Origin of the sequence: Sphingobium estronivorans (assembly GCF_008692605.1) — a bacterium.
Taxonomy (GTDB): domain Bacteria; phylum Pseudomonadota; class Alphaproteobacteria; order Sphingomonadales; family Sphingomonadaceae; genus Sphingobium; species Sphingobium estronivorans.
Genome location: NZ_LFCT01000002.1, coordinates 168,796 through 224,741 on the forward strand (window position 1 = coordinate 168,796; position 55,946 = coordinate 224,741).

The following is a 55,946-nucleotide window of genomic DNA, read 5'->3' on the forward strand; positions in this document are numbered from 1 at the left end:
ATGGCATCGAACCCCACGCCTTCCTGGACTATGTCCACGATATTTCGATGGACCGGCTGGAGGTGGACGAGGCGCTGAACGCCCATATCGCCGCGCTGCCCGGGCGTCGGCTGATCTTCACCAATGGCGACGGCGCCTATGCGACGCGGGTGCTGGACAGGCTGGGCCTGACGGGCGCGTTCGAACTGATCCACGACATCCATGCCTGCCAATATATTCCGAAACCCGATCCGTCGGGCTATGCGGAACTGTGCCGGGTGCATGGCGTCGATCCGACCCGCGCCGCCTTTTTCGAGGATATGGCGCGCAACCTGCGCCCCGCCAAGGCGATCGGCATGTCCACCATCTGGGTCAATAACGGCTCGGAAGCGGGCAATCACGAGCATCATCCCGACTTCATCGATTTCGAAACCGACCATCTGACGCCGTTTCTGGCGGATATTCTTGGGGAAAAGCCATGAGCAACGAACTGATCGCGACCATCGACGCCGCCTGGGAAGACCGGGCCAATGTGAACCTGTCGACGCAGGGCGCCATCCGCCAGGCGGTCGACAAGGCGCTGGCGATGCTGGACAGCGGCGAGGCGCGCGTGGCCGAACCGGCGGGCGACGGCTGGCAGGTCAACCAGTGGCTCAAGAAGGCGGTGCTGCTGTCCTTCCGGCTCAACGACAACGCCCTGATCGAAAACGGTCCGGGCGCGGGCCACTGGTGGGACAAGGTGCCCAGCAAGTTCGCCGGCTGGGACGAGGCCGCGTTCCGCGCCGCCGGCTTCCGCGCGGTGCCGGGTTCCTTCGCCCGCGCCGGCGCGCATATCGCCAAGAATGTGATCCTGATGCCCAGCTTCGTCAACATCGGCGCCTTCGTCGATGAAGGCACGATGGTCGACACGTGGGTGACGGTGGGCAGCTGCGCGCAGATCGGCAAGAATGTCCACCTGTCGGGCGGCGTGGGCATCGGCGGCGTGCTCGAGCCGTTGCAGGCCGATCCCGTCATCATCGAGGATGACTGCTTCATCGGCGCCCGCTCCGAAGTCGTGGAAGGCGTGCGCATCGGCAAGGGTTCGGTGCTGTCGATGGGCGTGTTCATCGGCCAGTCGACCAAGATCGTCGACCGCACCACCGGCGAAGTGTTCATGGGCGAAGTCCCGCCCTATTCAGTGGTCGTGCCCGGCAATCTGCCCGGCAAGCCGCTGCCCGACGGCACGCCGGGGCCGAGCCTCTATTGCGCGGTGATCGTCAAGCGGGTGGACGCGCAGACGCGGTCCAAGACCGGGATCAACGAACTGCTGCGCGATTAATCCGCTCCGACAAATAAGCCACTCCCTCGTCAGGGAGGGGCTTATAAGTGGCATTTGCGGCTTGGCGGCCCTACATACCGCCCATGCCGCCATCCACGCCTGACAATTCCCCGCTGCCGCCCGTCTGGGCGACCATGCGGCGCTTCCTTCCCTATCTCTGGCCCGCCGATGCCCCTGCGCTGCGGCGGCGGGTGGTTATCGCCATGGCGCTGGTGCTGGTGGCGAAGGTCGTCAGCCTGGCCATGCCCTTCGCCTACAAGGGCGCTGTCGACCGGATGGTGCCGGGGATGGAGCCGGGCGTGGCCCTCGCCATGGCGCTGGTCGTGGCCTATGCGGGGGCGCGCTTCGGCAGCGTCCTCTTCGACAATCTGCGCAACGCCGTGTTCGAACGGGTCGGACAGGAGGCCGGACGGCGGCTGGCCGACGATGTGTTCGTGCATCTGCATCGGCTGTCGTTGCGCTTCCACCTCGACCGGCGCACCGGCGCCGTCACCAAGATCGTCGAGCGCGGCACGAAGAGCATCGACACGATGCTCTATTTCCTGCTGTTCAACATCGCGCCGACGGTGCTGGAACTCGCCGCCGTCTGCGTCATCTTCTTCGTGAAATTCGGCCCCGGCCTGGTGGCCGCGACGCTGGTGATGGTGGGCCTTTATATCTGGTTCACCCGGACCATCACCGAATGGCGCAACCAGTTGCGGCGCGACATGGTGGACATGGACACCAGCGCCGTCGCCCATGCCGTCGACAGCCTGCTCAATTTCGAGACGGTCAAATATTTCGGCGCGGAGGAGCGAGAGGCCACCCGCTATGCCAAGGCGATGCGCCGCTACGCCGATGCGGCGGTGAAGTCGGAAAACTCGCTGGCGTGGCTCAATATCGGCCAGTCGCTGATCACCAACCTGATGATGGCGGGGGCCATGGGCTATACCGTCTGGGGGTGGAGCAAAGGGCAGTTTTCGACCGGCGACGTGGTGCTGGTGAATACGCTGCTCAGTCAGCTTTTCCGGCCGCTCGACCTGCTGGGCATGGTCTATCGCACGATCCGGCAAGGGTTGATCGACATGGAGGCGATGTACAAGCTGATCGACACGGAGACGGAGATCGCCGACGCGCCGGAAGCGCCGCCGCTGCATGTCGAGGCGGGTGAAGTGCGCTTCGATCATGTGCATTTCGGCTATGATCCCGAACGGGAGATTTTGCATGGCGTGAGCTTCACCGTGCCGGCTGGCAGGACGCTCGCCATTGTGGGGCCATCGGGCGCGGGCAAATCGACCATCGCCCGACTGCTGTTCCGCTTCTATGACATTCAGGGCGGGCGCATCCTGATCGACGGGCAGGATGTTTCGGCAGTGACGCAGCAATCGCTGCGCTCGGCCATCGGCATCGTGCCGCAGGACATGGTGCTGTTCAACGACACGGTCGGCTATAATATCGGCTATGGCCGTCAGGGCGCGACCCAGGAGGAGATTGAGGCGGCGGCCAGGGCGGCGTCGATCCATGATTTCATCATGCGACTGCCGCAGGGCTATGCCACGCGCGTCGGGGAACGCGGCCTGAAGCTGTCCGGCGGCGAAAAACAGCGGGTGGCGATCGCGCGGACGCTGCTCAAGGATCCGCCGGTGCTGGTGCTGGACGAGGCGACCAGCGCGCTCGACAGCCGGACCGAAACGGAGATTCAGGACGTGCTGCGCAGCATAGCGCGCAAACGGACCACGCTGATCGTCGCGCATCGGCTGTCCACCGTGGTCGATGCCGATGAGATTATCGTCATGGAGCAGGGGCGCATTGTCGAGCGCGGACGGCATGGCGATCTGGTGCGGGCGGACGGACTTTACGCCGCCATGTGGGCGCGGCAGGCGACCGAGCGGGAGGAAATGCCGGCCGATCCGGGCGTCGAGCCGAGGATCGAGGACATGTTCGAGGTGGCGGACATACGCCGCGGCTGACCTCCGCCACCGTCCCGGGCGCGCCCTCTTCCCATGCGCCAAGGGAAGGATTTTCAAGCGTCCGTTGATCTTTCCAGTCTCCTCCCCTATGATCCCGCTCGCGGACCGGGCCCCTCTGGCGCGCTGATCTCCATGCAGCGCGTGATGTCGGACCGCATCGGACTATCCGGTGCGACTGACGGCTTGGTTTAGACCACCCCTTCCCCTTCGCAGCGGATTCTCCGGTCAACTTTGTTGTTGAACGAGAGGAGCATATCCCGTGGAATTTCTCTTCATGGACTGGCTGGGGACAGCGGCCTGGTTCTGGCTGGCCTTCTTCGCCATCGTTGTGGCGCTGACCGCCTTCGACCTCGGTTTCCTGCACAAGGAAAACAAGGAAATCGGCATCAAGGAGAGCCTGAAGCTCTCCCTCTTCTACATCAGCATCGCCTGCGCGTTCGGCGCATGGGTCTGGTTCGTGCGCGGACCGGAGCCGGGGATGCAATATTTTACCGGTTTCTTCATCGAAAAGGCGCTGTCGATCGACAATGTCTTCGTCATCAGCCTGATCTTCACCTATTTCGCAATTCCGCCGAAATATCAGTATCGCGCGCTGCTGTGGGGCATTATCGGCGTGATCGTGCTGCGCGGTCTGATGATCGCGGGCGGGGCGATGCTGCTGCATCAGGCATATTGGGTGCTGTACCTCTTCGCCGCCTTCCTGATCTTCACCGGCATTAAGATGATGTTCAGCGGCGACGAACCGATGGATGTCGGCAAGAATCCGCTGATCCGCTTCATTTCAAAGCATATGCGGGTAACGCCGCAGCTGCATGGCGAGCATTTCTTTGCGCGCATGGTCGATCCGAAGACGGAGAAAATGGTGATGGCGGCAACGCCGCTGCTGCTGGCGCTGGTGGTGATCAATTTCGCCGATCTGGTGTTCGCGGTAGACAGTGTGCCAGCGATCTTCGCGATCACGACCGACACTTTCATCGTCTATACCTCGAACGTCATGGCGATCCTGGGCCTGCGGGCGCTCTATTTCGCGCTGTCGGCCATGGTGCACCGCTTCCACTATCTGAAATATGCGCTGGCCGCGATCCTGGTGTTCATCGGCACCAAGATCTTCGTGGCGGACTTCCTGCTGGATGGCGGGAAATTCCCGCCCGCCTTGAGCCTGGGCGTCACCTTTGCGCTGATCGGCGCGGGGGTCGGCTGGTCGCTGTGGAAGACGCGGCAGGAAGAGAGGCGTCTGGTCTGACCGCCGTTCTAGAGCAAGTTGCTAAATCAGACGCGGGTCGCTTGCTCACCTCCTTTGTTGTCGCATCGTTTTTTACGAAAAACCCGAGCTCGGAGTCACGTCCCTCCGGCTCGCCCACTTTTTCGCACGATGCTCCAGGGGAGCCGCATTTCGCTGCCGAAACGCGGCTCCTCTTATACCGCTCAGCGGTTCGTCACGGTCGTGGTCGTCTTTTCCACGACCGAGGTGCGCGCGGGACTGCTGGTCTTGCGCACAACCCTATGTTTGACCGGAGCCGCCTTGCGCACGGCGGTCGTTGGAACGGTCTTGACCGTCTCCGTCGTGACGGTCGTGCTCGCGGGCGGAGGCGTGGCGGCCGCCGCACGAGCGGCCTGCGCGTCGGACGCCGCCGAGGCCGCGGCCCGCTCGGCCGCATCCGCGCGGGCATTGGCGGCGGCGGCGTCTTGCTGCGCGGATGCTGCGGTGGATGCCTGGATTTGCGCATCCGTTTCGGCGCGGACCTGCTTTTCGCCAATCGCGGTATCGGCAAATTGCTGCGCCTCGATCGCCGTCGTTATGGCGTCTTTCTTTTTACCGTTTCTAAGCTGTTCCTGGGCGAGGCGGAGCGACGCCTGGGCCTTGGCCATGACCGCAGGGTTCACGTCGCCGCTATTCAGCTTGGCGGCGGCGTCGATCTTGCCCCGGGCCTCCGCAATGGCGGCCAGAGCCCGTTTCTGGTCGTCGCCTGCCAGTGCCGGGCTGCTCACGAGAAATAAAGTCGATGCAGCAGCAAGCACACGCATTGAAGCGCCAATCCCACGCATAGTTTCTCCTGTCATCATGTTTAGTGGAGGAGAAAACGTGCGATCAGATCACGAAGTTCCAGACCGATCAATTGTCCAGAAAAGGCGCGGAAACATCCGGCGGAACACGGAGTATGCGACCGCTTTGCTTGTCGATGATCGCCCAGGTCGATTTGGCCGCGACTTTTACCTTGCCATCGGACCCGGTAAATTCCATATGCCGGTCGAAGCGGGCGCCACGCGGACCGTCCGGAATCCAGGTGCGGACGGAAACCGTTTCTCCCTGCCGAACGTTCCCGCGATAGTCGATTTCATGCCGGGTCACGACCCAGACATAGGCGTCGACATGCGCCGGGTCTGCGTCGCGGGTCCAGTGTTCGGTCGCGACCTGTTCCATCCATTGGACCCAGACGGCATTGTTCACATGGCCGAGCATATCGATATGCTCGGGCGCGGCCGTGAAGTGGGTGATGTAGGTCGAGGACATCAGTCAGCCACGCCCAGTTGCCACAGGATGAAGGCGAACTCCTCCGCCAGTTCGTGGAGGCTTTCGAACCGGCCCGATTTGCCGCCATGGCCCGCGCCCATATTGGTCTTCAGGATCAGCATATTGCCGTCCGTCTTGGTGGCGCGCAGTTTCGCCACCCATTTGGCCGGTTCCCAATAGGTGACGCGGGGGTCGTTGAGACCCGCCGTGACCATCAGCGGCGGATAATCCTGGGTGCTGACATTGCTGTAGGGATCGTAGGCAAGGATCGTCTCGAACGCCGCCTTGTCCTCGATGGGGTTGCCCCATTCGGGCCATTCGCCGGGCGTCAGCGGCAGGGTTTCGTCCAGCATGGTGTTGAGCACGTCGACAAAGGGCACATGCGCCACCACCGCGCCCCAGAGGTCCGGGTCGCTGTTGACGACCGCGCCCATCAGCTCGCCGCCCGCCGATCCGCCGGAGATGCCGATCCGGCCCCTGGAGGTATATTGGAGGTCGATCAGCCCCTTCGCCACGTCCACGAAATCGGTGAAGCTGTTCGTCCGCTTGTCGAGCTTGCCGTCGAGATACCATTGCTGGCCAAGGTCGTCGCCGCCGCGAATATGGGCGAGCGCGAAGGCGAAACCGCGATCCAGCAGCGACAGGCGGCTGGTGGAGAAGCCCGGCTCCATGGCGATGCCGTAAGCGCCATAGCCGTAAAGGTGCAGCGGCGCGCTGCCGTCGCGGGGCAGGTCCCTGGGGTAGACGATGGAGACGGGAATCTGCGTGCCGTCCCGCGCCGCGATCATCAGCCGCTCCGTCGCATAGCGGGTCGCGTCATAGCCCGAAGGGATTTCCTGCACCTTCAGCACTTCGAGTTCACCCGTGGCAAGGTGATAGTCGTAGATGGTGTCGGGCGTGACCATCGATTCATAGCCGATGCGCAGCTTCGTCACGTCATATTCGGGATTGTCGTCGAGCGACGCGGAATAGCTGGCTTCGGGGAAGGGAATGCGCTTGGGCGCGTGGGTCGCATAATCGCGCAGTTCGATCTGGTCGAGGCCGTCCTGCCGCCCTTCGGTGACGTAGAAGCCCTTGAACAGGGTGAAGTCGGTCAGGTAGAAATGCGGGTCGGACGCAATCACCTCTTCCCACCGGTCCGGCGCCTCCAGCGACGCCTTGACCAGCCGGAAGTTCGGATGGGTGTCATTGGTGCGGATATAGAGCGTGCCCTCATGCTCATCGACCTCATATTCGCGGCCGGGCTTGCGGGCAGCGACGAGCAAGGGTTCGGCCGTCGGATTGTCGGCGGGCAGCAGCCAGGTTTCGGTCGTCACATGGTCGCCGGTCGCGATCACGATCCACTTTTCGGAAGAGGTGAGGCCGACCGAGACGCGGAAACCTTCGTCATCCTCGTGGAACAGTTCGATGTCGCTTTCCACGCTCTGCCCCAGCCAGTGCAGGCGGGCATTATCGGTGCGCCATTGATCGTTGGCGATGCCGTAGAGCAGCCCCTTGCTGTCGCTCGTCCACACCAGCGAGGACAGGGTGTCGGGAATGATCTCCGGCAGGATGTCCCCGGTGAAGAGGTCCTTGATCCGCGCCTCGAACCGTTCCGAGCCGTTATTGTCGATGGCATAAGCGAGGTAGCGGCCGTCCGGGCTGACCGACATCGCGCCCAGGCGGAAATAGTCGTGGCCCTCCGCCAGTGCAGGCTCGTCGAGGATCAGCTGGTCCTCACCGCCCGCGACGGGCTTGCGATACCATTTGCGATATTGGGCGCCGATTTCGAACGCGCGCCAGTAGATATAATCGCCATCCTTCTGCGGGACCGAGCTGTCATCTTCCTTGATGCGGCCCTTCATCTCCGCAAACAGCGCGTCGGTCAGCGCCTTGTGCGGCTGCATCGCGGCTTCGAAATAGGCGTTCTCTGCCTCCAGATAGGACAGCACCGCCTCGTCCTTCACCTCCGGATAGCCGGGGTCGCGCAGCCACGCATAGGGATCCTCCACCGTGATGCCATGGCGGGAGAAGCTGTGCGGGCGGCGGTCAGCGGTCGGAGCGTTCATTCACTATCCTGATCTGGCGAAACGATATGGGTCTGCTTATGTTGGCGGCCATAGGCCCTGTGCAAGAGGGCCGACAAGTCCAAGGGAAATTTGATGTCTACTCATGAAGACCGGCTGAAGGCCCTGCGCGCCCAATTGGTGCGCGATAAACTGGATGGCTTCGTCGTGCCGCTGACCGATGAGCATATGAGCGAATATGTCGGCGCCTATGCCCAGCGGCTGGCCTGGCTGACGGGCTTCCAAGGCTCGGCGGGCAGCGCGGTGGTGCTTCCCGAAGAGGCGGCGATCTTCGTCGACGGGCGCTACACGCTGCAGGTGCGCGAGCAGGTCGACGGGGCGCACTGGCAATATGAGAGCGTGCCGCAAACCTCCGTGGCGGCGTGGTTGGGCGAGCATGTCCCGGCGGGCGGGCGGATCGGTTACGATCCCTGGTTGCACACCCGGGCCTGGGTGAAGGCGGCGAGCGAGGCGCTGGCCGAACGCGGGGCGGAGCTGGTGGCGGTCGACACCAATCCGGTGGACGCGGTCTGGCCGGACCGGCCCGCGCCGAGCGACGCCAGGCTGGTGGTGCATGAGGACCGCCATGCCGGGCGGTCGGCGGCCGAGAAGCGGCAGGCGATGGCGGACTGGCTGGCGGCGAAGCATGCCGATGCGGCAGTGTTGTCGGCGCTCGATTCGCTGGCCTGGACCTTCAACATCCGCGGCAAGGATGTGGATCGGACGCCGGTGGCGCTCGCCTATGCCATCGTCCATGCCGACGCGACGGCGGACCTGTATGTCGCGCCGGAGAAAATCGACGAGGCGGTGGTGAAGCATCTGGGCAACGCGGTGCGCGTGCAGCCCCGGGCCGATTTCGCCGATGCGCTGGCGGGCTTTGCCGGCAAGACCGTGGTTGCCGACCCGGAACGGGCCGTGGCCGCGATCTTCGAGGCGCTGGAAGCGGGCGGCGCGCAGGTGCTGGCGCTGCGCGATCCGGCGGTGCTGCCCAAGGCGGTGAAGAACCCCGTGGAGATCACCGGGCACAAGGCAGCGCAGGCGCGCGACGGAGCGGCGCTCAGCCGGTTCCTGCACTGGATCGCGGTCGAAGCGCCCAGGGGCGGCGTCGATGAACTGGGCGCGGCGGCGAAGCTGGAGGCGTTTCGCAAGGAAACCGGGCTGCTGGAAGATCTGTCCTTCGACACCATTTCCGGCGCGGGGCCGAATGGCGCCGTGGTGCATTACCGGGTCGAGGAAAAGACCAATCGCAGGATCGAGAAGGGCAGCCTCTATCTGGTCGATTCGGGCGGGCAGTATCGCGACGGCACCACCGACGTGACCCGCACCATCGCCATCGGCACGCCCTCGGACGAGATGAAGCATCGCTTCACGCTGGTGCTGAAGGGGCATATCGCGCTGGCCCGCGCGCAGTTCCCGCAGGGCACGCGGGGCGGACAGCTCGACGTGCTGGCGCGGCAATTCCTCTGGGCCGAAGGGCTGGATTATGCCCATGGCACCGGCCATGGCGTCGGCAGCTTCCTGTCGGTGCATGAGGGGCCACAGCGGATCGCCACCTTCGCCGGCGGCGACGAGCCGTTGCAGGCGGGCATGATCCTCTCCAACGAGCCGGGCTATTACAAGACCGGCGAGTACGGCATCCGGATCGAGAATCTGGTGCTGGTCGAACCGCGCGAGGTGACAGGTGCCGAGCGGGAGATGCTGGGCTTCGAAACGCTGACCTTCGCGCCGATCGACCGCAATGCGATTGCGGCGGACCTGCTCACCGGCGCGGAGCGCGCCTGGCTGGACGCTTATCACGCCAAGGTGATGGAGGTTGTGGGGCCGCAGCTTGAAGGCGCGGCGCTCGATTGGCTGAAGGCGGCCTGCGCGCCCTTGTAAGCGGGTTTACCCCCTGGCGTCGTCGGGGCGCTGGGGGGTTTCCACCTCCTTCGATTCGCGCGCCTGCGTCTTGCGGCGGCGCAGATTGTCCCGCAATGCCTGCGCCAACCGCTCTTTCCGTTCGTCTTGCCCGCCGGCTTTTCCTGTCATCATGGGCGGTCCTTAAGCAATTTACACAAAGTGCCGCAAGCCGCCTTGACATGGAACGATGAGGCGGCCATAGGCCCGGCTCCGCTGGCGCGATAAGCCAGACGGAGCTGAAAATAGTGCTGCCGTAGCTCAGTGGTAGAGCGCATCCTTGGTAAGGCTGAGGTCGCGAGTTCAATCCTCGCCGGCAGCACCATTTTCCTCCCGCGACCCTTTAGTCGCCTGATTTTCCAACATTCCGGGACTCGAGCGGTCCTAGCCCGCGATACACCTCACGGCATGTCGCTGATGGACGATGAAGCGCAGCGCCGTGCGGCGGTCCTCCACCGGCGTGGCGGTGGAACGCCCGAGGCCTGACTTACCGACTGAATCTGACGCCGATCCACAAAGTCCGGGGCGTACCCAGATCGATCGAGCCGTCCGTGCCGAGCCGGGTATAGATTTTTTCGTCGAAAAGATTCTCGCCCCTCGCGATCAGAGTCACGCCATGGCCCAGCGGCAGCCGTGCCACGGCATCCACCGTCAGCGCGTCGGGCAGCGCATAGGCCTGAAGATCATCCTCATATTGCTTGGCGACATAGCGCAGCGTGGCGGAGAGCGCTGGACCCTGCTCCGGTTCCCAGGCGAGCGTCGCGCTGGCGGCATGGCGCGGGCTTTGCGCGGGAGTCAGACCGTCGAACCGCATCCCCGGCGCATGCACCGTGCTGTGGCTATAGGCATAGGAGGCGGACAGCAGGAAATCCGCGATGCGGCCCGAGGCGGTCAGTTCCATCCCCTTCGCCACGATGGCATCGACATTCCGACGCTGGCGGGCGTTGAGATTGGATGGATCGGTCACATTCGCAATGGCGTCGTCCAGCTTGTTGTAGAAGGCCGTTGCGGAAAGGCTCACACCCGTTGCCGGGTTGATGTCGACGCCTGCCTCCAAGCCTTTCAGTTTTTCAGGCGTCAATGCAGCATTGGCTTCAGTCCTGACGGAGCCAACCACGAATGGCCGGTAAAGTTCATTGAGTGTCGGCAAGCGAAAACCGGTATACCCTGCGCCACGCACGGCGATCGCATCACCGAGATGGTAGAGGACACCAGCCCGGCCAGAGAACTGCCAATCGGAACGGTCGGCAAAAGCCGTGTTGAGTGTACCGACACCGGTACCATTGGCCTGACGGAAGAAGCCGTCGCTGATCGTCCAGCGATCCGCCCGCACGCCTCCGGTCAGCACCAGACTGCCAATGGTCCAGTCATCCTCGGCAAAGAAGCCGGTCGTCATCTGGTCCCCGCCCGCATGGCGGCGCGCCGTCACGACCCCCGCTGCGCTATAGACATCCTCATACATATCGCCGGTGGCAATACGGGTGTCGGCACCCACGCGCAGCACATGATCGGGGCCCACGGGCGGGCGTAGTTCGATCTTGCCGCCGATGCCAGTCGAGGGGGTGTTGCGCTGGTCGAGCGACTTGCGGGAGGTCGTAGGCGTGGGGGCGACGATCACGATGTTGGAGAAGTTGCGCGCCTGGATATAGGCCAGCGCATCGACCTGCCACGCCCCCCGCGAGATGAAGCGGATGGAGGCGTCCTGCCCCTCGCTCATGCTGTCGGCGCCCTTGAAGCGCAGCGTGCGGTCGTCGTGAAAGAGCGTGCCGCGAAACTGGATCTCCGACGTCGCGGAGAGCGGCGCCACGGCGCGCAGGTTCGTCGACCAGCCGTCATAGGCGGCAGGCGCGGTGGCGGCGACGCGCTGGTCTTTCGGCGTGGTCTGGAATCCGCCGCCCCGGTCCCAGCGACCCGAAAGCGAGACATAGCCGCCGCCCAGATCGGGGGCGATGCCGGCGGACAGTTCGGTCGCGTCCCGGCTGCCGTAAAAGGCGCTCGCGGCGAAGGTCGGCAACTGGTCGCGGGTGGCGCTGGCCAGTTCGATGGCCCCCGCCACCGCGCCCGCGCCGAAGGCCCCCAACCCGCCTCCGCGTGTCACCCGCACCACCGATAGGCGGTCGGGCACCAGCGCGCTGAACGGGATATAACCGAAAAAGGGATCGGCCATGGGCACGCCGTCCAGCAGCACCAAGGTCCGGCTCGACGCATTGCCGCCCAGCGCCCGCAGGGTCGCCCCCTGCGCCGAAGGATTGGCCGATCGGCTGTCGGAGCGGCGGAATTGCTGGAACCCCGCCACGTCGCCCAATATGCTCTCGATCCGCCCAGACGCGCTGTTCGCCAGCCGATCCCGGTCGATCGCCACAGATCCATAGGCTGGGGTCCCCGGCGGCAAGGCCAGCCCCTCCCCCGTCACGACGATCCGGGCCGGATCGGGCGCCTCCGCATTGGCCAACGCGACGGTCGGAATCGCGGCCAGCGCGAGTGACAGCGGAAGATATTTCATGGCGCCCTTTCCCCCTCTTTTGCGGAGCGAGTAGGGGCATCGCCTCAGAAGTTCAAGCGACCCTTTTGCCGGTCGACGCAGCCAGAATCCTGTCGATCGTCAAGGGATAGTCGCGCAGCCGCACCCCCGTGGCGTTGTAGATCGCATTGGCGACCGCCGCCCCTGCCCCGCAAATCCCCAGTTCACCGACGCCCTTCGCCTTCATGGGGGAGCTTTTGTCGTCCAGTTCCTCGATGAACAGCACGTCCTGATCGGGAATGTCGGCATGAACCGGCACCAGATATTCGGCCATGTCGTGATTGACGAAAAAGCCGAAGCGGGTGTCCACGGCCAATTCCTCCATCAGCGCCGCGCCGACGCCCATGGTCATGGCGCCGATCACCTGGCTGCGCGCCGATTTGGGGTTGAGGATGCGGCCGGCGGCAAAGGCCCCACCCATCCGCCGGATGCGGACCTCGGCGGTGTCGATGTCCACGCCGACCTCGCAGAAATGCGCGCCGAAGGTGGCCTGGGCATAGCGTTTGGCAAGGTCGCCAAATTCCATGCTGTCTTCCGCCCACAGCCCCTCTCGCCCGGCCAGCGCGCCGAGCGGTTGCGACTGGTTGCCCAGCCGCACCAGCCCATCCTCGAACACCGCCTTGTCCGCCGGGAATCCCGCCTTCTCCGCCAGTTTCGCGCGCAGGGCCATGGCTGCGGCGTAGACGCCCGCCGTCGAACTGTTCGCGCCCCATTGCCCGCCCGATCCGGCCGATACCGGAAAGCGGCTGTCGCCCAGCCGCACGGTCACCGCCTCCAGCGGCACGCCCAACATCTCCGCCGCCGTCTGGCCGAGGATGGTGTAGCTGCCGGTGCCGATGTCGGTCATGTCGGTTTCGACAGTGACATGCCCTTGTCCATCGACGCCGATGCGCGCGCCCGATTTGCCGACCAGATTGTTGCGGAAGGCCGAAGCGACCCCCATGCCGACCAGCCAGCGGCCGTCACGCACCTGCCCCGGCCTGGGGTTGCGGTGGCTCCAGCCGAACCGTGCCGCGCCCTGACGGAGGCATTCGACCAGCTTCCGGCTGGAGAAGGGACGCTGCGGCCCGGCTTCGGGATCATATTGCACATCGTTGCGGATGCGCAGTTCGACCGGGTCGACGCCGCACGCCTCCGCCAGCTCATCCATCGCGACTTCCAGCGCCAGCAGGCCTACGGCCTCGCCCGGCGCGCGCATCGCATTGCCCTCCGGCAGGTCGAGCGTCGCCAAGCGGTGCGTCGTCAGCCGGTGGGCGCCGCGATAGAGCAGGCGCGTCTGTTGCGCCGCCGATTCCGCGCTGCCGCCCGGCAGGTCGCCCGACCAGACATCGTGCGCGATGGCGTCGATCACGCCATGCCGGTCGGCGCCGATGCGGACGCGCTGGATGGTGGCGGGGCGATGCGTGGTGTTGTTAGGGATTTGCGGCCGGGCAATCGCCACCTTGACCGCGCGGCCGACCATCCGCGATCCCAGCGCCGCCAGCAAGGCATCGGCCCGCACGAACAGCTTCGCGCCGAAACCGCCGCCAATATAGGGCGAGACAAGGCGGACATTCTCCTTCGGAATCTTCAGCGTCTTGGCTATTTCCCCGACGCTCCACGCGATCATCTGATTGGAAGTCCAGAGCGTCAGCTTGTCGCCATTCCATGCCGCGGTGGTGGCGTGCGGCTCCATCATCGCGTGGCTTTGGTCGGGGGTGGTGTAGCTCTGGTCGACCTTCACCGGCGCCTTGGCGAAGGCCGTGTCGAAATCGCCCGTCCGGGTGTCCGTGCGGCCGCCGATAATGGTCGGGGGAGCGACGGCATTCGCGCGCTCCGCCGCAAGGTCGAACCGGCCCTGTTCCGGCACATAATCGATGCGCAGAAGCTGGGCGGCGTCGCGCGCATTTTCCAGCGTGTCGGCGATGACCAGCGCCACCGCCTGCTCATAATGTTCGATCCGCGGACCGCCCAGCAGATGGGCGGTGTTCAGATCGCCCTTGTCGAGCGGCCCGGCATTTTGATGGGTGACGATGCCCAGGACGCCCGGCGCGGCTTGCGCGGCGCGCAGGTCGATGGCGCCGATCCGGCCCTTGGCGATGGCGGACCCGACGATCCAGCCATAGGCGGGATCGGGCGCGACGTCATGCCGTTCATAGGCATAGGGCGCGGTGCCGGTGACTTTCGCGGCGCCGTCGATCCGGTCGTGGGGAATGCCGATGACCCGGCCCCGGTCGATCGGATTGGCGGTGGCGGGCGTATCGAACTTCATGGGGCTCAAGCCTCCTTTTGCCGATAGAGCGAAGCGAGCGTGCGCGCGGTCAATTGCTGCTTGAACCCATTATGCGCGGTGGGGCGCGCTCCGTTCAGCGCCGCTTCGGCCACCGCAGCCGCGCCGGAGGGGGCAGCGGCATCGGCGGCATCGCTGCGCCAGGGCTTGGTCGCGATCCCGCCGAAGGCGAAGCGCGCCTTGCCGTCCCGCGCGAACACCGCCGCGACCGAAACCAGCGCGAAGGCATAGGAGGCACGGTCGCGGACCTTGCGATAGACATGGGTTCCGCCCAGCGGTTGGGGCAGCGTCACCGACGTGATGAACTCGCACGGCCCCAGCGCATTTTCGACATGGGGCGTTGCGCCGGGCAGACGGTGGAAATCGGCGATGGGGATCGTCCGGCGGCTGCCATCGGCGCGCACCGTATCGACGCCGGCATCGAGCAGGCGCAGCGCGACCGCCATGTCGGACGGATGCTGGGCGATGCAGGCCTCGCTCGTGCCCAGGATGGCGAGGCTGCGGCTCATCCCCTTGAGCGCGCCGCAACCGCTGCCGGGCTTGCGCTTGTTGCACGGCATCCGGGTGTCGTAGAAATAGGGACAACGGGTGCGCTGAAGCAGATTGCCGCCTGTCGTCGCCTTGTTGCGAAGCTGGCCGGAGGCACCGGCGAGCAGCGCGCGGCTGAGCACCGCATAGTCGCGGCGGACGGTCGCATCCGCCGCCAGATCGGTATTGCGCACCATCGCGCCGATCCGCAGGCCGCCCTCCGCCGTCCGCTCGATCCGGTCGAGGCCGAGATGGTTGACGTCGATCAGATGGGTCGGCGTTTCGATCTGGAGCTTCATCAGATCGAGCAGATTGGTGCCGCCCGCGATGAAGCGCGCGCCCGGGGTTCCGGCGGCGGTCTTCGCCGCCTCCTCGACGCTGCCGGCGCGGCTGTAGGTGAACGGCCTCATGCCTTTTCCCCTTCCGCGACTTCGCGAATCGCCGCGACGATGTTGGAATAGGCGGCGCAGCGGCAGATATTGCCGCTCATCCGCTCACGCACCTCCCGGTCGGAAAAGGCGACCTTGTCGAGATCGTCCGTGACATGGCTGGGAATTCCCGCCGCGATTTCGTCCAGCACCGCTACCGCCGAACAGATCTGGCCCGGCGTGCAATAGCCGCACTGATAGCCATCATGGGTGATGAAGGCGCGCTGCATCGGATGGAGCTTCTCCGGCGTGCCCAGACCCTCGACGGTGGTGATCCGGTCGCCCTCGTGCATGACGGCCAGGGTGAGGCAGCTGTTGATGCGCCGTCCCTCCACGATCACCGTGCAGGCGCCGCATTGACCATGGTCGCAGCCTTTTTTCGTGCCGGTCAGGCGCAGATGCTCCCGCAACGCGTCGAGCAGGGTCGTGCGCGGATCGAGATGAAGATGCACTTCGCGACCGTTCACGGTCAGTCCTACGGGCGTCATGGACCCTTCCTCCTTCCGGGCATGCCGATGATCGGCAGGGGCGGCCCGCGCTTCACCCAGTGCAGGCAGCGCTGCGGCGGCGGCCGCGCTGCCCTGAAGCAGGTTGCGGCGGCTCATCGGTTCGACGGTCATGAGCGGCATTCCTCCTGATCCCATGCGATACGAAGCGGGGGGCGTTTATATCCCTTATGGCACGGCGAATGGAGGCCCGGAAGAACCCCGGATGGCGGCGGACTACCCGAAAGGACAGAATTTACCGGGTGAAACGGCCGAAAAACGGCTCTGGGCAGAAAAAAGCAATTTTCTGCAAATTCACCCTTGCCGAGGTGGGAAGCCGCTGCTAGTTGCCCCCCACCCGCCGAGAGGGACACTTCCTCCGGCCGCCAGAGCGGGCGTAGCTCAGGGGTAGAGCACAACCTTGCCAAGGTTGGGGTCGAGGGTTCGAATCCCTTCGCCCGCTCCAGTTTTCCCAGGGAAAGCAAAAATTTGAAGGGACCGCGATCAAGCGGTCTCTAAGCCCCTTTCGATCAGATAGGGTACCCTATTTCCCTGTTTTCCCCATGTTTCTTTAATCGTCAGACAAGGCAGGCGGCCTGAAGCCCCAGCTCATGAAATTGCCGACATTGAACGGAAGCCTGCGGCGATCCAGCCAGGAGCCGCGTAGCAGCCCGGTCAATTTTCGCTTGAGGCCATCGGGCATCGGCACCAGTCGCAGCCAGTAGCTTGGCCGGTAGCTATTGCGGAAACTCGCTCCGTCGACCGATTCATAACCATTCTGCCGGAGCAGGCATCGGGAACTTTTGGCCGAAAAAAGCTGCATATGTTCGATATCGACGATCGGCGAGCGCCGTCCCAACAGCCGGTTGAGCCACGCCCGCCGGTCATGCGTGACGGCGACGAACACGCCGCCCGGCCGCAGCAGGCGATAGGCCGCGCTGACCAGCGCGCCGGGGTCCTGCACATGCTCCAGCGTCATGAAGCAGCAGATGAGATCGAAGCTCTCTGCCGCGAAATCCTTCTCCTCGAAAATGCCTTCGCGAATCCAGGCCCTCCGGCGCGAGGGCGCGGCCGCAATCGCGGCGTTCGACGGTTCGACCCCCATCAGTTGCACAAAGCCCGACAGCTCCAGCCGCTCCAGGAAGGCGCCGGTTCCCGTGCCGATCTCCAGCGCGGCGCCCCGTCCCGTCAACCGTTCGAGCACGGGTTTCAGCGCGCGCGCATAGGCGTCGGCGGCATCTTCCGCTTCCTCCGCGCTGTCATAATCGGCGGCATGATAGCTGGCAGCCAGCGATGCCACGCTGGGCGGCCGGTCGACATAGGCCAGATCGCACTGCCGGCACCGGACCATCGCATGGCTCATATATTCCGGCACCTTGCGCGAAGCAAAGCTGGAGGCGCTGACCCGGCTGTCGTCGCGCGTGTCGGACAGGAAGGGTTCGGCCTGATCGGGTCCGGCTCCGCAAAGCGGACAGGGGCGTGCCTTGGCGATGGGATCATGCTTCATGGGACTGACGCTAGCCCGCTTTGGTTGAATAAATCTTAACCATATCCAGCGACTTTGCCGCCTATGAAAGAAGCGCCCTTCGTCGCGGCCGAGCCGCAGGACACGCAACCGCTCGCCCGCCGCATTCGCGGCCAGGCCCTGCGCATGGTCACGCGGGCCAAGGCGTCGCATATCGGATCGGCCCTCTCCATCGCCGACATCGTCGCGGTGCTCTACGGCCGGACGCTGCGCGTTCATCCGGCCGCGCCCGACCATCCGCAACGGGATCGCTTCATCCTGTCCAAGGGCCATGCCTGCGTCGCCGTCTATGCCGCCCTGGCGGAAACCGGCTTCATCGACCCCGCCCTGCTCGACAGCTATGGCAGCGACGGATCGATGCTGATGGCGCATATCAGCCATAAGGTGCCGGGCGCGGAATTTTCCACCGGGGCGCTGGGCCACGGCCTGCCCTTCGGTACCGGCAAGGCGTTGGCGGCGAAGCGGCGAGGGCAGGACTGGCGCACGATCGTCCTGACCAGCGACGGCGAATGGGGCGAGGGCAGCAATTGGGAAGCGGCGCTGTTCGCGGCGCACCATGGCCTCGACAACCTGGTCTGCATCATCGATTACAACAAGCTGCAAAGCCTGAAGACCGTGGACGAGACGCTGCGGCTCGAACCGCTGCATTCCAAGTTCGAGGCATTCGGATGGGCAGTACGCGAAGTCGACGGCCACGACCATGGCGCGCTGGTCGCCGCGCTGGAGGCTGCGCCCTGGGAACCCGGCAGGCCGATGATGCTGATCGCCCACACGATCAAGGGCAAGGGCGTCAGCTTCATGGAAAACAGGGTGGAGTGGCATTACCGCAATCCCACCCCCGAACTGCTGGCACAGGCGCTGACGGAAATCGCGGGGGAGAAGGGCGATGCGTAATGCCTTCATCGAGGAACTGACCGCGCTCGCCGAAAGCCATGACCATATCGCCCTGATCGTCGGCGATCTGGGCTATAGCGTGATCGAGGAATTTGCCGATCGTTTCCCCGACCGGTTCGTCAATGCGGGCGTGGCAGAGCAGAATATGACCGGCCTCGCCGCGGGCATGGCGAGCGAAGGCTATCATGTCTTCACCTATTCCATCGCCAATTTCCCGACCTTCCGCTGCGCCGAGCAGATCCGGAACGATGTCGACCATCACCGCCTGCCCGTCACCGTGGTCGCGGTGGGCGGCGGCGTTGCCTATGGCGCGCTGGGCTATTCGCACCATGCCGTGCAGGATTATGCGCTGATGCGGGCCATGCCCCACATGACGATCGCCGCGCCCGGCGATCCGCTGGAGACGCGCGCCTGCCTGCGCTGGCTGGTCGCCAATCCCGGCCCCTCCTATCTGCGGCTTGGCAAGGCCGGTGAGCCGCGCTTCCACGACAGCATTCCCGATGTCGCGCCCGGCCGCTGGGTCAAGGTGCGCGATGGAGATGACGATTCGATCCTGCTGTCCACCGGCGCGGCGCTGGGCGCGGCGATGAGCCGGGCCGAGGGCCGTGCGGTCTGGTCGCTGCCGCTCTGGAGCATGGCGGCGAAGGCGGATCAACCCGCGCAGATCGCCCGGCATGAGAGAGTGACGACGCTGGAAGATCATCTCGCCGATGGCGGCTTCGGATCCTGGCTGACCGAATCGGTCGCGGGCACGCCGGCCGCCGGCCGAATCGAACCGATCGCCCTGTCGGCGGAGATTTGCGACAGGGTTGCGGGCCAATCGACCCTCAATCGCATCGGCGGCCTCACCCTATAACGCTTTCTTTACCATGCCTGTTCATAGGATATGACCCATGAAAGCGATCATCCTTGCAGGGGGCCTCGGCACCCGCCTCGCCGAAGAAACCTCGGTCCGGCCCAAGCCCATGGTGGAGATCGGCGGCAAGCCCATTCTGTGGCACATCATGAAGATCTACGCCCATCATGGCGTGACCGAATTCATCGTGTGCCTTGGCTACAAGGGCTACATGATCAAGGAATATTTCTTCAACTACGCGCTTCACATGTCTGACGTGACGATCGACCTGCGGCGCGGCACGACCGACGTGCATCGCAACGCCTGCGAGGACTGGAAAATCTCCCTGATCGACACCGGCGCGGAAACGATGACCGGCGGCCGTCTGCGGCAGGCGATGCAGTATCTGGGCGAGGATGAGGATTTCTGCCTCACCTATGGCGACGGCGTCGCCGACCTCGACATCGCCGCCGCCATCGACTTCCACCGCGCCCATGGCCGCAAGGCGACCGTGACCGCGGTACGCCCCGCCAGCCGCTACGGCCAGCTCGACCTGGACGGCGATCGGGTTGCGGCCTTTGCCGAAAAGCCGGTGGAGGAAGGCGGCTGGATCAACGGCGGCTTCTTCGTCCTCAACCGCTCCATCGGCCAATATCTGGGCAATTCCGATGGCTGCATCTGGGAACGCGAGCCGCTCGAAGGGTTGGCGTCGGATGGCGAATTGCGGTCCTTCTTCCATGACGGCTTCTGGCAGCCGATGGACACGCTGCGCGACCGGCAGATGCTCGAAGGCATGTGGGAACGGCACGAGGCTCCATGGAAAAGCTGGCACTGAAACGGCACGGCGCGCGCGCCGTCACGCCCGATCCCCTCTTCTGGTCGGGCAGGCGCGTGCTTGTGACCGGCCATAGCGGCTTCAAGGGAAGCTGGCTGCTGGTGCTGCTGGACCTGTTGGGCGCCCGCGTCACCGGTCTGGCGCTGACGCCGGACACGACACCCGCCATGTTCGATCTGATCGATGGCCCATCATGCTGCGACCATCATGTCGCGGACATTGGCGACGCCGCCGCCGTCGAAGCGGTCATGGCGGCGGCGGAGCCGGAGATCGTCCTGCACCTTGCCGCGCAACCGCTGGTGCGCGCGTCCTACGTCGATCCGCTCGCCACCTTCCGCACCAATGTCATGGGCACCGCCCATATTCTGGAGGCGTGCCGCAAGACGACTTCGGTCGGCACCATCCTGTCGGTCACCACCGACAAATGCTACGCCAATGACGGCCGGACCGAGGGCTATCGCGAAGACGCCCCGCTGGGCGGTCATGACCCCTATTCCAACAGCAAGGCGTGCGCCGAGCTGGTGAGCGCCTGCTGGCGCGACAGCTTTCTGGCGCAGCGGAGCGTGGGCCTGGCCACCGCGCGGGCGGGCAATGTCATCGGCGGGGGCGACTGGTCGGCCGACCGGCTCGTGCCCGACGCCGTCCGCGCCTTTTCGGAAGGCCGCACGCTCGAAATCCGCAACCCCGATGCCGTGCGGCCCTGGCAGCACGTGCTGGAACCGCTGACCGGCTATCTGCTGCTCGCGCAGGCCCTCGCCGCCGACCCTGCCCGGTTTGCGCGCGGCTGGAATTTCGGTCCGGCCGCCGCCGACATGGCGAGCGTGCGCGAGGTCATCGAACGGCTCGCTGGCCATTGGGGCGCAACCCGGCCCTGGACGAAGCAGCCGGGCGAGCATCCGCACGAAGCGGCGATGCTGACGCTCGATTCCTCGGCCGCTGCCGATGCGCTGGGCTGGCGTCCGCGCCTGTCGCTGGACCGGGCGCTGGCTCTGACCGCCGACTGGTATCGCGCCGACGACAAGCGCGCCGTCACCCGCGCGCAGGCGGAGGATTTCCTCGCCATGGTGCCGGCATGAGCCGCATTCTGGTCACCGGCGCGGGCGGCTTCGTCGGGGCCGCCGTCGCCGACCTTGCTGCGCGCGACGGGCATCAGGTCACTGTGCTGGTGCGCAACCCATCGGCGCCGCGCGTCGTCGCGCTGGCCGGACGGTGCGCCATCGTCAGGGCCGATCTGGCCGACGGACAAGCGGTCCGCGCCGCGCTGATGCAGGCGCGGCCCGACATCATCATCCATTCCGCCTGGGAAGGCGTCGGCGGACCCGCCCGCGCGGGCGATGTCCAGCTCGACAATATCCGCACCACCGTCGCCCTGCTCGACGCCGGGATCGCCACGGGCGCCGGTCGTTTCGTCGGCATCGGCAGCCAGGCCGAATATGGCCGTCACGACCGCCGCATCGATGAAAGCGCCGCGACCGAACCGTTTCTTCTCTATGGCGCGGCCAAGCTCTCCGCCTGCCATCTCACGCGCCAGCGGGCGACGGAGGCCGGGATCGGCTTTGCCTGGCTGCGGCTGTTTTCGCCTTATGGCCCCGGCGACAATCCCAACTGGCTGATCCCGTCAGTCGCTGCCCAGATCTTGGCCGGACAAGCGCCGCGCACCAGCGCCGGTACGCAGAAATGGGACTATCTGCACATCGCCGATACCGCACGCGGCGTCATGGCGGCCGCGCTGACCGACAGCGCGCAGGGCGTCTTCAACCTGTCGAGCGGTCGCGCCGTCACCGTGCGCAGCATCGTCGAACGCATCCGCGACCTCGCCTGCCCGGGCCTGGCGCTGACCTTCGGCCAGCTTCCCTTCGGCCCCAACCAGATCATGCATCTGGAGGGCGATTGCAGCCGCCTTTCCGCCGCGACCGGCTGGGCGCCGCGCGTCGCCATAGAGGACGGCCTGATCACCGTGGTCGACGCGCTGAGGCAGGCGGCATGATCGCGACCGTGCTCGACCGCCGTTTCCTGGGCTTCCTGTTCGCGGGCGGGATCAACACGCTGTTCGGCTACACCGTCTACGGCGCCCAAATCTTGATGGGCGTGCTTCCCCATGTCGCGGTGATCGTCAGCACCCTGGCGGGCGTGCTGTTCAATTTCCTGACCACCAGCGCGGTCTTCCGCTCGCGCGATCTGCGCCGGTTGCCGCGTTTCCTCATCGTTTATTCGGCCATGCTGGGCCTCAACATCCTGTTGCTCGATTGCGCCATGCGCGCAGGTCTGGGTCCCTTGCTGGCCCAGGCGATCATCCTGCCGATCTTCGCGCTTACCTTCTTTGCCATGCGCCGCTTCGTGTTCGCGGCTTCGCCGGAGCAGACATCATGAAGACCATCTCCATCGTGACGCCCTGTTTCAACGAGGCGGACAATGTCGAGGCGTGCCGTGACGCGGTCGCCGCCCTGTTCGCCCCCGGCGCGCCGCTGGCGGGCTATGGCCGCGAGCATATCTTCGCCGACAATGACAGCAGCGACGGCACGCAGGACATATTGCGCGGGCTGGCGGCCGCCGACCCGTCGATGAAGGTGATCCTCAACGCCCGCAATTACGGCCCCTTCCGTTCCAACTTCAACGCGCTGCGCGCCGCCACCGGCGACGCGGTGGTCGTCTTCCTGCCCGCCGATCTTCAGGACCCGACGGAAATGATCCCCGAATTCGTGAAACTGTGGGAAAGCGGGGTGGAGGTCGTCGCGGGTGCGCGCGTCAACCGGCAGGAAAGCCTGACGCTCCGCACCTGCCGGGCGATCTTCTACCGCACCGTCCGCAGCCTCAGCGACATCGACATTCCCCTGAATGTCGGGGAATTCCAGTTGCTGGACCGCAAGGTCTGGGAGGCGGTCGTCAGCCACGACGATCACTATCCCTATATTCGCGGCATCATCGCGTCCGTCGGTTTCCGCCGCGCGATTGTTCCCTATACCTGGGCGGCCCGGCGATCCGGCATTTCCAAGAACAACCTGCCGCGCTTGATCGACCAGGCGCTGAACGGCATCTTCAGCTTCACCAACGCGCCCATGCGCCTGTGCACCTTCGCCGGCGTTGCGATGGCGGCGCTCTGCATGCTCTATGCGGTGGCGTCCGTCGGCCTCTATGCCCTGCGGCCCGACCTTGCGCCGCGCGGCATGATGACGGTGATCGTCGCGCTCTTCTTCCTGTCGGGCATTCAACTCGCCTTTCTGGGGATATTGGGCGAATATGTGACCTCGATCCACGCACAGGTGCGCAAGCGTCCGCTGGTGGTCGAGCGGGAACGCATCAACATGGATGCCGCCGCCGCTGCCGAAAATCCGGTTCATGCCCTCCAGCGGAAACTGGGCGCGGAGGCGGCATGACGCGGCATCTGGCCGCGAAAGAGACGGCGGGAATCCGGTACGCTCCGGCAGCATCCGTTCCGCTCCGTACGCTGACGGCGTCGCTCGTCGCCTTGTTCGCCCTCGACAATGTGCTGCTGCTGCGCCTTCTGGGCGGCTCGCCGGCCCTGGTGACGGCGCTTGCCCTGATCGTGCCGCCGCTGCTTGCCGGCATCGCCTACCGCTTCATGCCGGGTGCCTGTCGGATCGGTCTTTCGACCATCCTGTTCTGCCTCGCCGTCGCCGCGATCCTGCTGCTCCTGGGCGGAGAGGGGCGGCTTTTCTTCGCGCCGGCCGATTGGCAGGTCCGCGATGCCGTGCTCGCCGACATGGGCACCCATCGCTGGCCATTCGATTATTGGCTGGATGGACATTCGCAACTGCTGCGCGCGCCCGTCGGCATGTACCTGCTGCCCGCGCTGTGGGGCGGGGCCAGCCAAGTCGGTCGCGACTGGACCCTGTTCGCGCACAATTGCCTGTTCCTCGGCCTGCTGCTGGCCCAGGGTTCCGCGCTGTTCGACACCCGCCGGTCGCGCCTGATCGCCCTGGCCGTCTTCGTGGCGTTCAGCGGTCTCGACGTGGTGGGCAACCTGCTCGTCCAGTTGACCAATGGCGAGGCCCGTTGGGACCATATCGAGGACTGGGCGGACGGCTATCAATATAGTGCGCATATCACCCAGATCTTCTGGGTGCCCCAACATGCCATCGCAGGCTGGGCGGTCGCGCTGACCTATTTGCTCTGGCAACGGAAGCTCGCGCCGGTCGGCCTGTTCGCCGCGACCCTGCCGCTGGTGGCCCTCTGGTCGCCGCTGATCCTGTTCGGCGCGTTGCCCTTCGCCCTTTTCGCGGGCCTGCGCGCGCTTTGGACCAAGGGCTGGAGTTGGCGCGACGTCGCATTGCCTGCGATCGCAACCTTGGTTGCGATCCCGGCCCTGGCCTATCTGTCCAGCGGAGCGACGGCAATCGGGGGAGGCCTGCGCCCGCCCAAGGCCATCGTCTATGTCCTGCTCATGCTGTTCGAGGTGATCCCCTTTCTCCTGCCGCTGCTGCGCGATCCGGACAACAGGGTCGACAAGCCGACCATCCTGATTTCCGGCGCATGCCTTTTCCTGATGCCCAGCTGGTCCATGGGCATGTTCAACGATTTCCAGACGCGGGCATCCATCATGCCGCTGGCGCTGATGGCCGTGGCGTTCGGCGACTGGGCCGGGCGGATCGACGACCGGCGCACTCGGCTCTGCTTTCTGACGATCCTCCTGCTGGGGGCAGTGACCGGCGGCATCGGGATCGCCAATGCCCTGCGCCTCCCGCCATCCCCCGTGCCCCATTGTTCGGTGGCAGGTGTCTGGGACCGCCAGACCAACCTTTCAGCCCCGCATAATGCCTATTTCGCGGACCGCGCCGCATTTCCTTTTCCTATCCATCCCGTGGATCATGTGAGCCGCGTCAACCCCGCTACATGCTGGGATCGACCCTGGCCCGCGGCCATCGCAACGGCGGAAGCAAGGCAGGCGCGTCCATGACGTCATCCCTGACGATTATCGCCGCCTATGCCGGATTGCTCCTGCTGGTTTTGCTGGCGCCCTATGCGTCGGTCCTGGCCATGCGCCACGCCGGCGGGCAGCGATCCGGCGACCGGGCGATCTGCGCGATCTTGCTGATCGGCGCCGTCGCCCTGACGATCGCCCGACACGGGGCATTTCCGATGATCGGCATATTCGTGCTGATTCCGCTCATCGGCCTCGGTGTGCCCTCCCTGCTGGGCGGCATCACCGCCGCGCTGCTGTTCGCGACCGCCTTTTGGTGGACGCCATCGCCTCAATTGGGCTTCGTGCCGACGCTGATCGCCGCCCTGCTGGCGCTCGCCGCCGGATATCTGCCGCGCTGGAAAGAGGCGGCTGCCCGCCACGTCCCGCTGATGCCATGCCTGATCCTGTGCGCGCTTGTCGGCCTGGCCGTCGGGCTGTTCACCGCTCCGTTCGAAGCCTCGGAAACGACCTATGCGGCCTGGCATCATTGGGGCGCCTATCTCGCGCCGGTCGAGGCCTGGCGCGGCGGCGGCGTGCCCTATCGCGATTTTCCCATCCAATATGGCCTCGGTCCCACGCTCCTGCTGATGGAGGGTTGCGGCGACGACTGCTGGCGCGGCATGTACGCGACCGCAATCACCGCCAACGCGCTCTATTTCGCCACGCTTGGCGGCGGGGTCATCCTGCTGACCGCCCGGCTCTCCCGCGGCGTGCGGTGGCTCGCGCTGCTCGCGATGTTCTGCGCCGCCTTTTTCTGGACCGGCTTCCCCACCGAGTTCGCGGGACCGGCGATGACGCCATCGGTGGCGGGCCTGCGTTTCCTGTCCATTTCCGCGCTGCTGCTCCATATTCTCCATGCCGAACAACGGCAGGTCCGGCGTGACTGGATCGGTCATGCGATCTGGCTGATCGATCTCTTCTGGTCGCCCGAGGCGGCCTTTTTCGGAAGCCTGATCTGGTGGCCCTATCTCGCCCTGCGCGACGCCGAGGGCGCCAGCGGAAAGGCCGAGGCCGCAAGGGCGCTGGCCAAGGGGGCATTGCGCGGGGCAGGCGCTCTGGCGGTCGGGATGGCCGGCCTGGCACTGGCGCTCTGGCTGCTGTCGGCCAGGTCCATCGCGCTCTGGCAGTTTCTTGCCTATATCCAGCACCCGCCCGGCGCCCTGCCCGTCAATCCCGCAGGCACGGTCTGGATTGCGCTGGCCGCCATCGCCCTGGCCCTGCCGATCCTGGGGCGACGGGGTCTATCCGCGGCTGTCCGGCCGCTCTACGCCTGCCTGCTCGGACTGGCGGGCGCCGGCAGCTATTTCATCAGCCGGAGCCACGACAATAATATCCTCAACCTGTTTCCGCTGCTGGTGCCGCTGCTCTGCGCCATTCTGGTGAATATGCGGGAAAACCGGTCCCCAACGGCGCATTTTGTCCGGTGCTTCATCTATACCGGCCTCACGACCATGATCGCCTTCGTGACGGCATTCAATTTCGCCCATTGGCAACAGGGATCGGCCCGGTCGGGCCTGCTGACCCTCGGTCCGGCCAAACTGATTTCCCGGTTCACGCCGGATGACAATAACAGGCCGCCCTTCCTCTCGGCGGACGCGGTGGCGGGACTGGACTATCTGCGCGCTCGGCACGCGGGCATGGTCATGCTGTTCGACGACAATAAGCTGATGCCGAGAAGCCCCGCCGGCCTGGCCTGGACGGGCGTCAACAATATCGCGAATTTCGCGCCGCTGCCGGATGCGATGATTCAATATTATATCGAACGGGGCGCTGTTGCGTATCGGCGACCCGGGTGGATTCTGGTCGACCGGGACCATGCGGCGTGGGCGGCGGCGTTCCAACGCTGCTATGATGTGCGCGACCGAAAATCCTTCGGCCGCTATCAGGCCCTTTATCTGACCCCTCGCGGATCGCGATAGGGATACCCGCCCTCCCCCGGGCATGTCCAGTGGCCCAGGGCCATTCCAGCCATTGGCCCTTGCCGGGCGTCATCGACGCCCGGCACTGGGTTCAGTCATGCTCCCGCCCGCCGGCGCCCATATAGAGTTCGCTGCCGGTTTCGCGGAACATCTCGCTCATCTGCGCCATGCCCTTTTCGGCATCCTCGGCGGCGATGACGCTGTCGGCGGGCCTCGGCTCGCTTTGCGAGCCGGCTCCGGGGCTGCGGCCATCCCCCGCATGGCCGCTGACCGCCCCTACGCTCTGCTTGGCGGCGAAGTCCCTGACCTCCTGCGTGATCTTCATCGAGCAGAATTTGGGGCCGCACATCGAGCAGAAATGCGCGCTCTTCGCGCCCTCGGCGGGCAGCGTCTGGTCGTGATATTGCTCGGCCGTATCGGGGTCGAGCGACAGGTTGAACTGGTCGCGCCAGCGGAACTCGAAACGGGCGCGGCTGAGCGCATCGTCGCGGACCTTGGCGGCAGGGTGGCCTTTCGCCAGGTCGGCGGCATGGGCGGCGAGCTTGTAGGTGACGACGCCGACCTTGACATCGTCGCGGTCGGGCAGGCCGAGATGCTCCTTGGGCGTGACGTAGCAGAGCATCGCCGTGCCGTACCAGCCGATCATCGCCGCGCCGATGCCGCTGGTGATATGGTCGTAACCCGGCGCGATGTCGGTGGTGAGCGGCCCAAGCGTATAGAAGGGCGCCTCGCCACAGGCTTCCAACTGCTTGTCCATATTCTGCTTGATCTTGTGCATGGGCACATGGCCCGGCCCTTCGATCATCACCTGCACATCCTGTTCCCAGGCGCGCTTGGTCAGTTCGCCCAGCGTGTAGAGTTCGGCGAACTGCGCTTCGTCATTGGCGTCGGCGATCGAACCGGGGCGCAGGCCATCGCCCAGCGAATAGGCGATGTCATACGCCTTCATGATCTCGGTGATCTCGTCGAAATGTTCGTAGAGGAACGATTCCTTGTGATGGGCAAGGCACCATTTCGCCATGATCGACCCGCCGCGCGAGACGATGCCGGTGACGCGCTTCGCCGTCATCGGGATATAGGGCAGGCGCACGCCCGCGTGGATGGTGAAATAGTCCACCCCCTGCTCGGCCTGCTCGATCAGCGTGTCGCGGAAGATGTCCCAGGTCAGTTCCTCGGCAATGCCGCCGACCTTCTCCAGCGCCTGATAGATGGGCACGGTGCCGATGGGCACGGGCGAGTTGCGCATGATCCATTCGCGAGTGTCGTGGATGTTGCGGCCGGTCGACAGGTCCATCACCGTGTCGGCGCCCCAGCGGATCGACCAGACCAGCTTGTCGACTTCGCTCGCCACGTCGGAGGCCACCGCCGAATTGCCGATATTGGCGTTGATCTTCACCAGGAAGTTGCGGCCGATGGCCATCGGCTCCGATTCCGGGTGGTTGATGTTCGACGGGATGATGGCGCGGCCCCGGGCGACCTCGTCGCGGACGAATTCGGGCGTCACATAGTCGGGGATTTCCGCGCCCCAATCCTGACCGTCGCGAATATATTCAGCGAGGCGGGCGCGGCCGAGATTCTCGCGCTCGGCGACATATTCCATCTCCGGCGTGATGATGCCGCGACGGGCATAGTGCATCTGGGAGACGTTCATGCCCGGCTTGGCGCGCAGCGGGCGCGAGACGAGGTTGGGGAAGGGCTGGACGCGTCCGTTTCTGGATTCCGTCACAGTCGAGACTGTGCCGGTGGCGCTGCGATCGTGGCCTTTCAGGCCGTTATCTTCGGGCTGGATGGTGCGGGCGTCATATTCCTCGACATCGCCCCGGCCGATGATCCAGTCGCGGCGCAGAGCGGGCAGGCCCGCCATGATGTCGATGCGCGCATCGGGGTCGGTGTACGGACCGGACGTGTCATAGACGCGCACCGGCGGCTCGCCGCTGCCGGGTTCCAGGTCGATCTCGCGCATGGCGACCTTGAGCGGGCCGACATGGATTTTGCGCGAACCCCGGATCGGCCCGGTGGTCACGCGCATTTCGGTGCGGGAAGCCAGTTCAATCTTCGAATCGACGTCGGCCATGGATTTTCCTTTCAGGCGATGACGGTCGCGCGGCCAGTCAGGCCGGCGAGGAACAGGAGGATGCCCAAGACGATGCTGACAATCGCCCAGGCGCGGGTGAAATGGAGGGACCGGAAACCGATACGGATGAGCGGCCCGGGCACGGCGAGCAGAAGCGCCCCTTCGATCAGCGCGACATAACCGATGGCCGAAACGACGATGGACAACGGATCGCGCCAGATGCTGTGGATGAGGACCAGCGCCGCGCCGACCGCGAAAACTGGAAAGCCCAGCGCCATGACCAGACCCGGCGACCGTTGCAGATCGTCCATCATCTGCCGCCAACGCTGGGGCGCGGTGAGGCCGCCTATGCCAATGACGATCATGTAGAGACCCATGGCTTCGGCCAGACGCAGGGTCAGAACGGAGATCGTGTCCATGGCTTGCCGTCCTTCCTCTTGCATTTGGGGCGGAAGGCGGGTGCGGTCTGCTTTTGCAACAAGCCGTTCCCTCCCTACGCCGGTCTTATCCGGATCAGGTTCAGCGGGTCGCAGCCACATCAGCCGCCTCTCAACCGTCTGTGGACGGTCCCCCGGGGATGCAAGCCATGTAGCGGATTATGCGCCTGAGCGAAACCCGTTTCCGGTGCTGGACAGGAGCAGGATTTTTCCGCTTCATTATCAGCCATGAAGCAGCACGACCTGACGACGAAGGAAGGCCGCAAGGCGCACCGGCATGAGCTGCGCATGATCGCGGTGCGCCCTCGCCGTTGGAGGCTATGGCTGCTGACGGCGGGATTCCTGTTGCTGCTGACGCCTTCAGCGCTGAAGGTGCACAGCCTGTTCGGCTTGTGGCCGCCGATGTTGGGGGCGCTGTGCGTGATGATGGGCGTGCCGCTGCTGGTGACGAGCGTGGTGCTGAAGCGGCGCTATCTGCGACAACGAGTGGCCGGGCGGATCGGAGGGTGATGGGCGCCCCGATGGCTTTCCAAGTCTCCGCCCCAGGCCGTCACGCCTCGGACGAAACCGCCTCGAACATCAGCTTCATTCCTGTCCTTGGCCGGATGGTCAGGCGGCTGATCGGCTCCGGCCTGAAGCCCCTGGGCACAGACAGGCGATAGCGTCGCACGACGCTGGCGATCACGGTCATCACCTCCTGCTGGGCGAAGCCCGCGCCGATGCAGACGCGCGGTCCCCGGCCGAAGGGGAACCAGGCCTGCTTCACCATCTCCGCATTGGCGGGGTCATCGAAACGCTCGGGATCGAAGCTGTGGGGGCAAGCCCAATTGTCCCGGTTGCGCTGGGTTAGCCAAGGGGCGACGACCAGCATCGCGCCCTCCTCCAACTGCTTGTCGCGCATCGGCATGGGACACGGCACTTCGCGCGGGAAGAAAGCGACCGGCGGGTAAAGCCGCAGCGTTTCGCGGAAGATGTTGCGGATCGCGCCCATGTCCTTGAGCATCGCGGCGTCGAGCGGGGCGTTTCCGGCAATCTGCTCCACCTCGGCGCGGGCAACGTTCTGGATATGGGCGCATTCGGCCAGCATGTAGAGCGCCCAGGTCATGGTGCTGGCAGAGGTTTCATGGCCCGCGAGGAAAATGGTCGAGACCTGATCCATCACCTGTTGCAGGGTGAAGGGTTCGCCAGTTTCGGGATGCTTCGCCTCGATCAGCGACTGGAGGATGTCGCGATGGGGCGCTTCGCCGCGTTGGTGATACCCCTCATGGCGGGCCTCGACGATGGGGCGGAAGACGTCGTGGATCGCCTTGGCGGGCTTGAGAGAGCGTTGCTCGAACCAACGCGCGGGCGCGCCGTAGAGGCGCAGCATCGACGCGCTGTGGGCGAGGCGCTGGAACTTGCCGAAGGCAGTGTGGATGATGTTGGAACGATGTTCGTCCAGCGCCTGCGAAAACAGCGTGCGGAAGATGATGTCGGCCGCCACATGGGTCATCATGGGGTCGATGTCGACCGGCTTGCCGCGATCCGCCGCGTCGAGGCGGGCCAGCAGGTCGTCGGCGGCGGCCACCATCAGCGGCATGGAGCGATTGAGCGCGGTATGGGCGAAGGCCGGGTTCACCATCGCGCGCTGGCTTTCCCAATCCTCGCCATTGGCCGAGAACACGCTGTTGCCGATCAGCGGCGACAGGTTGCGGACCAGTTCGCGATGCTTGGGGAAGGCCGTGCCGCCGCGCAGGATCCTGTCCACCAGCGGCAGTTCATTGGCGATATACATGGTCTGGCCAGGCATCCGGATTTCGCCCAGCTTCATCGTGTAGCTCTTCTCGAACAGCACATGGATCCAGCTATGCCAGCCGCGCAGGAACCGCTTCATCAGGCCGCGCTTGGTGCGGGGCGGTTCGGGATAGGGCGGGGTGAAGGGCTCCGTCACGGGATGGTCCTGAACTGCGCTATGGCCTGGTCGACGGTGCGGCGGCCTGCGGTAAGGCTGACATAATCCACCGGCGAGAGGCGGTCGCCCACGCGCAGATAGTCGAAATGCGCCTCATATTTGTTGGACCAGCCCCCATGATAATTTTCCGGATCGTAGAAGAGGTGGAAGCGCGGCGAGAGCAGGTCGACGCGGGCGGCGCATCGGTCCGACACCAGCCGGATCGGGTGGACGTCATAATAAGCCGCGCCGTCCGGGGGGGCGGAGAAGTCGACGAGCCGGAAATGCTTGTCGTCCAGGGCCTTCAGATCGGCATGATACCAGCGCGCATCCTTGCGCAGCGCAATCACCGGGACGACCTGCCCCAGGGTGAGGACGGTGAAATTGTCAGGCAGCGGCCTGTCCCCGCGCAGGTCGAGGATGCGGCGCAGGACGCTCATCGCATAGATGGTACCGTTGCTGTGCGAAGCGAAGATCACCTCGTCATAGGGGCCGTCCATCTGCTCCACGATGCGGGCGGCGAACTGGTCGAGGCGGGCGTTCATCTCCGCACCCGGTCCCTCGGCCGCGACCGTGTGGTTGTAGTACATGAAACGCAGCAGCCAGGGCACGATCAACTTGTTGAGCAGACGGCCGGACAAAGCCGCGCTAACGGCGATGCCGATCAGCGCCGATGCCCAGAAAGGAAGCAGCAGCGACAGCAGCAGAGCGGGGATCAGCGCGAGGACCACCGGGATCAGCACAGCCAGCACCGGCGGATAGAGGATGGTGATCACTGGGCCTTGGCGCAGCTTCCGCATCCGCAGGAACTGCATGTGCCGGGCATGGGCGCCGTAGGTGGCAATGGAGCGCCATGCGAGCAGCAGCGGATTGCGAATCCACACCTTGCCCACCAGATCCTCCCAACGGAGGAATTCATAGTCGGTCTCGACTTCGGCACTGTGGTTGGTGATGGTCCAGAGGGCGGACGAAACCGGGCCGGACCGGCGCGCGCCGACCTCCACCTGCTCACCGGACAGACGCGTATAGGTTTGCGCCTGCTCGCGGTACATCTGGTGATAGAAACGCACCCCGCGCGGGTCGAATCCGCCAAGGTAGAAGAGTTTACGCTTGAACTTTTCCATGGCCCCTGTTCCACATCGGGCCATGACGACACCCGAACGCGACTACTGCTATTTCATAGACCACCGCAAATACAACCGAAACATCGGATGCCGGCGCCATGACAATGCCTATGGCATCAACGGGGGCGGCAGCGAGCGGGACCGGTGGCGGGCGGACATGGCCTTTTACCGGCATATGAAGGGCGAAGGCGATCCCATGGCGCTGCCTTCGCTGCTCGCGTGCCTGTGTTTCGGCTGGTTCTGCTGGAATTATCATCCCGGCAAGGGGCTGTGGCGGGGGCAGCTCTTGCGCCGCTTCGCAAAAGCGCCGAAGTGAGCGGCATGAAATCCAAGCATGTTTCCATCGGGCCGGTGACGGTCGGCAACGACCTGCCCTTCGTCCTGATCTCCGGCCCCTGCCAGATCGAGAGCCGCGACCACGCGATGATGATGGCGGAGCGGCTGTCGGACGCGGCCGCGAAGGCGGACGTGCCCTTCATTTTCAAATCCTCCTTCGACAAGGCGAACCGGACATCCGTGTCCGGACAGCGGGGCGTCGGGATCGATGCGGGGCTGGCGATCCTGGCCGAGGTGAGGGCGCATTTCGGCTGTCCGGTGCTGACTGACGTGCATGAAGCGGATCAGGTCGCGGCGGCGGCGGAGGCGGTGGACATCCTGCAAATCCCGGCCTTTCTCTGCCGGCAGACCGACCTGCTGCTGGCGGCGGGACGGACCGGCGCGGTCGTCAATGTCAAGAAGGGGCAGTTTCTCGCCCCTTGGGACATGGCGGCGGTGGCGCAGAAGCTTGCCTCGACCGGCAATGAACGCATCCTGCTGACCGAACGCGGGGCGAGCTTCGGTTACAACACGCTGGTCAGCGACATGCGGTCGCTGCCGGTGATGGCGGAAACGGGTTATCCGGTGGTGTTCGATGCAACCCATTCGGTGCAGCAGCCGGGCGGGCTGGGTTCAGCCTCGGGTGGGCAGCGGGACTTTGCGCCGGTGCTGGCGCGGAGTGCCGTGGCGGCGGGGGTCGCGGCGGTTTTTGCCGAGGCGCATGACGATCCCGACAATGCGCCGTCCGATGGGCCGGTGATGCTGCCGGTCGAGTGGGTCGGGCCGTTGCTGGAGACGTTGAAGGCGATCGATGCGGCGGTGAAGGGGTAACCCCCTCACCGCCTTGGTCAAGCCCGTGCGGCGCTTGAGCATTTCCAATCCGTGATGCGTCAGCATCTCAGCGGATTGATATAAGCATCAGGGCCGGGTCTGGCCCGTGCCGCGCACCAACCACTTATAGGTCGTCAGTCCCTCCAGCGCGACCGGACCGCGGGCATGGAGACGGCCGGTCGAGATGCCGATCTCGGCCCCCAGCCCGAACTCGCCGCCGTCCGCGAACTGGGTGGACGCGTTCCACATCACGATGGCGCTGTCGACCGCGTTCAGGAAGCGCTCAGCCTTTTCCGCGTCCTCGGTCACGATCGCATCGGTGTGATGGCTGGCATGGGTGGCGATATGGGCCAGCGCCGCGTCCAGCCCGTCGACCATGCGCACCGAGACGATGGCGTCGAGATATTCGGTATCCCAATCCTCGTCCGCAGCAGCAGCAACGCGACTGTCCATCGCCTGTACCGCCTGGTCGCCGCGCACTTCGCACTTGGCGTCGAGGAGCGCCTTCACAATGGCGGGCGCGGCGCCGAACGCCGTGTCGATCAGCACCGTCTCGGTCGCGCCGCAAATGCCGGTGCGGCGCATCTTGGCGTTCACGACCAGCTTTTGCGCCATGTCAGGGTCGGCCGCACCGTCCACATAGCTGTGGTTGATGCCGTCGAGATGGGCGAGCACGGGCACGCGTGCCTCTTCCTGCACGCGGGCGACCAGGCTCTTGCCGCCGCGCGGCACGATCAGGTCGATATAGTCCGATGCCTTGAGCAGCGCGCCTACGGCGGCGCGGTCGGTGGTCGGCACCAGTTGGACCGCGTCGGCGGGCAGACCGGCGGCGGCGATGCCCTCCGCCATGGCGGCATGGATGGCACGGTTGCTTTCCTTCGCCTCGCTGCCGCCGCGCAGGAGCACCGCATTGCCCGCGCGCAGGCAGAGCGCGGCGGCATCGGCGGTCACGTTGGGGCGGCTTTCATAAATGATGCCGATCACGCCCAGCGGCACGCGGACGCGGGACAGTTCCATGCCGTTGGGGCGAACCTGCTTGTCGATCACGCTGCCCAGCGGATTGACCAGCGTTGCGACCTGATCCACGCCCGCCGCAGTGGCGGCGATGCGGTCCTCATCCAGCCGCAGCCGATCCAGCATGGCCGGCGACAGGCCGTTGGCGGCGGCATTTTCCATGTCGCGGGCATTGGCGGCAATGATCTGCGGCGCCTGATCCCGCAACGCCTGCGCGGCGCGGCGCAAGGCATCGATCTTCTGCGCATCGCTGGTCGATGCCAGCACGACGGCGGCCGAGCGCGCCCGCGCGCCCATGGTCGCGATCAGCATTTCAGGGGTCTGGGTCAGGTCGTTCATGGGGTGTCTCGCTTATTGTGCGCGGGCCTTATCATGAAAGCACGCCAAAGCGAAACCGTCGCCCCCGCAAAAGCCAGTAGCCGACGACCGGGCCATGGGTCGCAAATGGCCCGGCCGCCGGCAGGCAGCGGAAACTGCCTCTTTCTCAGGCGTAGCGGCGAGGTCCGACACGCGCATACCCAGATTGGGGTATACGCGCGCGCAAACGCGAAAATTCCCGGCCAACATCGCGAAATTTCAGAGCGCGCCGCATTCGATCGGATGCGAGGCGGGCGCGCTCATTCTCCGTTGTCGCATCCCTTTTTTGCGCGATATTCTGGAGGCGACGCGAACGGATCAGGCCGCCTGGGCCAGCATTTCCCGTTTCGTCGCGGTGAACATGCGGCAGGGCGGGATGTTGCGCCATTCAACCCGTTCGTTCAGTTCCTCGAACTGCGGCGAGAGCAGGCGGCGCATATAGGCCGAATATTGGTAGACCAGGAATGCCCCGTCCGGTTTCAGCGCGGCCCGCGTTTCCGCGCAAATATCCTCCCCCATGCCGTCGGGCAGGGTGGAGAAGGGAATGCCGGAGAGAATATAGTCCGCCTGGCGATGGCCGGCCTCCCGGATGAAGCGGCGCACATCGGCCGCCGATCCATGCACGACGCGCAGGCGGGGATCGTCGATCTGCGCTTCGAGGAAGGCGACGAAATCGAGGTTGAGATCGATCGCCAGCAAGGTCGCCTCCGGGTGCATCCGCTCCAGAACGGTCCGCGTGAAGGTGCCCACCCCCGGTCCATATTCCACGAACAGCCGTGTATGGACCCAATCGACATCCGCCAGCATCGCATCGACCAGCGAGGCCGACGAGGGCATGATCGACCCGATCATGCCCGGATGCTTGACGAACTGCCGGAAAAACATCCCCCATTGCGCGAGGAAAGTGGAGGGCCGGACCGCATTCTTTGTCTTCAAGGGGATGGAGGCCATCAATTCTCGCCTGTCTGCCTTCATACGCCCGACTCGCAAAAATCCGCCGGGCTTGCAAGCGCCTTCGCGGCGAAATGCGGTACTTTGAATGGCGAAGCGGGCGAGAAAGGATGCCCCTTCCCCGCCCGCTTTCGATCAGCTCTTCGTGCCGCGCGCGCGCAACATGCCCGGCGCGACAAAGCCGATGGGATCGACCTGCATCACGCTCTGCTTGAGCGTGGCCTGAATCTGTTCATATTCGCGTTCCATTTCGGGCGTGACGGAAGCACGGGTATCCTCCAGCGCCGCTTCGAAATGAGCCTGCGTCACCTTGTCGACAGACAAAGACTCGCGCAATGCGATCAGACCCGCGCGACGCACGAGATCCTCCAGATCGGCGCCGGTGAACCGCTCGGTCCGTTCGGCCAACAGGTCCAGATCGACATCCTCCGCCAGCGGCATCTTGCCCGTGTGGATGGACAGGATGCGCTTGCGACCGGCCTTGTCCGGCACAGGCACATAGATCAGCTCGTCGAACCGCCCCGGCCGCAGCAGCGCCGGATCGACCAGCGTCGGCCGATTGGTGGCGCCGATGACAACCACCGATTGCAGTTCCTCCAGCCCGTCCATCTCCGCGAGGATGGTGTTCACCACCCGCTCCGTCACCTGCGGTTCGCCCAGCCCGCCGCCGCGCGCCGGAACCAGACTGTCCAGCTCATCGATGAAGATGACGGTCGGTGCTACCTGCCGCGCGCGGGCGAAAAGACGGGCAATTTGCTGCTCGCTCTCCCCATACCATTTGCTGAGCAGGTCGGACGATTTGGTCGCGATGAAATTGGCCTGCGCTTCGCGCGCCACCGCTTTCGCCAGCAAAGTCTTGCCGGTGCCGGGCGGGCCGTAGAGCAGGAAGCCCTTGGCCGGGCGGATGCCGATGCGGCGGAATGCCTCGGGGTCCTTGAGCGGCAGCTCGACCCCTTCCTTCAGCCGCATCTGCGCATCGTCCAGACCGCCGATATCGGACCAGCCGATATTCGGTGCCTGCACCATCACCTCGCGCATGGCGGAAGGCTGGACGCGCTTGATCGCGGCCATGAAATCCTCCCGCGTGACGGAGAGTTCCTCCAGCACATCGGGCGGGATCGTCCCTTCCTCCAGATTGAGGCGCGGCATGAAACGGCGCACCGTCTCGATCGCCGCCTCTCGAGTCAGGGCAGCCAGATCGGCGCCGACAAAGCCGTAGGTCATCCGCGCCAGTTCGGAGAGGTCCACCTTGTCGCCCAGCGGCATGCCGCGGGTGTGGATGCCCAATATCTCCCGCCGCCCGCGCTCGTCGGGAACGCCGACGATGATTTCGCGGTCGAAACGACCTGGGCGGCGCAGCGCCTCGTCAATTGCCTCGGGCCGGTTGGTCGCGGCGATGACGACAAGGTTGGTGCGCGGCTCCAGACCATCCATCAAGGTCAGCAATTGCGCGACGAGCCGCTTTTCCGTCTCGCCGGTGACATTGCCGCGCTTGGGCGCGATGGAGTCAATCTCGTCGATGAACAGGATCGACGGCGCGGATTTCGCGGCCGCCTCGAAAATCTCGCGCAACTGCTTTTCCGACTCGCCATAGGCCGACCCCATGATCTCCGGGCCGTTGATCAGGAAGAATTCGGCTTCCGATTCATTGGCGACGGCGCGGGCAAGACGGGTCTTGCCGGTTCCCGGCGGGCCGTGGAGCAGGACGCCCTTGGGCGGATCCACGCCCAGCCGTTCGAACAGTTCGGGATAGCGCAGAGGCAGCTCGACCATCTCGCGAAGCTGGTCGATCGCCTCCGCCATGCCGCCGACATCGTCATAGGTGACATCGGCGCGGCGCATGTCGCGCGGCTCCTCATATTCGGCGCGCAGTTCGACCTCGGTATCCGCGTCGATATGGACGAAGCCCTTGGGCACGGTGGACACCACCACCAACCGGATTTCCTGAAGGGCATAAGCGGGCGCGGCCAGCATCTGGCGCAGATGCGGCGGCATATCGCCCGGCGGCACCTGCTGCTGTCCCGCTGTGGCAACGATGTCGCCGGAAGCCAGTGGACGCTGGAAGAACACCCGTTTCAGCGCGTCGGGATTGCCCTGAAGCCGTAAATTATTTTGTGCAGGTGCGAAAACAACCCGTTGCGCGGGGCGGGGTTCGACCTTTTTGATCTGCACGAAATCGCCGGAGCCGACGCCTGCATTCGCCCGCTGAAGCCCGTCGAGGCGAAGGACATCCAGCCCCTCATCTTCCTTATAGGGTCGCACTACGCGGGCCGGAGTCGCCCGCTTGCCCACGATCTCGATCACATCGCCTTCGGCCAGATGCAGTTCCGCCATGACCGCCATCGGCAGCCGCGCAAGGCCGCGCCCCGCGTCTTCCGGCCGCGCATTGGCCACCTGGATCCTGCGTCCCGTGCTTTCTTCCTCAGCCACTCGCCATCCCCATTTCTTGTCGCTGCGTAACGAGATAGGAAACGTCGCAGCCGAACAAAAGGGGGCGCGGTGGATCGCGAAAGGAATAAAAAAAGGGCCAGCCCGAAGGCCAGCCCGGAAAGTTTATAGGAGAGGATGCCTGAAAGGCCTTTCCTATGTGCGGCGCAATATGTATTTTCGCAAGTGCGAAAAGAATCGAGGAGTTGCATTTTTTGCATCTTGCCAACCGCCCCTTTTTGCTGCTCAGTGGAATGAGGATGCTGGAAAGCCGGACCGCGCGCCGTTCGAGAAGGACAATGATGCGTCGCAGCGGGATCGGTCAGATGAAATCGATTGTTTATGCGTAGATTGCCGCCCCTTACGGCCCTGGAGGCCTTTGTGCAGGTCGCCCGCCTTGGCTCGGTCAAGGCGGCCGCCGAGGAATTGGCGCTCTCCACGCCGGCGCTCAGCCGCCGGGTTCAGGCGCTGGAACGGTTCATCGGCCGTCCGCTGTTCGACCGCAAGCATCAGGCGCTGGAGATCAATGCCGACGGTCAGCGGCTGCTGGACGACATTGCCCCGGCGCTGGATTCGCTGAGCCAGGCGCTGGAAAATATCCAGAGCGGCGGCAACCAGCTGCGCCTGCGCCTGGCGGTGATGCCGCTGTTCGCGACGCAGAGGCTGTTTCCCCATCTGGGCGCGCTGCGGCAACGGCATCCGCAACTGCATATCGACATCGAAACCACCCCCTATGCCGTAGCGCGGCTGGGCGAAGGGCTCGACGCGGCGATCGTGCTGGCCAAGGACATCGATCCGGCGCTCTACGCCCATGAACTGGATCATGACGAGGTCTATCTGATCGGGCGCAAGGCGCTGCTGGAGGCGCCCAATGCGCTGACCTCCCCGCAGGAACTGGCCAATCATACGGTCCTGCTGCATCGCGACATGGTGCTGGCGTTCGACGCGTGGAAGGAAGCGGTCGGCCTGCCCGATTTGCAACCGCTGGCGGTGGACAATTATGATTCGGGGCAACTCATGCTGGAGGCGGCAGCGCAAGGGCTGGGCGTCGCGGTGATGCACGCCAGCCATTATAATGAGTCGGGCGATCCTCGGCTGATCCGCCTGTTCCCGACCACCAAGGTCGAAAGCCCCTATCGCTATTATTTCGTGTGCCGTCCCCGGGCGTTGCAGACCCGCGCGGTGCGAATTTTCCGCGACTGGCTCATCGGCGCGGACATATAAAGGCCGGAATAGCGACATTTATCCCGATTCTTCGTCGGTGCGTCTTAACCTTGTTTCGCTGCCGCCGTATTAGCGGTCATGACTGGGGCATCATCATCCAACGCCAATGCGCAGCACGGCCTGACCGATCGTCTCGCCCGCTGGGCCCGAGGCCTTTCGGGGAAGGCCGACACCGAGGAGCCGGACGAACCGCCGGAACCTCAGCGCGCCCGGTCAGGCAGCGCGAACAACCGGGAAATCACCCGCAGACGCAAGCTTTATGAGGATATTGGCGACTTCCTGTTCGCCCATGACCTGGACCTGACGCCGCTCAATTTCGGCGTCGCCCATGACTATCTGACCGGTGCGCATATCGGCGTGGAGAAGGCGGTGAAGGCCGTGCTGACCGAGCGCGGCAAGATCACCAATGGCTGGGTCGAGAGCGTCGCCGCCGAGCAGCGCGCCGATGAGATCACCCCCGAAGCGCTCGCCACCATGCTCGACAAGGTCGAGGAAAATCTGGCCCAGGTCACCGGTCTCATGACCGAATCGCGCAATTCCGCCAAGGATTACGGCGCGGCCCTGCAGGAAGAGGTCAAGGGCCTGTCGGCGGGCGCGGACAACCAGCCGGTGCTGACGCGACTGGTCGCGCTGACCCGTTCCATGGTGGAAAAGACGCGCCAGGTGGAAACCCAGCTGCGCGACAATCAGAAACAGACCCAGTTGCTCAAGTCCAATCTGGACAGCGCGCGCCGCGCTGCGGAACATGACCATCTGACCGGCCTGCCCAACCGTCGCGCCTTCGAAGGCGTGCTGCGCGATGAGCTGAAGCTGGCGCAGGAACAGGGCCAGGCGCTGGCCGTCGCCTTTTGCGACATCGATCATTTCAAGCTGATCAACGATACCCATGGCCATGACACCGGTGACCGGGTGCTGAAATTCGTGGCCGGGCTGCTATCCCGCGCCAGCAATGACCAATGTCATGTCGCCCGCCATGGCGGCGAGGAGTTCGTCATGCTGTTCCGCGGCAAGACAGCGCCCGAAGCGTGCGAGGCCGTGGATGGCGTGCGGCACGACCTGTCGACGCGCAGCCTGGTCAACCGATCCAATGGCGAGCGGATGGAACGGGTGAGCTTTTCCGCCGGGGTCGCCAATGTCCTGGCCTATGAAGACGCGCGCGCCGCGCTGAAAGCCGCGGACCGCGCACTCTATCTGGCCAAGGAACATGGCCGCAACCGGGTATATCTGGCAGCGGAAGGCGATTGATCCCCCCAAATGGAGGGGGGGGCATAAGCTTTAGAAATCCGGCTTCTCATAATGGGGCGGCGGCGTGATCACCTCCATCCGCTCCGACAGCAGGGGCCGGAAGGACGGGCGCGACTTGAAGCCGGCATACCAGCGCTTCACCGTTTCATGCCCCGCCCAGTCGATGCCGCCCAGATAGTCGGCCACGGACAGATGCGCCGCCGCCGCGATGTCGGCCAAGCTGAGCGTGCCGCCCGCCATCCAGCTGCGATGGTCCAGCAGATAGTCCATATAGTCCATGTGGACGTTGGCGCGTTTCATCGCCTCCCGCAGGACGCGGGCGTCTGGCGGCGCGCGCTCGATCAGGCGCTTCTTCATCCGCTCGTGCAGCAGAGGGCCGACGACATCGCCGTAGAAATTCTGATCGAAAAAGGCCGTCAGCCGACGCACTTCGGCCCGTCCCGCCGCCGTGCCGGAAATCAGCGGGAATTTTTCGACCGTTTCCTCGAAATATTCGCAGATCGCCTGGCTGTCGATCAGGGTGATGCCCTTTTCCTCGTCCACCATCACCGGCGTCGTGCCGGCAGGATTGAGATCCAGAAATTCATCGCGCATCGCCCAGGGCGATTCGCGCACCAAATCGTAGCCGATGCCCTTTTCCCCCAACAGCAGGCGGACCTTGCGGGAGAAGGGGCAGAGCGGAAATTGGAAAAGTTGCCACATATTCCCCTCCTGTTAGGCCGAGCAGGGCGGCGCGGAAAGCGGCAAATGGGATGATCCTGCTTATTTGCGGGACGACGCCGCCTAATTGCACAGGACGATCGAATAATCCGGACTTCCGGTCGCTGCGGTCAGTCACTAGAAGCGACGCGAAGCGAGGATTTCGCAAAGGAAAGGATGCTGCATGTCTGACGATTTTTTCCCGGTTCCTGCTGAGTGGGCGGCCTCGGCGCTGCTCGACCGGGAGGGGCGTGCAGCGGATTACGCACGCTCGATCGGGGATGCGGACGGCTATTGGCTGGAGCGGGCGAAGCGGCTGGACTGGGTACGGTTCCCGACCAAGGCCAATGAGAGCAGCTTTGCCGAAGCCGATTTCGGGGTGCAATGGTTTGCCGATGGCGTGCTCAACGTCAGCGCCAACTGCATCGACCGGCATCTGGCCGAGCGCGGCGACCAGACGGCCATCATCTGGGAACCGGACTCGTCTGACGCAGAGCCGCGCCGCTACACCTATGCCCAGGTGCATGAAGAGGTCTGCCGCTTCGCCAATGTGCTGAAAGAGGCCGGCGCGAAGAAGGGCGACCGCATCACCGTCTATCTGCCGATGATCCCGGAAGCCGCCTTTGCCCTGCTCGCCTGCGCGCGGATCGGCGCGATCCACTCGGTGGTGTTCGGCGGCTTCTCGCCCGAGGCGCTGGCCGGGCGCATCGTCGACTGCGATTCGACGCTGGTCATCACTGCCGACGAAGGCCGCCGCGCGGGCAAGCACGTGCCGCTCAAGGCCAATGTCGATGCGGCGTTGAAGGAATGTCCGAACGTCAGGAAGGTCGTCGTGGTCAAGGCGACCGGCGGCGCGATCGGCATGACCGAAGGCCGCGACCTGTGGCTGCACGAGGAAGCCGCGAAGGTCGCCGCCGACTGTCCGGCGGAGCCGATGAAGGCTGAAGACCCGCTGTTCATCCTCTATACCTCCGGTTCGACCGGCAAACCCAAGGGCGTGCTGCACACGACGGGCGGCTATCTGCTGTGGGCCAGCCTGACCCATGAGCTGTGCTTCGACTATCGGCCTGGCGACATCTACTGGTGCGCCGCCGACATCGGCTGGGTCACGGGGCACAGCTATATCGTCTATGGCCCGCTGGCGAACGGCGCGACCACGCTGATGTATGAGGGCGTGCCCAATTACCCCACGCCCAGCCGCATCTGGGAGGTGGTCGACCGCCATAAGGTGCAGACCATCTTCACCGCGCCCACGGCGCTCCGCGCGCTGATGAAGGAAGGCGACGATTTCGTCCATTCCACCAGCCGCCAGTCGCTCCGCCTGCTCGGCACGGTGGGCGAGCCGATCAACCCGGAAGCGTGGCGATGGTATCATCATGTCGTGGGCGAGGACCGCTGCCCGATCATCGACACCTGGTGGCAGACCGAGACCGGCGCGGCGATGATCGCGCCGATGCCGGGGGCCACCGACCTCAAGCCCGGTTCCGCCACCTTGCCGATGCCCGGCGTGGTGCCGCAGATCGTGGACAGCGAAGGCCATGTGCTCGGCGGCGCGGCGGAGGGCAACCTCGTCATCGCGGGCAGCTGGCCGGGGCAGATGCGCACCGTCTGGGGCGACCATGAGCGGTTCTTCCAGACCTATTTCACGACCTTCCCCGGCAAATATACCACCGGAGACGGTGCGCGGCGCGATGCGGACGGCTATTACTGGATCACCGGGCGCGTCGACGACGTCATCAACGTGTCGGGCCACCGCATGGGGACAGCCGAGGTGGAAAGCGCGCTGGTGCTGCATGAGGCGGTCGCCGAAGCGGCCGTGGTCGGCATGCCCCACGACATCAAGGGTCAGGGCATCTACGCCTATGTGACGCTCAACAGCGGCGAGGAAGCCAGCGAGGAACTGCGCAAGGCGCTGATCGCCTGGGTGCGCGCCGAAATCGGGCCGATCGCCACGCCGGACGTCATCCAGTTCGCGCCCGGCCTGCCCAAAACCCGGTCCGGCAAGATCATGCGCCGCATCCTGCGCAAGATCGCAGAGGGCGAGGTCTCCGCTCAGGCGCTGGGGGACACCAGCACCCTGGCCGATCCGTCGGTGGTGGATAATCTGGTCGCCAATCGGCAGCGGTGAAAACGGACAGGGAAATGCCGGTGGATCGCTATAACAGCCTTGCCCGCACGCTGCACTGGATCCTGGCGATCCTGATCCTCTTCAATCTTGTGCTGGGCTTCGCGCATGAGGCCTTGCCCAAAGACTGGAAGGTCATGCCCGTCCACAAGTCTGTCGGACTGACGGTGATGGCCCTGACGATAGGACGCGTCTTGTGGCGGTTCACCCGCAAGGCGCCGCCCCTTCCCGCCGCCATGCCGGCGTGGGAAAAGGGGGCGGCGCATGCCACGCATTTCGCCTTTTACGCGTTCATGCTGGTCATGCCGCTGACCGGATGGATCATGTCTTCCGCCGGCAGCCGGCCCCTGAACTGGTTCTTCCTGTTCGACGTGCCGAAATTCGCCGTGTCGAAAGGCGATGCGATCGTCGGGATTTCAGGCGAGACCCATGAGATATTGGCCTTCGTCTGGGCGGCACTGATCGTCGTGCATGTGTTGGCGGCGCTGCGCCATCATTTCATCCTGAAGGACAGCGTGCTGCGGCGGATGATCTGATGCAATCAGACCATTTCCCCCGTGAGCAGCCGGGGAAGCGCGCCCGATTTCCCTCGCGCCTCCGCCATGAAGCGATTCTTGAGCAAGGACGTGCGCTGCACCGCCGCCAGCCCGGCCCGGCGGACGAGCGAGGGAATGCGACCGGGCACATCGAACAGGCGCACCAGCCCGTCCATCGCGACGCTGGTCATCATCGCATCCAGCCCCCGCCAGCGCTGATAGCGGGCGAGCAGCTGCGCATCGCCCGGATCGAGGCCCAGCCGCATGCCCTCGACCAGCACCTCGACCAGCGAGGCGACATCGCGGAAGCCCAGATTGAGGCCCTGCCCCGCAATCGGGTGAATGGCATGGGCACTGTCCCCCACCAGCGCGAGCCGGGTGTCGGTGATGCGCGCGGCATGATGGAAGCCGAGCGGATAGCTGGAGCGTGGCCCGGCCAGCTTGATGTCGCCCAGGAAACCGCCCATGCGCTTCTGCGCTTCGGCCAGCCATGCGCGCTCCGCCAATTTGAGCATGGCGGGCGCCTGCTCGGTCGGCACGGTCCAGACGATGGCGGAACGGGTGCCCGGCAACATCGGCAACAGCGCGAAGGGGCCGCCGGGATAGAAGATTTCATAGGCCGTATTGGCGTGCGGCACCGCATGGTCGATGGCCGTCACCATCGCCACATGCTTGTAATTCCAGCGCGTGGTGCGGATGCCCGCCGCCTCGCGGGTCGGGCTGTTGCGCCCTTCGGCGGCGACCAGCAGCGCGCCATGAATCGTCTCGCCGCTCGCCAGCGTCAGCGTCACGCCGTCGGCATTGCGGTCGACATGCGTGGCCCGGTCGGGCTGAAAGCGGGTGAGGTTTTCCGCCTGGCTCCCCGTTTGGGCCAGGGCGACGCGCAGGTCGCGATTGGGGAACATGATCCCCATCACGCCGTCATCCTCATCCGGCGCGAAGTCGAGCGCGCCCGGTTCCAGGCCGTCGCTGACCCAGATGCGGTCGATCGGGCAACCCTTGCCATGCAGATGTTCCGCCACGCCAATGGCCGAGAGCATGGCATAGCTGGTCGAGGAAATGGCCGACACGCGACCGTCGAAACCGGCGGCGGTCGTCTCCACGGGATTGGCCGGATCGATCACGGCGCAGCGCACGCCATGGCCGGACAGAGCGATGCCAAGGGTCAGGCCGACAAGACCGCCACCCAATATTACCACGTCGAACCGTTGCATGGCGGTTCTTCTAGGCGCTCTCCATCCGTTTGAAAAGCATCGCCCCCGCATTCGACGGGAATGCGGGGGCGATGCCTTGTCTCGCGAAGAGGCGGCGCCTGAGCGAAACCCACTTGTGATCGGTCGAAGGCCGAGCGCGATGATATTACAGCTTGCGCACCCAGCTCGCCGGATCGGCCACCGTGCCGCGCTGGATGCCCGTCAGTTCCGCGCGCAGCGTTTCGGTGACGATGCCGCCATCGCCATTGCCGATGGTGAAGTCGCCCTCGACGCTCTTCACCGTGCCGATCGCGGTGACGACCGCGGCAGTGCCGCAGGCAAAGGCCTCGCGCAACTTGCCGCTCTGCGCGTCGGCGCGCCACTGGGCGAAGCTGTACAACTCCTCCCGCACCTCATGTCCCTTGGCGCGGGCGAGGTCGATCAGGCTGTTGCGGGTGATGCCCGGCAGGATGGTGCCGGACAGCGGCGGCGTGACAATCGAATTATCATCCATCACGAAGAAGACGTTCATGCCGCCCAGTTCCTCGACCCACTTGTTTTCCGCGGCGTCGAGGAACACGACCTGATCGCAGCCATGCTTGCCGGCTTCCTTTTGCGCGACCAGCGACGCGGCATAGTTGCCGCCGCATTTGGCGGCGCCGGTGCCGCCCCGCGCCGCGCGGGTGAAATGTTCCGACACCCAGAGCGTGACCGCCTTCTTGCCGCCTTTGAAATAGGCGCCGGCGGGCGAGGCAATGACGCAGAAAATATATTCGTTGGACGGGCGTACGCCCAGGAAGGTCTCGCTCGCGAACATGAAGGGGCGCAGATACAGGCTGCCTTCACCACCCGGAATCCAGTCGGCGTCGATCTTCACCAGTTCCTCGATCGCTTCCATGAAGAGATCTTCCGGCAGGACCGGCATCGCCAGACGTTCGGCCGATTCGGCGAAGCGGCGGGCATTTTCCTCCGGCCGGAACATGGCGATGCTGCCATCTTCCAGACGGTAAGCCTTCATGCCTTCGAAGATTTCCTGCGCATAATGCAACACGGCGCACGCCGGATCGAGCTGGAACGGCGCGCGCGGGCCGATGGCGTGGCTGTGCCAGCCCTGCCCCTCGGTATAGCGAATCGTGACCATATGATCGGTGAAGAGGCGTCCGAACCCCGGATCCGAAAGCAGTACGGCGCGCTGGTCAGCCGATACAGCCTGGCTGTTGCGGGTGACGGTGAAGCGCGATGTCTGCTGGACGTCCATGATATAAGCTCCTTTGGTTGGACGGGGCCGCCTATGTCACAGTTGGCGCTTTGAAACAATATTACGCAAACCGTTTAAGGCCATTGGTGCGCAATTGGCCTCACCGTCCCCGCTTGCGCTTTGCCAAGGGCCGATTATCCCCCTTTCCATGCACTTTTTTTCCGACAATGCGACGCCGGTGTGCCCAGACGTCATGGTAGCCATGATGGCGGCCGACCGCGCCGACCATGGCTATGACGGCGACCAGTGGAGCGCCCGGCTCAACGGCGCCTTCTCCGACCTGTTCGGAACCTCCGCCACGGTGTTGTGGATCGCCACCGGAACCGCCGCGAACAGCATCGCGCTGGCCTGTCTCTGCCCGCCCTATGGCGGCATCATCTGCCATGACGAGGCGCATATCGCCGTCGACGAATGCGGCGCGCCGGGCTTCTACACCCATGGCGCAAGCCTGATGACGCTGCCCGGTCAGGGCGCCAAATTGTCGCCCGACGCCGTGACCGAACGGTTGAGGGCGATCCGGCCCGATGTGCATCAGGTGCCTGCCCGCGCGATCAGCATCACCCAGGCGACCGAATATGGGCTGGCCTATACGCCCGATGAGGTGGCGGCGCTGGGCGCGGTGGCGCAAAGCGAAGGGCTGGGCTTTCATATGGACGGCGCGCGCTTCGCCAATGCGGTGGCGCATCTGGGCTGTCATCCGGGCGATGTGACGTGGCGGGCGGGGGTCGACATCCTGTCCTTCGGCTGCGTCAAAAATGGTGGGATGATCGCCGAAGCATTGGTCTTTTTCGGAGACCGGGCGGAAGGCCGGGCGGCCGAGGCGGCGCGCTGGCGCAAACGGGCCGGACACCTCTCCTCCAAGGGCCGCTATCTGGCGGCACAGTTGCTGGCGATGGTCGAGGGCGATCTGTGGCTGCGCAATGGCCGGGCCGCCAATGCGGCCGCGCGGGCGCTTGCGGCGGGAGCCGAGAGGCGGTTGATACATCCGGTGGAGGCCAATGAGCTGTTCATCCGGCTGACGGCGGGAGAAGCAGCAGCCCTGCGCGCGCAAGGCTTCGATTTCCACGATTGGGGTGAAGGCGCGGCGCGTCTGGTCACCAACTGGTCCCAGGATGCCGCCAGCGTTCAGCCTCTGGCCGATGCGTTGCGGGCGTTGGCGGCATGACGCACGGCAAGGGCGGCATCGTTCTACCCTTCATCCTGGTCACGCTGATCTGGAGCTCGACCTGGATCGTGATCCGCGACCAGTTGGGCAGCGTGCCGGCAAGCTGGTCGGTCTGCTATCGCTTCCTGCTGGCTGGCGTGGCCATGGCGATCTTCGCCAGAATGCGCGGCGTGTCGCTGAATATCGGCGGCAAGGGGCTGGCCTTTGCCGGGCTGCTGGGCGTGGCGCAGTTCGTGCTGAACTTCAACTTCGTCTATCGCGCGGAACATTATCTGACGTCCGGCGTGGTGGCGGTGGTCTATGCGATGCTGCTGATCCCCAACAGCATCATGAGCTTCCTCTTCTTCCGCCAGCCGGTGAGCCGGGCTTTCGTCGCCGGATCGGTGGTCGCGTTGGCCGGCATCGCGCTGATGCTGGCGCATGAATATCATGCGGCGAGCGTGCGCCCGGACCAGGTGCTGCTGGGCGCGGCCTTTTCCATTGCCGGACTGATGAGCGCGTCCGCCGCCAATGTCATGCAGGGGACGAAGATCGCCCGGCGGCTGCCTATGGTGGCGGTGCTGACCTGGGCGATGCTGATCGGCGCGGGGGTGGATGCGCTGTTCGCGTGGGTGACGACCGGACCGCCGCTATTTGAAGCCCGGCCGGCCTATCTGGCGGGGATCGCATGGCTGGCGCTGGCCGGATCGGTGGTGACCTTTCCGCTCTATTTCCGGTTGATCCAGCACATGGGAGCGGGGCGGGCCGCCTATAGCAGCGTGCTGATCCCGGTGCTGGCCATGCTGATCTCGACCCTGGTCGAGGGCTATCGCTGGACCGCGCTGGCAGGCGCGGGCGCGCTGCTGGCGATTATCGGAATGGTGGTGGCGCTCAGGACCAAGCGGGTCTAACGGCGGACGCCCGGCTGATAGAGCCGCTTTGCCGCGTTCACCCTGTCGATCAGGCTGGTGAGCGGGACCGGCGTGGACGCGGCGCGTTGGGGCATGGACAGGCCATTGATGCGCTGGCCCAGGGCGGTGAAGGCGTGATCGAAACGGTCCATGTGCCTGTCCTCATGCAAAGCTGACAGGACCGCATGTCGGACACGGATGGTTAAGAAGGGGTTAGCGATATTCCCGCTTTGCGGCGAGCTGCGTCAAAGGCAGGCGCGCAGCCCTTCGCGATAGGTGGGGTAGCGGGGCGACCAGCCCAGCAGACGCTTGGCGCGGCCATTCGCGACCCGTCGATTTTCGGCATAAAAGGACCGCGCCATGGGGGAGAGTTGCGCTTCCGCCAGTGTCAGAAGCGGCGGCAGGGGCCGGCCAAGCAGGTCGCAGGCGGCCTCGATCAGCCGGTTCTGCGCGCAGGGCAGATCGTCCGAGAGATTGTAGATGCCGGACGGACCTTGGTGGAGGGAGGCGATAACGCCCGCGACGATGTCATCGACATGGGCGCGGCTGAAGATCTGATCGGGCAGGTCGATGCGGTGCGCCCGCCCTTCGCGCACCCGGTCGAGGGCCGAGCGGCCGGGACCGTAAATGCCGGGCAGGCGGAAGCGGCGCATATCCGGGCGCAGCGTCCCCCAGTCCATATCGGCCTGGGCGCGGGCGGCGCGGCGGCCCAAGCCGGCCGGGCTGGATTCATCGACCCAGGCCCCCGCCGCATCGCCATAAACGCCGGTCGAGGAGAGATAGCCGGTCCAGAGGGCGGGCGCGGCGGCGATGGCCGCGCCGTAGCGGGTCAGGACGGGATCGGCATCGCCTTCCGGCGGGACGGAGGAGAGGATGTGAGTGGCTTGCGCGAGGGCGGCGCGGATCGCGCGTTCGTCGTCGAAGGCAAGGGCTTCGGCATCGGCTGTGCGGCGGACGCCGGTGACCTGCCAGCCCTCGGCGCGCAGGCATAGGGCGAGGCGGGACGCTGTGTAACCCATCCCCAGGATCAGCATATGGGGCATCGTCATCCCAGGAGCATGATGGTCCTAAACCGTGAAGCTCTCGCCGCAGCCGCAGCTGCCCTTGGCATTGGGATTGTTGAAGACGAAGCCGGCGGTGAAATCATCCTCCACCCAATCCATCGTCGATCCGACCAGATAGAGGACCGAGGCACCGTCGATGTAAAAGACGCCGCCGGGCGTTTCGATCTTCTCGTCGAACTTGGCTTCCTCGCTCACATAGTCGACCGAATAGGCAAGGCCCGAACAACCCCGGCGTGGCGTCGACAACTTGACGCCGATGGTTCCTTCGGGGGCCTGCGCCATCAGATCCGCGATGCGCTGCTCGGCGCTGGACGTCAGGATGACGGCGGCGGGGCGGGCGCGGATTTTCGTCTCGGCGGTCATCAGAGCATTCCCAGTTCGAGCTTGGCCTCGTCCGACATTTTCTGCGGGTCCCATGGCGGGTCCCAGACGAGGTTCACCTGCGCATCGCCTACGCCCGGCACCGCGCCGACGCGCAGTTCGACTTCGCCGGGCATGGATTCGGCGACCGGGCAATGCGGCGTGGTCAGCGTCATGGTGACGACCACATGGCCGTCCTCCGTCACATCGACGCCGTAGATCAGGCCCAGATCGTAGATATTGACCGGGATTTCCGGGTCGTAGATTTCCTTCAGCGCATCGATCACGCCGTCATAGACGCTGCCGCCCGGCTCGCCCCTGGGCGTTTCGCTGGGCTTGGCGCTCAGGAAGCCGTCGAGATAGTCGCGCTGACGCGGTTCCTCATCGACGCGCGCCTTGGGCGGGGCGTCCACGGCCTCGACCTCTTCCACAAATATCTTCCGCTCTTCGCGATTCACTTCAGTCATGGGCGAAGATTTTCCTCACTCGTTCAATGCCTTTGACCAGCGCATCGACATCGCTGTCATCGCTGTAGATGCCGAAGCTGGCCCGCGCAGTCGCTTCGACGCCCAGATGGCGCATCAGCGGCTGGGCGCAATGATGCCCGGCCCGGATCGCGACACCCGTTTCGTCCAATATGGTGCCGACATCGTGCGGATGCACCCCGTCCACCTCGAAGGAGAGGATGCCCGCGCTATCCTCCGGCCCGAAGACGCGGACGCTGTTCAGGCTTTCCAGCGCAGCGCGCGCCTTCCCGACCAGCGCGCATTCATGGGCATGGATCGTATCGAGACCGATGGCCTGCACATAATCGATGGCGGCAGAGAGGCCGACAACGCCGGTGATATGCGGCGTCCCCGCCTCGAACCGGGTCGGCGCCGGGGCGTAGGTGGTTTTCTCGAACGTCACCTTGTCGATCATCGACCCGCCGCCCTGATAGGGCGGCATGGCGTCCAGCAATTCCTTGCGGCCCCAGAGCGCGCCGATGCCGGTCGGGCCGTAGAGCTTGTGCGCGGAGAAGACGTAGAAATCGCAGTCCAGCGCCTGCACATCGACGGCCAGGCGCGGCACGGCCTGGCAGCCGTCGATCAGGATCTTCGCGCCGACGCTGTGCGCGATGTCGGCGGCGCGACGGACGTCGAGCACGCTGCCCAGCACGTTCGACACATGGGCCAGCGCGACCATCTTGTGCGCGGGGGTGATCATCGCGGCCATGGCGTCGAGGTCGATCTTGCCGTCCGCCGTCAACGGCACGACGTCGATCGCGGCCCCGACTTTCTCGGCGATGATCTGCCAGGGGACGATATTGCTGTGGTGCTCGAGCATCGAGAGCAGGATGCGGTCGCCTGCCTTGAGTTGCGAGCCTACGCAGCTTTGCGCGACGAGGTTGATGCCCTCGGTCGCGCCGCGGACATAGACAATCTCGCTGTCCGACGCCGCGCCGATGAAGCTCGCGACCTTGCGGCGCGCCGCTTCATAGGCGAGCGTCATGTTCGCCGAACGCTCATAGACGCCGCGATGGACCGTCGCATAATCCGGGCCATAGGCGCGGGCGATGGCGTCGATCACCGCATTGGGCTTCTGCGCGGTGGCGGCGCTGTCGAGATAATGCCAGTTGCCGACACCGGGGAAATCATCCCGCAGCCGCAGCGCTTGGGCGAGGTCGCTCATACCAGCGTCTCCAGCTTGGCGAGCGCGGCAGCTTCAAGGCTGTCCTTGACCGCTTCGTCGGCCACATCGTCGAACACGCCCGCGACAAAGGCTTTCAGCAGCAGCGTCTTGGCCGTCACCGGATCCATGCCGCGCGAGGCCATGTAGAAGAGCGCCTGCTTGTCCAACTCGCCCACCGTCGCGCCATGGGCGCATTTCACGTCGTCGGCGTAGATTTCCAGCTCCGGCTTGGCATTGGCCGTGGCGGTGCGGTCGAGCAGCATCGCCTTGACCGACTGGAAGGCGTCGGTGCGCTGCGCATCGCGGGCGACATTGATGGAGCCGAGATAGCTGCCGGTGGCGCGTTGGCCCAGGATCGAGCGGATCGTCTGGCCGCTGGTCGCATCGGGTTCGGCATGGGTGACGGCGGTGACGATCTCCAGCGTCTGCTCACCGCCGCCGATGATCGCGCCGTTCAGCTCGAAATGCGCGCCCCTTCCCAGCGTGACGGTGAAGGTCACGCGGCCGAATTTGCCGCCAATGTTGAGGACATGGAAGTCGCAGCGCGCCCCGTCCGCGATGCTGATCGCATAATCATGCACCGCCGCCGCGCCGTCAGCCGCGTCCTGCAACAGATGGTGGCGCGCACTTTCCCCAGCGGCGACATCGATGCGCGTCGGCGCGGGCGTCGGCCAGATGGCGGCCAGCGCGTCGAGGTCGCTGTAGCGCCATTCTTCCGACTTGCGCGTGGGAAGGGTGAGCGTGGTCACGCGGCCACCACCTCGGCATAGCCCTCGCGCTCCAGTTCCAGCGCCAGTTCGGGGCCGCCCGACTTCACGATCCGGCCCGCCGCCAGCACATGCACGAAGTCCGGCTTCACATAGTCGAGCAGACGCTGATAGTGGGTGATCAGCAGCACCGCCTTGTCGGGCTTGCGCATGATGGCGTTGATGCCCGCGCCCACGATCTTGAGCGCGTCGATGTCGAGGCCGGAGTCGGTCTCGTCCAGAATCGCCAGCCTGGGGTCGAGAATGCCCATCTGCACCATTTCGGCGCGCTTCTTCTCTCCGCCTGAAAAGCCGACATTCACCGGCCGCTTCAGCATCTCCATGTCGAGGCCGAGCAGGCCCGCTTTCTCCTTGGCGAGCTTGATGAACTCGCCGCCCGAGAGCGGCTCCTCGCCCCGCGCCTTGCGCTGCGAATTGAGGCTCTCGCGCAGGAATTGCAGGTTGGAGACGCCCGGAATCTCGACCGGATATTGGAAGCCGAGGAACAGGCCAGCAGCGGCGCGCTCATGCGGTTCCATTTCGAACAGGTCGGCGCCCTCGAAGGTCGCGGTGCCGCCGGTCACTTCATAGTTCGGACGGCCGCCCAGCGTATAGGCCAAGGTTGACTTGCCCGCGCCATTCGGCCCCATGATCGCATGGATCTCGCCCGCGTTGATGGAGAGCGAAAGTCCTTTCAGGATCGCCTTGCCGTCAATCTCGTTGGTCAGGTTCTCAATCGTCAGCATCACTTATCCCTTATGCGCGCGCTGGAGCGTCCGCGCGGTCCAGAAGGCCATGTCCCGCACATCGCCCGGTGCCGGGAACAGCGTGTCGATATGGCGCTTGATCGGCATATAGGGCCACCAGTCGGCGCCCGGCTCGGGCGCGCCCTTTTCCAGCACCCCGGTCACGAACTCCGTCACCGGGCCCATGCGGGCGAGGTTGGGGGCCTTGGCCTTGTGGAAAGCCTTGTCGGCTTTCAGCTTCTCGGTGAAGGCGAGGTCGCCTTTCTCCAGCGCCGCGCGGCATTCGGCCTGATAGGCGTCGAGATCGCCGAAATCCTTGGCGGCACGGGCGGCGAGTTCGCCCTCTTCCAGCTCATAATCCTCGGTCAGGATGCGGACCGCGGCAGTCCATGCCTGGCCATTGCCGACATCCTCCGCGAAATCGGCGAGGGCATCCTGAATATCGTCTTCGTCGCTCAAGAGTCTTATCCTTGGTATGTTCGTGGGGCAGACCTCAGCCCACCGATCCTTCGAGAGAGATGCCCAGCAGCTTCTGCGCTTCGACGGCGAACTCCATCGGGAGTTGTTGCAGCACTTCCTTGGCAAAGCCGTTGACGATCAGCGATACCGCGCTTTCCTGATCCAGCCCGCGCTGCATCGCGTAGAACAGTTGATCGTCGCTGATCTTGCTGGTGGTCGCCTCATGCTCGATCTGCGCCGAGGGATTGCGCACCTCGATATAGGGCACCGTATGCGCGCCGCACTGGTCGCCCAGCAACAGGCTGTCGCACTGGGTGAAGTTGCGCACGCCCTCCGCGCCCGGCGCCACGCGCACAAGGCCGCGATAGGTGTTGTTCGAACGCCCCGCGCTGATCCCCTTGGACACGATGGTCGATCGCGACCCCTTGCCATTGTGGATCATCTTGGTGCCGGTATCGGCCTGCTGGAGATTGTTGGTCAGCGCCACCGAGTAGAATTCACCGACGCTATTCTCGCCGTTCAGCACGCAGGACGGATATTTCCAGGTGATCGCGGAGCCGGTTTCCACCTGCGTCCAGCTCACCTTGCTGTTGCGGCCCTGACAGAGCGCCCGCTTGGTCACGAAATTATAGATGCCGCCCTTGCCGTTCTCGTCACCGGGATACCAGTTCTGGACGGTGGAATATTTGATCTCCGCATCGTCCAACGCGACCAGCTCGACCACGGCAGCGTGGAGCTGATTCTCGTCGCGCATCGGCGCAGTGCAGCCTTCGAGATAGCTGACATAGCTGCCCTCGTCCGCGACGATCAACGTCCGCTCGAACTGACCCGTATTCTCCGCATTGATGCGGAAATAGGTGCTGAGTTCCATCGGGCAGCGCACGCCCTTGGGGATGTAGACGAAGGTGCCGTCGGAAAAGACCGCGCAGTTCAAGGTGGCGAAATAATTGTCGTGCATCGGCACGACCTTCCCCAGCCACTTCTTCACGAGGTCAGGATATTCACGCACCGCCTCGCTGATCGAGCGGAAGATGACGCCGGCTTCCTCCAGTTCCTTGCGGAAGGTGGTGGCGACGGACACGGAGTCGAACACCGCGTCGACCGCGACCTTGCGGCTGCCCTTGACGCCAGCCAGCATCTCCTGCTCGGCAATGGGGATGCCCAGCTTCTGGTAGGTCGCCAATATCTCAGGGTCGACCTCATCCAGCGAGTTCAGCTCCGCCTTCTTCTTCGGTTCGGCATAATAATAGGCGTCCTGATAGTCGATGGGCGGAATGTTGAGCTTGGCCCAGTCCGGCGCTTCCATCTTCTGCCACATCGCGAACGCCTTCAGCCGCCATTCCAGCAGCCATTCCGGCTCGTTCTTCTTGGCCGAAATGAAGCGGACCGTATCCTCATTGAGACCCTTGGGCGCGAAGTCCTGCTCAATGGCCGAGGACCAGCCATGCTCGTAGGTCGAGGCACGCTCGGCGGCCTCATGGGCTTCGAGATTGCGGATGGTTGTAGCTTCTTCGGTCATGCCATTTCTCGGGTTAAGCTGGCGATCGTCACGCCGGCCAATGCCGAACGGATCGCATTATTCGCGACATTCATGTGCGGGCGGACGCGGCAATCCTGCTCCAGCGAGCAGTCATGCGTACCATGTTCGGCGCAGGCGGTCATGGCGATGGGGCCTTCGACCGCCTCCACCACGTCGGCGAGCGTAATCGTTGCGGGAGGGCGGCTAAGACGGACCCCCCCACCGGTGCCCCGGCTCGACTCGAGCAAACCGGCCGCCGACAGCCTGCTGACCAACTTCTGCGCGGTGGGCAGCGGGATGCCGGTCTCAGCCGATAGCGTGGTCGCATTCATCTTGGCCGCGCCGCAATGGCGCGCGGCGGCCGACATCAGCACCACGGCATAATCTGCGAAACTCGAAAGCCTCATAAGCCCCGTCTTGCGAACCATTCTCAAATCGGATCGAATCAATCCGATTGCGCATGTGGTCCCGCGCGTCCGTGGAATCAAGGCATTTTTGCTTGGGAAGGACGCTCAGCTGTAACGGTTGATCACGGCCACGTCACCGCCCAGCGACCGTCGCAGAAGCGTGAGCTGCGCCACGGCCGTCGGCTCGGTCTGGAGTTGATGCGGGGTCAGGCCGATGAAATGCTTGATCTCCCGAATGAAATGCGACTGGTCGTAGAAGCGGCCGTCCTCGCACAAGGCCTGCCAGCTTTCATGATCCAGCGCGATCCGCGCGCTGCAAC

The 55,946-nt window shown here is 65.0% G+C and carries 53 protein-coding genes, 2 tRNA genes and 1 riboswitch (2 of these 56 only partly in view); of the genes, 25 read left to right on the forward strand and 30 right to left on the reverse strand.

The features are described from left to right. From F7P65_RS02240 to F7P65_RS02255, 4 genes are all read left to right on the forward strand, one after another. Nucleotides 1-461 carry the 3' portion of a pyrimidine 5'-nucleotidase gene (locus F7P65_RS02240; protein WP_150290116.1) on the forward strand. Its footprint begins 211 nt before the window's first position, so the window shows 461 of its 672 coding nt (coding positions 212-672); the start codon falls outside the window, past its left edge; its stop codon occupies nt 459-461. After that, nucleotides 458-1,297 carry a 2,3,4,5-tetrahydropyridine-2,6-dicarboxylate N-succinyltransferase gene (dapD, locus tag F7P65_RS02245; RefSeq protein WP_150290117.1) on the forward strand — a complete coding sequence of 280 codons (840 nt, stop codon included), beginning with the start codon at nt 458-460 and terminating at the stop codon, nt 1,295-1,297. Before F7P65_RS02240 ends, dapD begins: the two co-directional genes overlap by 4 nt. Before the next feature lie 83 nt (nt 1,298-1,380). Next, nucleotides 1,381-3,246: an ABCB family ABC transporter ATP-binding protein/permease gene (locus F7P65_RS02250; RefSeq protein WP_150290221.1), complete on the forward strand. Its 1,866-nt coding sequence runs from the start codon at nt 1,381-1,383 to the stop codon at nt 3,244-3,246. A 259-nt stretch (nt 3,247-3,505) separates the two neighbouring features. Beyond that, entirely contained in the window at nt 3,506-4,489 is a 984-nt protein-coding gene (locus tag F7P65_RS02255) for a TerC family protein (protein ID WP_150290118.1), read from the forward strand. 182 nt (nt 4,490-4,671) lie between these two features. Here F7P65_RS02255 and F7P65_RS02260 read toward each other — a convergent pair whose 3' ends face one another. The 3 genes from F7P65_RS02260 to F7P65_RS02270 form a co-directional block, all read right to left on the reverse strand. Continuing rightward, the gene (locus F7P65_RS02260; protein ID WP_150290119.1) at nt 4,672-5,292 is read right to left on the reverse strand and encodes a hypothetical protein; all 621 of its coding nucleotides are present in this window, start codon (nt 5,290-5,292) and stop codon (nt 4,672-4,674) included. 67 nt (nt 5,293-5,359) lie between these two features. Further along, nucleotides 5,360-5,758 (reverse strand): acyl-CoA thioesterase, encoded by a 399-nt coding sequence (locus tag F7P65_RS02265; protein WP_150290120.1) that lies wholly within the window; start codon nt 5,756-5,758, stop codon nt 5,360-5,362. Further along, nucleotides 5,758-7,806, reverse strand: coding sequence for a S9 family peptidase (locus F7P65_RS02270; protein ID WP_150290121.1), 2,049 nt, complete (start codon nt 7,804-7,806; stop codon nt 5,758-5,760). Before F7P65_RS02270 ends, F7P65_RS02265 begins: the two co-directional genes overlap by 1 nt. Nucleotides 7,807-7,899: 93 nt before the next feature. On the opposite strand from F7P65_RS02270, the gene F7P65_RS02275 reads away from it, so the two are divergent. Beyond that, the gene (locus F7P65_RS02275) at nt 7,900-9,681 is read left to right on the forward strand and encodes an aminopeptidase P family protein (RefSeq protein ID WP_150290122.1); all 1,782 of its coding nucleotides are present in this window, start codon (nt 7,900-7,902) and stop codon (nt 9,679-9,681) included. A 6-nt stretch (nt 9,682-9,687) separates the two neighbouring features. Here the strand turns inward: F7P65_RS02275 and F7P65_RS21925 are convergent, their stop codons facing one another. Then, nucleotides 9,688-9,834 (reverse strand): hypothetical protein, encoded by a 147-nt coding sequence (locus F7P65_RS21925; RefSeq protein WP_205451889.1) that lies wholly within the window; start codon nt 9,832-9,834, stop codon nt 9,688-9,690. Nucleotides 9,835-9,949: 115 nt separating this feature from the next. On the opposite strand from F7P65_RS21925, the gene F7P65_RS02280 reads away from it, so the two are divergent. Continuing rightward, nucleotides 9,950-10,024: transfer RNA gene (locus F7P65_RS02280), tRNA-Thr, on the forward strand. Between the two features lie 162 nt (nt 10,025-10,186). Here F7P65_RS02280 and F7P65_RS02285 read toward each other — a convergent pair. From F7P65_RS02285 to paoA, 4 genes are read right to left on the reverse strand one after another with little or no spacing between them, the layout of a single operon-like run. Next, a complete protein-coding gene (locus tag F7P65_RS02285) occupies nt 10,187-12,202 on the reverse strand; it encodes a TonB-dependent receptor plug domain-containing protein (protein WP_150290123.1) in 2,016 nt (671 codons plus the stop codon). 52 nt (nt 12,203-12,254) lie between these two features. Continuing rightward, complete coding sequence (gene paoC / locus F7P65_RS02290; protein ID WP_150290124.1) at nt 12,255-14,471, reverse strand: aldehyde oxidoreductase molybdenum-binding subunit PaoC; 2,217 nt, start codon at nt 14,469-14,471, stop codon at nt 12,255-12,257. Between the two features lie 5 nt (nt 14,472-14,476). Next, nucleotides 14,477-15,427, reverse strand: coding sequence for an FAD binding domain-containing protein (locus F7P65_RS02295; RefSeq protein WP_150290125.1), 951 nt, complete (start codon nt 15,425-15,427; stop codon nt 14,477-14,479). After that, nucleotides 15,424-16,065, reverse strand: coding sequence for an aldehyde dehydrogenase iron-sulfur subunit PaoA (paoA, locus tag F7P65_RS02300; RefSeq protein WP_150290126.1), 642 nt, complete (start codon nt 16,063-16,065; stop codon nt 15,424-15,426). Before paoA ends, F7P65_RS02295 begins: the two co-directional genes overlap by 4 nt. Nucleotides 16,066-16,321: 256 nt before the next feature. Here paoA and F7P65_RS02305 point away from each other — a divergent pair. Beyond that, a tRNA-Gly gene (locus tag F7P65_RS02305) sits at nt 16,322-16,396 on the forward strand. A gap of 105 nt (nt 16,397-16,501) precedes the next feature. Here the strand turns inward: F7P65_RS02305 and F7P65_RS02310 are convergent. Beyond that, nucleotides 16,502-17,437: a class I SAM-dependent methyltransferase gene (locus tag F7P65_RS02310; RefSeq protein ID WP_240334167.1), complete on the reverse strand. Its 936-nt coding sequence runs from the start codon at nt 17,435-17,437 to the stop codon at nt 16,502-16,504. 63 nt (nt 17,438-17,500) lie between these two features. Here F7P65_RS02310 and F7P65_RS02315 point away from each other — a divergent pair, with 63 nt between their 5' ends. Genes F7P65_RS02315 through F7P65_RS02355 form a run of 9 tightly spaced genes read left to right on the forward strand, consistent with a single transcriptional unit; the run spans nt 17,501 to nt 26,859 of the window. Further along, nucleotides 17,501-18,349 (forward strand): transketolase, encoded by an 849-nt coding sequence (locus tag F7P65_RS02315; RefSeq protein WP_150290127.1) that lies wholly within the window; start codon nt 17,501-17,503, stop codon nt 18,347-18,349. Continuing rightward, nucleotides 18,342-19,205 carry a transketolase family protein gene (locus F7P65_RS02320; RefSeq protein WP_150290128.1) on the forward strand — a complete coding sequence of 288 codons (864 nt, stop codon included), beginning with the start codon at nt 18,342-18,344 and terminating at the stop codon, nt 19,203-19,205. The genes F7P65_RS02315 and F7P65_RS02320 overlap by 8 nt, the downstream gene beginning before the upstream one ends. 37 nt (nt 19,206-19,242) lie before the next feature. Beyond that, entirely contained in the window at nt 19,243-20,019 is a 777-nt protein-coding gene (gene rfbF, locus F7P65_RS02325; RefSeq protein WP_150290129.1) for a glucose-1-phosphate cytidylyltransferase, read from the forward strand. Then, nucleotides 20,001-21,095, forward strand: coding sequence for a CDP-glucose 4,6-dehydratase (gene rfbG, locus F7P65_RS02330; RefSeq protein ID WP_150290130.1), 1,095 nt, complete (start codon nt 20,001-20,003; stop codon nt 21,093-21,095). Before rfbF ends, rfbG begins: the two co-directional genes overlap by 19 nt. Then, nucleotides 21,092-22,006 (forward strand): NAD-dependent epimerase/dehydratase family protein, encoded by a 915-nt coding sequence (locus F7P65_RS02335; protein ID WP_150290131.1) that lies wholly within the window; start codon nt 21,092-21,094, stop codon nt 22,004-22,006. Before rfbG ends, F7P65_RS02335 begins: the two co-directional genes overlap by 4 nt. Beyond that, nucleotides 22,003-22,389 carry a GtrA family protein gene (locus F7P65_RS02340; RefSeq protein ID WP_150290132.1) on the forward strand — a complete coding sequence of 129 codons (387 nt, stop codon included), beginning with the start codon at nt 22,003-22,005 and terminating at the stop codon, nt 22,387-22,389. Before F7P65_RS02335 ends, F7P65_RS02340 begins: the two co-directional genes overlap by 4 nt. Continuing rightward, a complete protein-coding gene (locus F7P65_RS02345; RefSeq protein WP_150290133.1) occupies nt 22,386-23,393 on the forward strand; it encodes a glycosyltransferase family 2 protein in 1,008 nt (335 codons plus the stop codon). The genes F7P65_RS02340 and F7P65_RS02345 overlap by 4 nt, the downstream gene beginning before the upstream one ends. Beyond that, complete coding sequence (locus tag F7P65_RS02350; RefSeq protein ID WP_150290134.1) at nt 23,390-24,934, forward strand: hypothetical protein; 1,545 nt, start codon at nt 23,390-23,392, stop codon at nt 24,932-24,934. The genes F7P65_RS02345 and F7P65_RS02350 overlap by 4 nt, the downstream gene beginning before the upstream one ends. Beyond that, nucleotides 24,931-26,859: a hypothetical protein gene (locus F7P65_RS02355; RefSeq protein WP_150290135.1), complete on the forward strand. Its 1,929-nt coding sequence runs from the start codon at nt 24,931-24,933 to the stop codon at nt 26,857-26,859. The genes F7P65_RS02350 and F7P65_RS02355 overlap by 4 nt, the downstream gene beginning before the upstream one ends. Nucleotides 26,860-26,950: 91 nt before the next feature. Here the strand turns inward: F7P65_RS02355 and thiC are convergent, their stop codons facing one another. Both thiC and F7P65_RS02365 read right to left on the reverse strand, forming a co-directional pair. Then, nucleotides 26,951-28,888 carry a phosphomethylpyrimidine synthase ThiC gene (thiC, locus tag F7P65_RS02360; protein WP_150290223.1) on the reverse strand — a complete coding sequence of 646 codons (1,938 nt, stop codon included), beginning with the start codon at nt 28,886-28,888 and terminating at the stop codon, nt 26,951-26,953. A gap of 56 nt (nt 28,889-28,944) precedes the next feature. Then, nucleotides 28,945-29,352, reverse strand: coding sequence for a DUF2065 family protein (locus F7P65_RS02365; protein WP_150290136.1), 408 nt, complete (start codon nt 29,350-29,352; stop codon nt 28,945-28,947). Between the two features lie 54 nt (nt 29,353-29,406). Then, nucleotides 29,407-29,517: riboswitch (TPP riboswitch) on the reverse strand. A gap of 81 nt (nt 29,518-29,598) precedes the next feature. On the opposite strand from F7P65_RS02365, the gene F7P65_RS02370 reads away from it, so the two are divergent. After that, nucleotides 29,599-29,880: a hypothetical protein gene (locus F7P65_RS02370; RefSeq protein ID WP_150290137.1), complete on the forward strand. Its 282-nt coding sequence runs from the start codon at nt 29,599-29,601 to the stop codon at nt 29,878-29,880. Nucleotides 29,881-29,920: 40 nt separating this feature from the next. On the opposite strand, the gene F7P65_RS02375 is transcribed toward F7P65_RS02370, so the two are convergent. Then, nucleotides 29,921-31,300 carry a cytochrome P450 gene (locus F7P65_RS02375; RefSeq protein WP_150290138.1) on the reverse strand — a complete coding sequence of 460 codons (1,380 nt, stop codon included), beginning with the start codon at nt 31,298-31,300 and terminating at the stop codon, nt 29,921-29,923. Further along, on the reverse strand, nt 31,297-32,424 hold the full coding sequence (locus F7P65_RS02380; RefSeq protein ID WP_150290139.1) for a hypothetical protein: 1,128 nt from the start codon (nt 32,422-32,424) through the stop codon (nt 31,297-31,299). Before F7P65_RS02380 ends, F7P65_RS02375 begins: the two co-directional genes overlap by 4 nt. 22 nt (nt 32,425-32,446) lie before the next feature. Between F7P65_RS02380 and F7P65_RS02385 the strand changes: the two genes are divergently transcribed. After that, a complete protein-coding gene (locus F7P65_RS02385; protein ID WP_150290140.1) occupies nt 32,447-32,740 on the forward strand; it encodes a hypothetical protein in 294 nt (97 codons plus the stop codon). 5 nt (nt 32,741-32,745) lie between these two features. Further along, a complete protein-coding gene (gene kdsA / locus F7P65_RS02390; protein ID WP_150290141.1) occupies nt 32,746-33,570 on the forward strand; it encodes a 3-deoxy-8-phosphooctulonate synthase in 825 nt (274 codons plus the stop codon). A gap of 87 nt (nt 33,571-33,657) precedes the next feature. Here kdsA and F7P65_RS02395 read toward each other — a convergent pair whose 3' ends face one another. From F7P65_RS02395 to F7P65_RS02405, 3 genes are all read right to left on the reverse strand, one after another. After that, the gene (locus tag F7P65_RS02395; RefSeq protein ID WP_150290142.1) at nt 33,658-34,923 is read right to left on the reverse strand and encodes a glutamate-5-semialdehyde dehydrogenase; all 1,266 of its coding nucleotides are present in this window, start codon (nt 34,921-34,923) and stop codon (nt 33,658-33,660) included. Nucleotides 34,924-35,259: 336 nt separating this feature from the next. After that, the gene (locus F7P65_RS02400; RefSeq protein WP_150290143.1) at nt 35,260-35,892 is read right to left on the reverse strand and encodes a class I SAM-dependent methyltransferase; all 633 of its coding nucleotides are present in this window, start codon (nt 35,890-35,892) and stop codon (nt 35,260-35,262) included. Nucleotides 35,893-36,027: 135 nt separating this feature from the next. Next, nucleotides 36,028-38,322, reverse strand: coding sequence for a CDC48 family AAA ATPase (locus F7P65_RS02405; protein WP_150290144.1), 2,295 nt, complete (start codon nt 38,320-38,322; stop codon nt 36,028-36,030). Between the two features lie 339 nt (nt 38,323-38,661). Between F7P65_RS02405 and F7P65_RS02410 the strand changes: the two genes are divergently transcribed. Together F7P65_RS02410 and F7P65_RS02415 are read left to right on the forward strand one after the other, a co-directional pair. Further along, nucleotides 38,662-39,543, forward strand: a complete 882-nt coding sequence (locus F7P65_RS02410; RefSeq protein ID WP_150290145.1) for a LysR substrate-binding domain-containing protein — start codon at nt 38,662-38,664, stop codon at nt 39,541-39,543. Nucleotides 39,544-39,621: 78 nt separating this feature from the next. Further along, on the forward strand, nt 39,622-40,788 hold the full coding sequence (locus F7P65_RS02415) for a GGDEF domain-containing protein (RefSeq protein WP_150290146.1): 1,167 nt from the start codon (nt 39,622-39,624) through the stop codon (nt 40,786-40,788). A gap of 30 nt (nt 40,789-40,818) precedes the next feature. On the opposite strand, the gene F7P65_RS02420 is transcribed toward F7P65_RS02415, so the two are convergent. Next, a complete protein-coding gene (locus F7P65_RS02420) occupies nt 40,819-41,490 on the reverse strand; it encodes a glutathione S-transferase family protein (RefSeq protein WP_150290147.1) in 672 nt (223 codons plus the stop codon). A gap of 181 nt (nt 41,491-41,671) precedes the next feature. Here F7P65_RS02420 and acs point away from each other — a divergent pair, with 181 nt between their 5' ends. Both acs and F7P65_RS02430 read left to right on the forward strand, forming a co-directional pair. After that, on the forward strand, nt 41,672-43,615 hold the full coding sequence (acs, locus tag F7P65_RS02425; RefSeq protein ID WP_150290148.1) for an acetate--CoA ligase: 1,944 nt from the start codon (nt 41,672-41,674) through the stop codon (nt 43,613-43,615). Between the two features lie 20 nt (nt 43,616-43,635). Continuing rightward, nucleotides 43,636-44,148, forward strand: coding sequence for a cytochrome b (locus tag F7P65_RS02430; RefSeq protein ID WP_150290224.1), 513 nt, complete (start codon nt 43,636-43,638; stop codon nt 44,146-44,148). A gap of 5 nt (nt 44,149-44,153) precedes the next feature. On the opposite strand, the gene F7P65_RS02435 is transcribed toward F7P65_RS02430, so the two are convergent. Next, complete coding sequence (locus F7P65_RS02435) at nt 44,154-45,362, reverse strand: UbiH/UbiF/VisC/COQ6 family ubiquinone biosynthesis hydroxylase (RefSeq protein WP_150290149.1); 1,209 nt, start codon at nt 45,360-45,362, stop codon at nt 44,154-44,156. A gap of 145 nt (nt 45,363-45,507) precedes the next feature. Continuing rightward, nucleotides 45,508-46,599, reverse strand: coding sequence for a branched-chain amino acid aminotransferase (locus F7P65_RS02440; RefSeq protein WP_150290150.1), 1,092 nt, complete (start codon nt 46,597-46,599; stop codon nt 45,508-45,510). A 148-nt stretch (nt 46,600-46,747) separates the two neighbouring features. Here F7P65_RS02440 and F7P65_RS02445 point away from each other — a divergent pair, with 148 nt between their 5' ends. Further along, nucleotides 46,748-47,764 (forward strand): threonine aldolase family protein, encoded by a 1,017-nt coding sequence (locus F7P65_RS02445; RefSeq protein ID WP_150290151.1) that lies wholly within the window; start codon nt 46,748-46,750, stop codon nt 47,762-47,764. Further along, nucleotides 47,761-48,654, forward strand: a complete 894-nt coding sequence (locus tag F7P65_RS02450; protein WP_150290152.1) for a DMT family transporter — start codon at nt 47,761-47,763, stop codon at nt 48,652-48,654. Before F7P65_RS02445 ends, F7P65_RS02450 begins: the two co-directional genes overlap by 4 nt. On the opposite strand, the gene F7P65_RS21930 is transcribed toward F7P65_RS02450, so the two are convergent. The 11 genes from F7P65_RS21930 to F7P65_RS02500 form a co-directional block, all read right to left on the reverse strand. Beyond that, on the reverse strand, nt 48,651-48,806 hold the full coding sequence (locus F7P65_RS21930) for a hypothetical protein (RefSeq protein ID WP_162854515.1): 156 nt from the start codon (nt 48,804-48,806) through the stop codon (nt 48,651-48,653). The genes F7P65_RS02450 and F7P65_RS21930 overlap by 4 nt on opposite strands. A gap of 93 nt (nt 48,807-48,899) precedes the next feature. Then, on the reverse strand, nt 48,900-49,697 hold the full coding sequence (locus F7P65_RS02455) for a Rossmann-fold NAD(P)-binding domain-containing protein (RefSeq protein WP_150290225.1): 798 nt from the start codon (nt 49,695-49,697) through the stop codon (nt 48,900-48,902). Nucleotides 49,698-49,721: 24 nt separating this feature from the next. Next, on the reverse strand, nt 49,722-50,081 hold the full coding sequence (locus tag F7P65_RS02460; protein ID WP_150290153.1) for a HesB/IscA family protein: 360 nt from the start codon (nt 50,079-50,081) through the stop codon (nt 49,722-49,724). After that, a complete protein-coding gene (locus F7P65_RS02465; protein ID WP_150290154.1) occupies nt 50,081-50,545 on the reverse strand; it encodes an SUF system Fe-S cluster assembly protein in 465 nt (154 codons plus the stop codon). Before F7P65_RS02465 ends, F7P65_RS02460 begins: the two co-directional genes overlap by 1 nt. Then, entirely contained in the window at nt 50,538-51,749 is a 1,212-nt protein-coding gene (locus F7P65_RS02470; RefSeq protein WP_150290155.1) for a cysteine desulfurase, read from the reverse strand. Before F7P65_RS02470 ends, F7P65_RS02465 begins: the two co-directional genes overlap by 8 nt. Next, nucleotides 51,746-52,498: a SufD family Fe-S cluster assembly protein gene (locus tag F7P65_RS02475; protein WP_150290156.1), complete on the reverse strand. Its 753-nt coding sequence runs from the start codon at nt 52,496-52,498 to the stop codon at nt 51,746-51,748. The genes F7P65_RS02470 and F7P65_RS02475 overlap by 4 nt, the downstream gene beginning before the upstream one ends. Further along, nucleotides 52,495-53,241, reverse strand: a complete 747-nt coding sequence (gene sufC / locus F7P65_RS02480; RefSeq protein WP_150290157.1) for a Fe-S cluster assembly ATPase SufC — start codon at nt 53,239-53,241, stop codon at nt 52,495-52,497. The genes F7P65_RS02475 and sufC overlap by 4 nt, the downstream gene beginning before the upstream one ends. A 3-nt stretch (nt 53,242-53,244) precedes the next feature. Further along, nucleotides 53,245-53,700 carry a hypothetical protein gene (locus tag F7P65_RS02485; protein WP_150290158.1) on the reverse strand — a complete coding sequence of 152 codons (456 nt, stop codon included), beginning with the start codon at nt 53,698-53,700 and terminating at the stop codon, nt 53,245-53,247. 34 nt (nt 53,701-53,734) lie between these two features. Next, nucleotides 53,735-55,219: a Fe-S cluster assembly protein SufB gene (gene sufB, locus F7P65_RS02490; RefSeq protein ID WP_150290159.1), complete on the reverse strand. Its 1,485-nt coding sequence runs from the start codon at nt 55,217-55,219 to the stop codon at nt 53,735-53,737. Beyond that, nucleotides 55,216-55,626, reverse strand: a complete 411-nt coding sequence (locus F7P65_RS02495; RefSeq protein ID WP_150290160.1) for an RrF2 family transcriptional regulator — start codon at nt 55,624-55,626, stop codon at nt 55,216-55,218. Before F7P65_RS02495 ends, sufB begins: the two co-directional genes overlap by 4 nt. Before the next feature lie 105 nt (nt 55,627-55,731). Further along, a protein-coding gene (locus tag F7P65_RS02500) for a helix-turn-helix domain-containing protein (protein WP_150290226.1) crosses the window boundary here: on the reverse strand, nt 55,732-55,946 show its final stretch. The gene runs 616 nt beyond the window's last position; only the last 215 of its 831 coding nucleotides appear in the window; its start codon lies off the right edge, out of view; its stop codon occupies nt 55,732-55,734.

What these genes read in the sequence shown, in the direction of transcription:
- F7P65_RS02310 (WP_240334167.1), bottom strand. Translation starts at nt 17,437, where the DNA reads ATGAAGCATGATCCCATCGCCAAGGCACGCCCCTGTCCGCTTTGCGGA.
- F7P65_RS02250 (WP_150290221.1), top strand. Translation starts at nt 1,381, where the DNA reads ATGCCGCCATCCACGCCTGACAATTCCCCGCTGCCGCCCGTCTGGGCG.
- F7P65_RS02435 (WP_150290149.1), bottom strand. Translation starts at nt 45,362, where the DNA reads ATGCAACGGTTCGACGTGGTAATATTGGGTGGCGGTCTTGTCGGCCTG.
- F7P65_RS02385 (WP_150290140.1), top strand. Translation starts at nt 32,447, where the DNA reads ATGACGACACCCGAACGCGACTACTGCTATTTCATAGACCACCGCAAA.
- F7P65_RS02345 (WP_150290133.1), top strand. Translation starts at nt 22,386, where the DNA reads ATGAAGACCATCTCCATCGTGACGCCCTGTTTCAACGAGGCGGACAAT.
- F7P65_RS02465 (WP_150290154.1), bottom strand. Translation starts at nt 50,545, where the DNA reads ATGACTGAAGTGAATCGCGAAGAGCGGAAGATATTTGTGGAAGAGGTC.
- F7P65_RS02340 (WP_150290132.1), top strand. Translation starts at nt 22,003, where the DNA reads ATGATCGCGACCGTGCTCGACCGCCGTTTCCTGGGCTTCCTGTTCGCG.
- F7P65_RS02395 (WP_150290142.1), bottom strand. Translation starts at nt 34,923, where the DNA reads ATGAACGACCTGACCCAGACCCCTGAAATGCTGATCGCGACCATGGGC.
- thiC (WP_150290223.1), bottom strand. Translation starts at nt 28,888, where the DNA reads ATGCGCGTGACCACCGGGCCGATCCGGGGTTCGCGCAAAATCCATGTC.
- F7P65_RS02495 (WP_150290160.1), bottom strand. Translation starts at nt 55,626, where the DNA reads ATGAGGCTTTCGAGTTTCGCAGATTATGCCGTGGTGCTGATGTCGGCC.
- F7P65_RS02355 (WP_150290135.1), top strand. Translation starts at nt 24,931, where the DNA reads ATGACGTCATCCCTGACGATTATCGCCGCCTATGCCGGATTGCTCCTG.
- F7P65_RS02260 (WP_150290119.1), bottom strand. Translation starts at nt 5,292, where the DNA reads ATGCGTGGGATTGGCGCTTCAATGCGTGTGCTTGCTGCTGCATCGACT.
- F7P65_RS02315 (WP_150290127.1), top strand. Translation starts at nt 17,501, where the DNA reads ATGAAAGAAGCGCCCTTCGTCGCGGCCGAGCCGCAGGACACGCAACCG.
- F7P65_RS02285 (WP_150290123.1), bottom strand. Translation starts at nt 12,202, where the DNA reads ATGAAATATCTTCCGCTGTCACTCGCGCTGGCCGCGATTCCGACCGTC.
- dapD (WP_150290117.1), top strand. Translation starts at nt 458, where the DNA reads ATGAGCAACGAACTGATCGCGACCATCGACGCCGCCTGGGAAGACCGG.
- F7P65_RS02265 (WP_150290120.1), bottom strand. Translation starts at nt 5,758, where the DNA reads ATGTCCTCGACCTACATCACCCACTTCACGGCCGCGCCCGAGCATATC.
- F7P65_RS02460 (WP_150290153.1), bottom strand. Translation starts at nt 50,081, where the DNA reads ATGACCGCCGAGACGAAAATCCGCGCCCGCCCCGCCGCCGTCATCCTG.
- sufB (WP_150290159.1), bottom strand. Translation starts at nt 55,219, where the DNA reads ATGACCGAAGAAGCTACAACCATCCGCAATCTCGAAGCCCATGAGGCC.
- F7P65_RS02445 (WP_150290151.1), top strand. Translation starts at nt 46,748, where the DNA reads ATGCACTTTTTTTCCGACAATGCGACGCCGGTGTGCCCAGACGTCATG.
- kdsA (WP_150290141.1), top strand. Translation starts at nt 32,746, where the DNA reads ATGAAATCCAAGCATGTTTCCATCGGGCCGGTGACGGTCGGCAACGAC.
- paoA (WP_150290126.1), bottom strand. Translation starts at nt 16,065, where the DNA reads ATGACCGTCGAACCGATGAGCCGCCGCAACCTGCTTCAGGGCAGCGCG.
- F7P65_RS02450 (WP_150290152.1), top strand. Translation starts at nt 47,761, where the DNA reads ATGACGCACGGCAAGGGCGGCATCGTTCTACCCTTCATCCTGGTCACG.
- F7P65_RS21925 (WP_205451889.1), bottom strand. Translation starts at nt 9,834, where the DNA reads ATGATGACAGGAAAAGCCGGCGGGCAAGACGAACGGAAAGAGCGGTTG.
- F7P65_RS02420 (WP_150290147.1), bottom strand. Translation starts at nt 41,490, where the DNA reads ATGTGGCAACTTTTCCAATTTCCGCTCTGCCCCTTCTCCCGCAAGGTC.
- F7P65_RS02365 (WP_150290136.1), bottom strand. Translation starts at nt 29,352, where the DNA reads ATGGACACGATCTCCGTTCTGACCCTGCGTCTGGCCGAAGCCATGGGT.
- F7P65_RS02275 (WP_150290122.1), top strand. Translation starts at nt 7,900, where the DNA reads ATGTCTACTCATGAAGACCGGCTGAAGGCCCTGCGCGCCCAATTGGTG.
- F7P65_RS02320 (WP_150290128.1), top strand. Translation starts at nt 18,342, where the DNA reads ATGCGTAATGCCTTCATCGAGGAACTGACCGCGCTCGCCGAAAGCCAT.
- rfbG (WP_150290130.1), top strand. Translation starts at nt 20,001, where the DNA reads ATGGAAAAGCTGGCACTGAAACGGCACGGCGCGCGCGCCGTCACGCCC.
- F7P65_RS02410 (WP_150290145.1), top strand. Translation starts at nt 38,662, where the DNA reads ATGCGTAGATTGCCGCCCCTTACGGCCCTGGAGGCCTTTGTGCAGGTC.
- F7P65_RS02370 (WP_150290137.1), top strand. Translation starts at nt 29,599, where the DNA reads ATGAAGCAGCACGACCTGACGACGAAGGAAGGCCGCAAGGCGCACCGG.
- rfbF (WP_150290129.1), top strand. Translation starts at nt 19,243, where the DNA reads ATGAAAGCGATCATCCTTGCAGGGGGCCTCGGCACCCGCCTCGCCGAA.
- F7P65_RS02455 (WP_150290225.1), bottom strand. Translation starts at nt 49,697, where the DNA reads ATGCCCCATATGCTGATCCTGGGGATGGGTTACACAGCGTCCCGCCTC.
- F7P65_RS02335 (WP_150290131.1), top strand. Translation starts at nt 21,092, where the DNA reads ATGAGCCGCATTCTGGTCACCGGCGCGGGCGGCTTCGTCGGGGCCGCC.
- acs (WP_150290148.1), top strand. Translation starts at nt 41,672, where the DNA reads ATGTCTGACGATTTTTTCCCGGTTCCTGCTGAGTGGGCGGCCTCGGCG.
- F7P65_RS02350 (WP_150290134.1), top strand. Translation starts at nt 23,390, where the DNA reads ATGACGCGGCATCTGGCCGCGAAAGAGACGGCGGGAATCCGGTACGCT.
- F7P65_RS02270 (WP_150290121.1), bottom strand. Translation starts at nt 7,806, where the DNA reads ATGAACGCTCCGACCGCTGACCGCCGCCCGCACAGCTTCTCCCGCCAT.
- F7P65_RS02400 (WP_150290143.1), bottom strand. Translation starts at nt 35,892, where the DNA reads ATGGCCTCCATCCCCTTGAAGACAAAGAATGCGGTCCGGCCCTCCACT.
- paoC (WP_150290124.1), bottom strand. Translation starts at nt 14,471, where the DNA reads ATGAAGTTCGATACGCCCGCCACCGCCAATCCGATCGACCGGGGCCGG.
- F7P65_RS02415 (WP_150290146.1), top strand. Translation starts at nt 39,622, where the DNA reads ATGACTGGGGCATCATCATCCAACGCCAATGCGCAGCACGGCCTGACC.
- F7P65_RS02440 (WP_150290150.1), bottom strand. Translation starts at nt 46,599, where the DNA reads ATGGACGTCCAGCAGACATCGCGCTTCACCGTCACCCGCAACAGCCAG.
- F7P65_RS21930 (WP_162854515.1), bottom strand. Translation starts at nt 48,806, where the DNA reads ATGGACCGTTTCGATCACGCCTTCACCGCCCTGGGCCAGCGCATCAAT.
- F7P65_RS02295 (WP_150290125.1), bottom strand. Translation starts at nt 15,427, where the DNA reads ATGAGGCCGTTCACCTACAGCCGCGCCGGCAGCGTCGAGGAGGCGGCG.
- F7P65_RS02380 (WP_150290139.1), bottom strand. Translation starts at nt 32,424, where the DNA reads ATGGAAAAGTTCAAGCGTAAACTCTTCTACCTTGGCGGATTCGACCCG.
- sufC (WP_150290157.1), bottom strand. Translation starts at nt 53,241, where the DNA reads ATGCTGACGATTGAGAACCTGACCAACGAGATTGACGGCAAGGCGATC.
- F7P65_RS02470 (WP_150290155.1), bottom strand. Translation starts at nt 51,749, where the DNA reads ATGAGCGACCTCGCCCAAGCGCTGCGGCTGCGGGATGATTTCCCCGGT.